The organism is Thermoclostridium caenicola, assembly GCF_900142095.1.
GTDB lineage: Bacteria > Bacillota > Clostridia > DSM-8532 > DSM-8532 > Thermoclostridium_A > Thermoclostridium_A caenicola.
In genome coordinates, this window is sequence record NZ_FQZP01000019.1 from 1 (window position 1) to 40,421 (window position 40,421).

Consider the following 40,421-nt stretch of genomic DNA (forward strand, 5'->3'; position numbering starts at 1 on the left):
GACAAACTAAAAACCGGAATCTATTCGACACAAGGCACAAAGGTGGGTCAATTTTTTTCTGGCTCTGGTGGGTCAAATTAATTCCGGCGTTGACATCTGACATGGTTCGTAACCTCCTTTGGTTGGTTTTTTGTGTAGCAACTTAATTCTACCAAACGGTTACGTCCATGTCATTTTTATTGGACTTCTATGAATTTGCGAAAAATATTATACATTATCTGTCCATATCCAGGAATATGGGGCCGGCACTGGCTTCATCATAGGATAGTGGAGGCGCAATGGCACTTCGGTCGCCATACTTCATGGTGACTTCAGCAGCCACTGGTTTCCAGGATGTACCGTCATGTTTTAGATAAAAGTTTGCCCAGGCCACGTCTATATACAGTTCGCCTATATCCTCCGGCCGGATTTCATATACAGGCGGTCCGTAATAGTATTCGCCAGCTTTCTTTTGGATTGTAGTGGTAAGCCGGATAACCCTTTGCCCTTGCCATTCGGCAGGCCGCCACCCGGTTTACCAGCTTGAATCGGTTGTTCTCGGGATCTTCCGGGGACAATCTGTCCGGCAGGGTACAGGAAGCCCTGATGCTTTCATCAATGGAAACGGTAAGCTCCTTCCCCTCCAACGACCAGGAGATGCGGCCGGTCTGCTCATGGATATGCAGGGGCAAAAACAGCTCAACCAGCTTGCCTTCTTTTACGGTATACAGTTTTTGCTCGTTGGGACAGGAGATATAGATCTCGTCCCGTCCGTCCCCGGAAAGGTCCACGAGTTCCCATTCACCGACATCCCACATTTCCGGCATGGCATTCAGATAAGTGCCTTTTGCCCGGTTTTCGATATAAATGCCGTTCAGGATCCCGTACTTATAGAGGATAGCCGTTTCGGGACCATCTTCCTCCAGGATATCCCCCTGCTTCTTCTCATTTTTGGATGGATAATATTCAAAATCACCAAGACAGATGCTGCTGACCTTCCCTTTTTCTTTCTCGCAGAGGATCAGGCCAAAGTCATAGATATACAAGGTCTTATAGGGGGTTTGCTTTACGGTATACAGATCGCCAAAGCGTGAGAGCAGGGCGCTGGTTGACAGATCCTTCTCTTCAAGCCCGATGATGCTGAAAAAGGCATACCCGTTTTCGGCCGGATTCGGGATGGCGGGAATCCCGTCATCCATGAGGGTATAAAACACCCGGGCATCGTCACTGTAATAAATGCTCCGGCTGCAGGTTGTCACGAGCTTTTCCCCGTCATAGACATCGACTGCAAAAAGACCTTCCCTGCTGCCTAAAAAGAATTGGTCAGGGGATTCAATGATATACAGGTCGCTCAGATCCTCAAGTACACAGGAAGAACCCAGCTCCACGAATTTCTTGTCCTTCCACCGGGCGAACTGTCCGATCTCTGTTTTCAGATGATAGGTGAGCGGCCTTCCTTTCATACTGCCCATGACCACTTCGATCTTTCCTTTGCGGGGACCATGCTCCTGGTACCCCTTCAGCCAGTTGATCCGGACTTCCAGGGATGGCTGATCCGTTGGATCTCCCGTATCATCTGTCCCATTCATTGGGGGTTGTATGGGCCCTTTCCCGTCGCCCGAAGGTGTATCGGCGTCTCCCTGCTCCGGATCCTGTGTTTGTTCAACAGCTGTTATCCCGGTGTCACCCGGATCAGGCATGCTGTTCTGACGTGAACAAGAGACCATGGCCAGGCTCATCGCAAGGGCCATGAATATGCAGAGGATTCTTTTCATTTACTTCACAACCTATATCAGTGGATTTGACGCATCCAGGCAAAATTGCGAGGATAAACAATATGGCGGCGAAATTCGCCGCCTTCAAACAGCTTTATGGGCTATTCCTGCAAAAGCCCATCCCTTTGCAGGCGCTGCTGCCTGGCCTGCTCCAGCATCATGTCCTTCACCTTCATCAGGCGGGTCAGGTTGCCGCGCTCGTTTTCGTCCAGCTTCATGACGATGTACTTGATGGTCTCCTCCAGGTTGGGAATGAGCACGTATTCCAGCGCGTTAACCCGGCGCCTGGTCTTTTCGATTTCATCGGCCAGGAGCTGAGCGGATTTTTCCAGTTCGGCCAGCCTGAGCATATGGGGAAGCGCCTCGGACAGGGCCTGGATGGCGCCGTCCAGCTCACCGGAAGTATTGGCAAAGCCGTAGGGGAAGATATCCTCCTCGCCGGAGCCCTCGGTGGTGAACTCCAGCACTGGGACATCCACGCTCATGATGTTCCGGGTGGATGTTTTCAGGGATACCTTTTGCTTGGGGAACATGAGCGCTTCTTCCAGCATCTCACTGCTCATGAGGGCACGGGCCAGGATGAAGCGGGAATGGACATCCATGAGGAGTTTCTCCACGATCTCCCGCTCCTTGCGGTTCTCCCGGACGATATCCAGGAACTTCTTCATGAGCTCATCCCGCTTGTCCTTCAGAAGCTTGTGCCCGCGCCGGGCTGTCCTGAGCCTTCTTTTCAGGTTGGTCAGCACCATGCGGGTGGGATTGACATTAAGCCTGGCCATGGCTTAACCCTCCAAATCCTGAAGCTCATCCTTCCTGGGATGATACTTCTTGATATATTCTGTCTTGATACGCTTCAGTTCGGATACAGGAAGGATGTCCAGGAGCTCCCAGCCCAGCTCCAGGGTTTCGATGATGGACCGGTCGGTGTTGTAGCCCTGGGATACATAGCGCCTCTCAAACTCATCCGCAAACTTGGCATACAATTTGTCCACATCGGTCAGTGCCGCCTCACCCAGAATGGATGCCAGTTCCTTGGCTTCCTTGCCCCGGGCATAGGCAGCGAACAGCTGGTTCATGGTGTTGGCATGATCCTCGCGCGTCTTTCCGGCGCCGATACCCTTATCCTTCAGTCGGGAAAGGGAAGGCAACACGTCGATGGGCGGGGTCAGGCCCTTCTTGTGTAGCTCGCGGCTCAGGATGATCTGCCCTTCGGTGATGTATCCTGTCAGGTCGGGAATGGGATGGGTCTTGTCATCCTCGGGCATGGTCAGAATCGGTATCAGCGTAATGGAGCCTTCCTTGCCCCGCATCCGGCCGGCTCTTTCATAGAGCGTTGCCAGGTCAGTGTAGAGGTAACCCGGATAGCCGCGGCGTCCGGGCACTTCCTTACGGGCGGCCGACACCTCGCGGAGAGCTTCGGCGTAGTTGGTGATATCGGTGATGATAACCAGTACATGCATGTTCTGTTCAAAGGCCAGGTATTCTGCAGCTGTCAGGGCCATACGGGGCGTTGCAATACGCTCAACGGCCGGGTCGTTGGCCAGGTTCATGAACAGGACCGCGCGGTCGATGGCCCCAGTCTTTCTGAAGTCCGTGATGAAGAAGTCGGCCTCTTCAAAGGTGATACCCACGGCAGCGAAGACAACGGCAAATTTGCCCTCGGATCCCAAAACCTTGGCCTGGCGTGCAATCTGGGCAGCCAGCTGGGCATGGGGCAGACCTGAACCTGAGAAGATGGGAAGCTTCTGTCCCCTAACCAGGGTATTGAGGCCGTCGATGGCCGAGATACCGGTCTGGATGAACTCATTGGGATAGTCACGGGCTGCCGGGTTCATGGGAAGGCCATTGATGTCCAGCCTCTTCTCGGGAATGATCGGCGGACCGCCGTCGATGGGATTGCCCAGTCCGTCAAAAACACGGCCCAGGATATCGGGGGATACGGCAAGCTCCAGGCTTCTTCCCAAAAAACGCACCTTGCTGGTGGCGATGTTGATACCCGCAGCGTTTTCGAAAAGCTGAACCAGCGCGTTGCTGCCGTCCACTTCCAGCACCTTGCAGCGCCGGATCTCGCCGTTGGCCAGTTCTATCTCACCCAGTTCGTTGTAGGTTACACCTTCAACATTTCTCACCAGCATCAGAGGGCCGGCGACTTCCGCAATGGAACGATATTCCTTCAGCATATCAGTTATCCTCCTTCGCCGTCAGCGCGTCCATCTGGGTCTCCAGGTCCTTCTCCATTTCGTCGTAGACCTGGCTGACCTTGTCTTCCGGAACGAATTTGGCTCTGCCAATCCTCTCCCTGACGGGCAGGTTGAAAATCTCGCTGATACCCGCACCGGCCCTGACCGCATCACGGGCTTTGTAGTAGAAGCCCATGATCAGCCTGAGCATGCGGTACTGCTTGTTCAACGTCGCATAGGTATCCACATCGTTGAAGGCATCCTGCTGCAGGTAGTCCTCCCTGATGGACCGGGCAGCCTCCAGGGTTACCCTGTCCATGGGTGAAAGGGCGTCCACGCCTACCAGCTGGACGATTTCCTGGAGCTCCGCTTCTTCCTGCAGGATGCGCATCATGTCACCGGTCAACCTGACCCAGTCCCTGGACACGTTTTCAGTGTACCAGTCACGGAGCCTTTCTTCGTAGAGCGAATAGCTGACCAGCCAGTTGATGGCCGGGAAGTGACGCCTGTAGGACAGGCTGTAGTCGAGTCCCCAGAACACCTTGACGATTCTCAGGGTTGCCTGGGAAACAGGTTCGGAAATATCGCCGCCCGGCGGAGAAACGGCGCCGATGGCACTCAGGGAACCGATGCGCTCTTGGGAGCCAAGGGTCCTGACCTTACCAGCCCGTTCATAGAACTGGGCCAGTCGTGATGAAAGATAAGCCGGATAGCCTTCTTCGCCGGGCATTTCCTCCAGGCGGCCCGACATCTCGCGGAGAGCCTCGGCCCAGCGGGATGTGGAGTCGGCCATCAGGGCCACGTTATAGCCCATATCCCTGAAATATTCGGCTATGGTGATGCCCGTATAGATGGACGCTTCACGGGCGGCAACCGGCATGTCCGACGTATTGGCAATGAGAACGGTCCTCTTCATGAGGGATTTGCCGGTCCGGGGATCCTTCAGTTCCGGGAATTCCATCAGAACGTCGGTCATCTCATTGCCGCGCTCACCGCATCCGATGTATACCACAAGGTCTGCGGCCGCCCATTTTGCCAGCTGATGCTGAACGACGGTTTTTCCGCTTCCGAAGGGACCCGGTATGGCGGCCACGCCGCCCAGCGCTATCGGGAAGAGCGTATCGATGATGCGTTGTCCGGTGATCAGCGGCTCGTCAAGGGGCAGCTTCTCCTTATAAGGGCGTCCCTGGCGAACCGGCCATTTCTGCATCAGGGTGAGGGCATGGACCTTTGTGGCACCGGTAGCATCTTTGGTTTCCACCCGGGCTACGGTCTCCTCAACGGTATAATCGCCTTCGGAGATTTCTATGAGGGTGCCTTCTATGCCATAGGGAACCATGATCCGGTGCTCGAAAACCTCGTTTTCCTGCACAACGCCGATGATGTCGCCGGCCCGCACATAGTCCCCGGTCTTGGCCCGGGGGACAAAATGCCATTTTCTGCTCCGGTCCAATGCCGGTATGGAAACACCCCTGGTGATATTGCCGCCGGTTTGCTGGCGCATGGCTTCCAGAGGTCTTTGGATACCATCAAAAATATTTTCTATCAGGCCGGGCCCCAGTTCCACGCTGAGAGGCGCCATGGTGGATACCACTGGAGCCCCCGGGCCAAGACCCGATGTTTCCTCATAAACCTGTATGGAGGCCCTGTCTTCATGAATTTCCAGGATCTCGCCGATCAGATTCTCTTTTCCGACGCGCACCACGTCAAACATGTTGCTGTTCCGCATGCCTTCCGCGACGACCAGCGGACCTGAAACCTTCACTATTCTGCCCTCGTTCAATACTATCCCTCGCTTTCAATACCTTCGTCCCTTTCCGGATGCCAGGAAACGCCTGGCTGCTCTCCGGTAAAACCTGCATGATTTATTCATTGAAAAGGATATCCGCTCCGACAGCCTTTTCCACACTCTTTTTCACTGAGCTCATCCCTATTCCCAGGGAGCCCTGGCTTCCGGGAATGGGGATGATGGCAGGAAAACGGCTGAAGCGGAAACGCTCGACATCTTCCGGTATCATGGCCGCGAACTGCTCGGTGATATAGATCACGGCATATCCGTTCTCGGCCAGTTCTTTAAGCCTTTCGGAAGCCTCCTCACGGGAGATGACCGGATACACATCAAATCCCACGGCCTTAAACCCCAGAACACTGTCCCTTTCGCCTATCACGCCAACCTTATGCATAAGCTCTCAACCTTTCCCGAATGACTGCATTGGAAATGCCGTTAATCTTGCCGGTGAGTATCAGTCTGACATTCCTGACCTCCGCCTCTTTGTAAAACAGCCAGGCGATAACCGGCTCCACGCCCATGGCGATATACCTGCTCTTCCTGATAAAACGCATCAGGTGCTCATCCAGGACTTTTTCCATGCCGGATATCCCTTCCCCATTTTTGAAGGCCTCTGACAGCCCGTTGGCCAGTTCCGCAAGAGCGGTAAAACGAAGGGCTTCAAAAAGCTGGTCCAACGGTTTATCGGAAAGATCCATGCAGAACTTCCTGCTGATTTTGCTGCCCTCAAGAAGGGCTTTCGCCAGAAAATCCCTGGACCGGCCCAAAAGTTTCGCGCGAATAAAAACTCTGAGGTTTGCCAGGTCATGGATCAAAGCCACCAGTTCGCTGATATAAGGGCTGCCCAACGCCTGGGCATCCTTTTCCATGTTTTCATACATGGCCCGATCCAGGATGAAATCGATCATTTGCGGATCTGATGTGCGGCCATAGGCCTCGATGCATTCCAGGACGGCCTTTCCAAAAATCTCGGGAAGGTCGGCCAGGTCCCTGTCCACAATCATCCTGCGGAGGCGGGACGGCTCGACTGTGCCTGAACCGGCATATACCCCTGGTTCCTCCAGGCCCAGGTACATGCCCTTCAGGATCAGCTTCGCGTTGAGGTAATCGTTGCGGCGCATGAACAGGGTAACAACCAGCGGGTCGGGCAGTATTTCCCTGAGCAGGGCATATGTTTTTTCCAGTTCATCGGAAAGCAGTTTCTCCGATACCTGGACCGCGGGCTGAGCCGTATCGGTGCTGCCCATCCCATAGCCCTGCTCCACCAGCATTTTGACGACGTCTTCCGCAGTTGCCGCATCCAGCATCCGCTCGTATTGCTGGGGTGTGATCAGTTTATTTTCCATAGCACGTATACGCGCCGTGGCATATGCGTAATCCTCGTCCAATATCCGTGCCATACTTACTCCTTATCGTCTTGGCTCATTTATTCCTTGAACAGAATCGAAGCAACTTCAGCTTCCAGCTGGGGTCTTGCCATATTGAAGATCAGCTCAAGGGTGCTGTTAATCTCCATATCCCCGTACTTTAAGACAAACCCGCCCTGGTTGGGAATAGTTTGCCCGGAAAGGGTCAACACCGCGGCTTTTCCTTCCGCCCTGAGCGTTTGATTGATTTCTTCCACAAACCGGGCGCCCAGCCTCGACCGGTCGTTTTCATTGAAAAGGATCTCGCCCTCTCCTTCACGGACCGATTCAAGGATAAATCGCTTCAGAAACCGGCCATATTCCTCCGCCGGCAAATGAAGCGTCTTTTCAAAGGCAGCCCTGAACGCCGCATCCACCATGTCCTGCCGGACCTTGAGCATGCGTTTTCTTTCCTCCAGGCTGGATACAGCGGCCATTCTCTTTTTCAGGTCGGCGGCTTCAGCCTCGGCAGCCTGCCTGACTTTTTCGGTTTCTTCCTTCACCTGCTTTACGGCCTCGGCGATAATCCTTTCCGCTTCCTGCTTCGCCCGGCTTATGTTCTCCTCGGCTGCTTTCCTGGCATCATCAAGGATTTTGGCTTTGATTCTGTCAATTCCAGTCATCTGAATTCCCCTTTGTTACCTGCCTGAGCCACTTAATAAAAGAGCATCAGGCGTCTGCATTCATCCGCCGGATATTCCTCCGGCGCATCCTGTCGGCTGTCCTTATGCCGGTACTTTGCCAAGAATGAAGAAGGAAGCCGCAAAACTGAAAATGGCGAACAACTCAACGTTGATGGCAAAAATCATGGCATGACCGAATGACTCCGGACGCTTGGCAATCAGGTTGATGCCTGCTGCAGCCACCTTGCCCTGGTAAACGCCGGAGAGGAATCCAACGATGCCAACAGGGAGGCCTGCCATCAGCAGCATGGTTGCCTGTTCAAGCGTGATATCCGCCGTCACCCTGCCAAGTATCAGGATGGCAATAACCAGTCCATAAATGGCCTGCGTACTGGGAAGGGCCTGCAGGATCATGGCATAAGCAAATTTCCCCGGATCTTCGGCAACCACACCGGCAGCCGCCTGACCGGCAATACCCACGCCTTTGGAAGAACCGAGCGCAGCCACGAAGAAGGCGATGGCCGCACCCAACAAGGCATACGCAGTCGGTGAAAAGAACAGTGTCATATTTGTGTCCATAGTGTTTCTTCCTCCTGTCTGACCATAATGTATCGCGTTTTTGCTTTCAAAGGATGGAAGGGCTCGCCTCCACCCTCAAGAAACTTGGAGAAGTATTCCAGGTACTGGAGGCGGCAGGAATGGACGAACCCGCCCAAAATGGACATGGCAAAGTTAATTGCGTGGCCAATGCCCAAAAGCAGAAGACCTCCAGTAAGCTTGAACAGGATACTGCCTCCGCCGGCCATACCGTTGATCAGTCCGGCAAGGATGCCGCCGGAAAGGGCAAGCGCCATCAGGCGCATATAGGAAAGAACATCGCCCAAAAACCCTATGATGTCATAGAGTTTTGGCAAACCGCCAAAAAGTTTGCCAAAGATGGTGGGCTTGTTTCTTCCGGCTGTTAAGACCGTCAGGACAATACCTGCCAGCAAAACATAAACCCCGTAGGATGAAACCCTGGCGGCCATACCGGGATCAATGCCGGGCACATTGGGCATAACGGCCATGGCAAACCCGGTATACATGATCACGGGAAACAGAACATCAAAGATCACTTCAAGATATTGCCCATGCCGCATGAGGTTTAATGCCTTCATGGTATGCCCTGCGTAAAGGTGGATGATACCGAAAAGCAGGCTGAACGCCATGAGCTTCTCGGTGCCCCCTTCCGCACTGGGATTGAACCACAGGGCATATTGGCCCAGGGATTCTATGCCGAAATAGCCACCGAACATGACACCCCAGAAGAGGGTGGCAAGGCCTCCGAAGAAGACAAGCTTCATAAACCGCCTTGTGCCTTCTTCCATCCGGAAAAGCCTGAGGGCAAGCCCTCCGGCCAGGGCCAGAATCAGCCCATAACCTGCGTCGGCCACTATCATACCAAAGAAGAAGATGAAAAAGAACATGGTGGTGGGACTGGGATCGATCTCCCGGCTGCTGGGTACGCCGTACATGCCAACAACCGGCGAGATAGCCTCCGTAACAGGCCCATTCTGCAACAATACCGGCGTTTCCTCATCGGGATCCGGCTCGGTAATCTGGACGGAACACAGGAAATCCTGCTCAAGCCGACTTTTCAGTTTTTCGGAAACTTCGGCGGGCAGCCATCCTTTCAGCAGGAAAACCGAGCGCGTGGTAAGCAGCTTTCCGACCGCGTCAACGCGATCCCTTTCCATCAGGATGGCATCATGGAGCGTCTCTATCTTTTCCCTGTCCTTCGCCAGGTCCTTAATCCGGCTGATGGTCACCTCACGCTCTTTGGAGAGATCATCGAGGGTCTTCAGAATCCTTTCCCGGTTCTCCTTCGGGGTGCCCTGCATCCCCTTGAAGCTGATTCGGTTGAAACCCATATCCTTCAAGAGGGAAAAGGCTTCCTGCTCCCTGGCCTTATGAACGAACACCACGACATAATGGTGATCGCTGTCGCTGCCCGAACGCACCAGCGCAACTTCACCAACCTGATCGCCGAGGTTTTTCTCAAGTTCATCCAGGTCAACGCTCTTCGGAAGATTTCCCAGGGCTACTGCTGTGTTTTGGGTGTGCGTGATCTCCAGCGGCAGACCGAGATCCATCCATACTTCCAGGGATGCCAGAAGGGCGCGCTGGCGGTTTTCCTCGCTCTTAATGGCTGCAATACGGCTTTCACAGGCGTTGATGACCTTTGCCTGTTCCATGATCGCATCGGATGATGCCAGCACCGATTGGAATTCATTCTGGCTGATGACCCTTCTTGCGGAGAACAAGGGCTTCCTGACAGGAGCATATCGTCCTGCTATTTCAAGGGATGCGGACAATTCGCCGAGCATATGCTCCAACCGGACAAGTTCTGAACGGTTTTCCGGTATGCCGACCCCCGGGATGTCCTCCAGGTTGCTTTCGCTGATCTGGACCACGCCCATTTTCATCAGCGCGTCCAACAACCGGGCCCGTTCCTTCTCCAGGCCCAGTACGGTGATTTTGTTCATCCTAACGACTGCCACTTGAGCCCACAATCCTTCCCAAAATGAATTGTACCGCTGTGTCCAGTTGCTGTTCAGCACTGCGCGCGAGCTCCAGGGCGGCCTTTTCCACGGCCTCCTCCCTGGCCTTGAGTTCCTGCTCCATTTCCTGGCGGGCACGCCTGAGCGTTTCGGCCCTCAGGGCTTCGCTTTCGGTTCTTCCCTTTTCAAGGATGGCCGCGGCATCCTGCCTGGCCCTGGCAACCAGCTCACGGGCCTCCTTTTTGGAATTTTCCTCGATTCGCGCAGCTTCCTTCTCCGTATCAATAATTTGGTTTAAAAGTGCTTCAGACAAGCCATTCACATCCTTGAATTTTTTGTCTAATATGTTTTTCCCTAATTCGACCAGATTGAAACACGGTTTCTCCCATTGCTTTTTGACCGATAAAGCGCTTCATCGGCTCTCTTGACTACATCCATGGGAGTTTTGAGGTTCTCTGTTTTTTCTGCAACACCTATGCTGACCGTGATATTGAGCTGCCCCCTTCCCGCGCTGCTGCCGGTGATGACCTCCGGCTTCTTCTTCGGTCGGTCCTCCGCCCTGAGGATGAACGGGCGCCGTTCAACGGCTTTTCTGACGCGTTCAAGGACGGGTACAACTTCGTCCAGTTCCTGTCCCGGAAAGATGATGGCGAATTCCTCACCGCCGTAACGGAATGTCCTGGCCCGGTAGGACAGCTTTTTGAGGATGGAAGACACCATTTTCAGCACCTCGTCGCCAACATCATGGCCATAGGTGTCGTTCACCCGCTTGAAATGATCAATGTCCACCATAGCGATGCAGTATTGCCTGCCCAGCTTGGCAAGTTCCTGCTCAAAGGCTCTCCTTGAGAGTACCCCCGTAAGCGTATCATAAAAAGCCAGGGAATACGAGACCTCAAATAATGCCGAAACCACAATAATAAAGACTGAACTGGTAAATATGGCAAGGGTAACAGGTCTGTGGGCAAAATGGAGCGATATGTATGTGGCGAGCAGTATTGAAATGAATACCATATAGACATATTGGATTTTCAGGATGTAATTGAGCATCAGAAACCCGATGGCAAGGACATAGAGCACGATGGCAGGGGCCGGTATGGGCATGGTCTGATCCGGATTCACCAGGCCTACGCTTGTGTCATTGGACTTTCCCAGCACATTGATTAAGACCCAAACGAACTGTATGCCGATAATGATCGCCTTGTTGGCACCGTAACTGGTGATGATGCCCCTTTCATGGATGAAGGCCAGCCAGATCATGTTGATGGGAATCAGGATGCTGATCTCGGTGACGGCTTCAACCAGCATGGCTTCCCGGGCAGCGGCAATATTGAGCATGATGTAGGCGATCAGCATGAAGACCGTCAGGAAGAAAAAGCGGCTGTTTTTATACCAGACGCTCATGAACAGGGCCATGAAGGCAATCATAAAGGGGAGAACAACAATAACCGCATGAACGGCGTCGTTAAAAGACGCAGCCTGTGAGACTGTGATCCATGCCAGCAAAATCACTGCAAAAGGAATCAGCGCCGTCATGAATTTTCTCATAAAACCGTCGTTCCTCTCCCCGGGGATCTTGTTCTTGATGCTTGTCCGCGCTCAGGTTAAAAGACAGGAGCAAATAATTCCATATATCTATATATTATCTATATCGTTCAATTTAGGCAAATAAAAAAGGAGGACATTTCAGTCCCCCTTACCGCTTTTTGTTCTTGTTGTCTTCTTCCAGTTCTTCTTCGGCAGGGAAATCGAACTTCTGCGGCGGGAAGAACTGGTCCAGCGGGAACTCTATGGAGTCAAAGATCTCGCAAGGCTCCTCGTTGGTGGAGGCAACGCATTCCTTGTTCGGATAGCAGAAGTTGAAGGCCGGGATCAGGAGCTGCACCAGGCGGACGAGTTTGATGATGGAGAACAGCCCGAGCGTGACAACCACCCTTCTCTGCGGGATGATGATGCCTTCGGGATTGCAGTTGTCCTCATCGTCGCCGTGACGGTGATGATGGTGCACCCTCTTAATCCTTGTATTCAGCACCAGAGGCTCAGCAACCTCAACCTTGACATTGGGCAGGTTATCCTGCTCGACAAGGGAGCCGCCACAGGCATCCGTGCAGGATTCGCCATAGAGCGGTGCGTTGGACGCTGGATCCTTGCTCTTGAAAATCTTGATCTTACCTTCAGAACCGAAGAGGATAACTGTTTTCTCGAACCCCACAAAGCCAACCTTGGGGCACGAAGAAACCAGGTTCCCGTTCATGTCCTTGTAGCAGAACTCTACCATGACCTTTATCTGGTAGCGTACATTGACTGTGTAATAACCTCTTTTGAACGGTACGGGCTCCAGATCCGCGAATACGGCTACGACCTCGGCATCCTTTGTTTTTACCTTTACCGCATTATTGATGAGGTCCTGGACATTTTCGGTAAAATCTACAACCGCATCTTCAATGCAGTCTTTCTCGCGGCAATTGTCATATACTTTTTCCACGTGGACGCAAACGGCTTCACGGAGTTTGCATATGTCTTCGCCGCAGATAAGTCCGGGAACGATTTGGTCTTTGCAACTCATTGCATCGGTCCTCCATTCAAAATATTAGCCTTCACATTGACATAATATGCCCTTGGGTTGTTTTGGTGACTGCTCGGCATAATCGGCCAGGGACATAAATAAATATTCATATAAGTATATGAGGAAAATTACCCGTTAAATGCTTTAGGGGGTTGTCCAATGTGCCGTATTCCGAAGGCCTGCGCCATGTTGTAAAAAACAGTATGGGCATCACATACTGCATCTGGTATAAAAACGGTCTTTTTATGAGCATGCTGGAAGGCGATAACCACTGGGGACCGCCCTTCCTCCTGTCGGAGAACGCCACCCCCGATTTCTCGGTCTCCATCGATTCGGATGACACCATCAGGGCGTCCTTTGTGGACTATGCGGGAAGGCTGCTGTTCATCCAGGCCTGCGAGGAGCGCAGGGAACCTGTTGTTCTCCTGGAAAGCCGGATTGTGGGCAGTTCCCCCTATCATGTGGTCCTCTCGGAAACCAGGAATGCCACCAATGTTTTTTATGTGGTCAGCCACAACCGCAAGCAGCTCCTGACCTACCAGCGCGTGGAAAGCGGCATGATTTCCATGCCCGAAGTGGAAGGCGTCATCGCAAAGGATTGCAAAAATTACGCTGTCTGCACCGACGGCTCCTCCATCCATCTCTTTTTCCTGACCGAGATACAGGATGTGAACCTCATCGTCCACAGGCGTATCAACGCGGACGGAAAGGCCATGAAGCCCAACAGCGCACCCTATCCTCACAAGATGTCTAAAAGGCTGCAGGCCGTAACCGCCAAAGACAAGCCCATTTACGTCCTGCTGTCCAACGAGGAGGACAACGACAGCACCCTCCTGTACAGGTTCGACCAGGAGACCAGTAAGTTCAGCAAAGGCCTGGAAGTCTTTGGCCCGACTGCGCCCAGGGGATTTGACTGCCTGATCATGGTGGACAACTACCCCTCCGTGGTGCGAACCTGTAAAAACCATATCCTGCTGGCCAGGGTGGATCCGGAAGCCTCATCGGTGCTGGCGGAGACCAGGTTTGACCTTGCCGCGTCCAATCCACCCCTGAGATGTCGGTACCTGTCCAATTACAAGGATGATCTCAATTTCGCCTGCGCCGATCTGCCCATCATTTTCGGCAGCGGCCTTCGTTTTCCTGTCGATTGGAGGACCTATGCAGGCGGCAGATTTGAAAAGCCCGCCGATGAAAAGGACCAGCTCCACAGCCGTATCAGGGAGCTTGAAGGGCGCGTTGCATTCCTGGAAAACACGCTTCGTGAAATGCTTCGGCCATAATTCCGTCGCCTTCCCGCTGCCATTTGCCGACTGTGCGTATTGATGACGTCATGCCGGTATGTTAGCATTATTAAGGAAGACCGTAAACGCATTACTGGCAGAGGAGCAGCTATTATGGGACCGATCTTGTTGATCTGTTTGGGCGGAATCCTGATTGCCCTGGTCGTTTACATAGGCATCAGCCGGGCGATCAACCAAAGGTGGCTGATGTCCCCCCCAAGCGAGGGCAAATTTCTTGACAGCGGCGGGAAAAGGCTTTTCTATCGCTCAAAAGGGAAAGGTGATCCTGCTGTCATCATTCTCCATAACAGCGGAAGAACCTCCATGGAATGGTGGGCAGTCCAGAATGAAATCCAGCATGCCAGGGTCATCACCTTTGAAAGGCCCGGCTACGGCTGGAGTTCAAAATCCCAGGCTACAGGACTGGCTTCCGACATATCCGACATCATCGACAGCATTATCCGGTTTGAACGCATCAAGAAGCCCATTATCCTCGTTGCGGACGGTCTGGCTTCCATTTATGCCCATCATTATGCCTGCACCAGGCCTGACCAGATCGCCGGTGCGGTTTTCGTCAACCCTGTTCCGGTGGATTACAGGCATTGGAATGCCTCTCTCAGCGATCTGGAAGACTATAAAAAGCCGGAGACAGTCGCCAGAAAACGCATGTTCCTTTCCGCATCAGGCCTCTTTCGCACCCTTTCTCCCTACAGACGCCAGTTCACCCGTTTCAGGCACGGAAAGCTGATTGCGGAATTCTACAACTCCCCGACGGCATATGCCGCTTCGATAATCGAACAGCAGATGGTGGAGAAATGCATGGATGAAATCAGACAAGCCGGCAGCTTTCCCAACATTCCCCTTACCATCCTGTTCTCCAGCGAGGAAACCCTCATCCGGGAGTGGGTCAGGAACGGAACTTCCGATTATACGGCACGCAACGCGGGACGCATATACCGGATACTGTCCATGGACAACCTTTACCTGACTCCCAGGTCCAGGATGGTCGAGCTTCAGAGCGGCCTCGACCTGATCCACATGGAAGAGCCCAAGGCCATTGCCGCCCATATCAACGAGATGATCAGGGAACTTCACTGATAAGAACGCAATGGAAGCGTGAGAAGGATATGCGCAACCTCTGAAATAGCAAAAGGCTGTTCCGAAGAACAGCCTTTGCCCCAAGGTGCCGTTTCCTGTACTATTGACACCTGGCACTCAACCAGGTGGGCGCCTGTTAACCATTTCGTACTTCCGCTGCCGTACGGCCAAACCGTGACGGAATTAGCTTGCGGCCCGTACTACGTGATTAAACTTCCAGCTCCCTTGTCAATCGTAGCAGGTTCAATATGACAGGATCTCGCACACCTCAGGATCTCTGTTCACATTATATCATAACCAAAAAAGGCTCTCAACATGTTAATAATGCTAAAAAAACGCTATTTCCGCCAGGAAATGCTCTTATAATGCCATCTTTGCCTACAGCTGCTTTTCTGCCAGGTTCTTCCAGTATCTTGCAGGCATGAACGAGCGCTGCAATTTGGGGTTCCTCCGGCTTTCTATGGCAATTGCTTTGAAGTATTGCTTCCAAAGTGCCTCATATTCCTCATCACAGGCTTCTTCGGCAATGGGCGGAAGCCCGGTGGCAAAGACGACCTCCACACCATTATAGAGGGCCAAGACATCCCGCTTTTTATCATGGATGATCCAGGGCTGGTCCGAGAGGCGTGCGGCAAAATGGCCGGCTATCAGCTGGGTGATATTGCTGTCGGGCTCATAGCAGGCATAAAAAATGCCGTTTTTGAGCCTTCTGAACCGAAGAAGCCCCAGGAACAGGTGGACTTCGCTGGCCACCCTGCGGCTCAGATCATGTATGGCCTGGACATCGGGATGCTGCAGGTATCCTTCCACCTTGCGCCCAAGCTTCAGTCCCAGCCTGACATAGCGGTAGATATACAGGCCAGCCTGGTGATGCTCGCTCAGATAGGCTCGGTACAGATCCTCCAGGCACTTTTCCGAGATCCTGCTCTGTATGCCGCGCCAGACCCTGTCCGACTTCTCCGCATCGGTGGCAATCTCCCGGATCTCCGTCCCAAGGGAAAGCTGATAATCGCTGCCCAGGGTAATGGTATCCGGTTCCTCCTTATTGCTGTAGGCCTCAAATACAGCTGTCAAAATCCCTTCAAAGCTTCCATCCGTTACATATATCATCCTGATCATCCCTTTCAGTCGTCCGTCACCCAAACAGGGAGATTTGGCCTGCCATCACCTTCTTATCCGCCTTGTCGGCAAGCAGGGGATAGAGCAGCCCGGCGTCCAGATCCACACCGCCGTAGTACCGGCCGTTGCAGGTGATGAAATAACGGGCCCGCTTCAGCACAACCCGCATGCGTTTGAGGTCCTCAAAGGTCAGGGGCCCGACCCTTCTGGCCCGGACAATTCTGGAAGCCATCCTGTGGCCGATCCCCGGGACCCTCATCAGCATCTCCAGCGGAGCCTTGTTGATTTCAACAGGGAACTGGTCCAGGTGCCTCAAAGCCCAGTCGCATTTCGGATCCAGATGGGCATCAAAGTTGGGATGCCCTTCGTCCAGCAGTTCATGGGCTTTGAAGCCATAGAAGCGTAAAAGCCAGTCCGCCTGGTAAATGCGGTGTTCCCGCAGAAGCGGCGGGCCGGTATGAACCGACGGGAGGTTCTCATCCTCATTGACCGGAACATAGGCCGAGTAATAGACCCTTTTGAGCTGGTACCTGCTGTACAGATGCTCGGAGAGATGCAGGATTTTCAGATCGCTGTCCCGGGTGGCCCCTACGATCAGCTGGGTCGTCTGTCCGGCGGGAACGAAGGACTGGGAGCCTTTGTACAGCACCAGCTCCCTCGACTCCTCGATCCGCTCCCTGATGAAATCCATGGGCTTCAATATGGCAACCGGCTCCTTTTGGGGAGCCAGGAGCTTCAGGCCGGCTGCCGACGGCAGTTCAATATTGATGCTCATCCTGTCCGCAAGGAGCCCAGCCTCGTAAACAAGCCGCATATCGGCGCCGGGGATGGACTTGATATGGATATATCCGTTGAAACGGTATTCATGGCGCAGCTTCTTCAATGTTCGGATCATCAGCTCCATGGTATAATCCGGACTCTTGACGACGGCTGAACTCAGGAAAAGCCCTTCGATATAATTGCGCCTGTAGAACTGGATGGTCAGTTCGCAGAGCTCGTCAGGCGTAAAGCTTGCCCGCCTGATATCATTGGAACTGCGGTTGACACAATACTTGCAGTCATAAATACACACGTTGGTAAAAAGGAGCTTCAGCAGGGAAATGCACCGGCCGTCGTCAGACCAGCTGTGGCAGATTCCGGGAAGGGACGCGTTGCCGATGCCCCCCGGGCGGTTGCTTCGGTTGCTGCCGCTGGAGGAACACGAAACATCATATTTTGCGGAGTCGGCCAGTATCTGCAGCTTGTCCAGCAGGTTCATAACATCCTCCAATTAACCAAACGTATGTTCTTTTTTTATTATACCACAGCCAGGCATCATGAAATAGCCAATTTTCAGAAAACCGTCACCGGTTTTCGTCATGGCGCCTGCCGCAAAAAGGCAAAAACAAAGCGGCAAGGAATCCTTGCCGCAACACTCTGTCATTTTCATTGTTCCAACGCGTTTCGGAACACATCCGCCACCTTTTTGACCATGTCCGAATCAATGTAATAATGGGTCACCAGGCGCATGACCCCGTCCTCGGGCGGATTGGCCAGGATGCCGTTGGATTTGAGCCTTTGCATCAGCGCATCAGTATCCACCGGGCACCGGAAGCGAATGAAAACCATATTGATGTGAACATCCTCCAGGGCCGTTTCCACGCCGGGAATCCGGCTGAGCAGGGATGCCAGCTGGACTGCCCGCTCATGATCTTCATGCAGCCTCAGGGTCATTTTCTCCAGTGCGATGATGCCGGCAGCGGCCAGGACGCCGGCCTGCCGCATGCTCCCGCCCATGATCTTCCTCTTGGGCCTTGCCCTTCTGATGAAATCGGCGGTACCGGCAAGGATCGACCCCACAGGCGCGCAAAGGCCTTTGGACAGGCAGAACATGACCGAATCGGCATATGCGGCGATTTCTGCCGCGTCCACACGCAAACAGGCGGCCGCGTTGAATATCCGCGCACCGTCCAGGTGTATGGGTACCTGATGCCTGTCGGCAATCTCCTTTACCCGGCGCATATAGTCAAGATCGTGCACGACACCTGAAGAATGAGCGTTTTCCAGGCATATCAGCCCGGTTTTGGGGACTTCATGGGTTTTGCGAATGGTCCTTTCCAGTTCGCACAGATCCACCCGGCCCTTATCCGCCTTCAGACAGCGGAGCTGGGCACCGGCTATAACGGCGGCTGCTCCGGCTTCATGCATGACAATATGGTTATCTTCGGCCGTTATGACCTCCTCACCCCTCTGGATATGGGTGAAGATGGCCAGCTGGTTCCCCATGGTCCCGCTGGGAACAAACAAGGCCGCCTCCTTTCCGAGCTTTTCGGCGGCCATCTTTTCCAGTCGGTTGACGGTTGGATCATCGCCATAGCCGTCGTCGCCCACCTCAGCCCGGGCCATGGCCTGGCGCATCTCCAGGGTGGGCCATGTCACCGTGTCGCTTCGCAAATCGATGTATTTCATGGGATCATGCCTCCTGTTCAAGGGCCTGCCGTATCGCGTCCAGGCTGGGGAACACCGGCGCGCCGGTGGCAAGCAGTCTTGCCTCGCTGCAATGCCCGTTGGTGACGAGGAAACAATGGGCACCAATATGGTTTGCCACCTCAAAGTCATGGATGGTATCGCCGATAACCAGTACCTTGTCCGGATCTGCGCAGAGGGATGCCATCAGCTCCCTGGCCAGATGTTCCTTGCTGTCGCCACGGTTGTTCTTCTGACCTGAAATGGTGTCAAAATAATCCCTGATCCCGTAATGGGCAATCTGGGCCACAAGAATGCCATACTCCGACGCCGAGACAATATGCTGGCGGACACCCCTGTCCCTGAGCCAGGAAAGCAGGCCGACCGCATCTTCATGCAAGGCTACCGTGGCTGCGTTTTCCTTGTAATACCTGATATACTCTTCGCACATATCCTCATAGCTTTCGTTGACAAAATCAAAGCCAGCCTCATAATAGAGCTGGATAACCGGATAGGTAATGCGGTTCCGGTATTCTTCCAACGTTACGGAACCCAGATTGCGGTTCCGCATCATACGATCCAACGCCTGCGCGCTGGCAAGGCTGTCGTCAAGAAGCGTCCCGTTCCAGTCCCAGATAACATGCTGGTATTTCATGGCTGTCTCCATTTCTTTCATCATCATACGCAACCCCTCAAACGAGCTCCCAAAACAGGCGAAGGAGCATTCCCCAACGATTGCCCGGCAGCTTTTGGTACGTCCGGCCGCCGCTCCATGTTTCCATGATGGATATTATACCCGTCCCCCTTTCCGGATGTCAAAGGAAATAAAGGCTCACAGACCCGCTCTGTAACCTTGCCGCACGGCTTGGCCAACGCCGGGGAAGCGGAGAATGGTAAATGAATATTAAAGACTTTTGGCTGGCATTTTGGTATAATTTAAGGCAGGGGAAAGTATTCAGAATGAATTTGGGGTTGATTCGCTTGAATAGATATAACAATGTATTGGCCTGCGTCACACAGCAAAAATCCTGTGAGAGGCTTATACATAAGGCAGCTACGCTTAAGGCAGAAAACGGAACGCTCTATGTGATTCATGTCTCAAAACAGAAATGGAATTTTCTTGACAATACCAGGGACGGGGAAGCCATGGAATACCTTTTTTCGGTGTGCAAGTCCTACGGCGCCGATCTCACCGTCCTCAACTCCGATCGGGTTGCGGAGACCATCGCCCAGTTTGCACAGCATTATCAGGTGGAACTGATTGTCATTGGGGAAACGCCCGAAGGCCAGTCCAACGAATTTGCCCGCAAGCTCCAGAACTTGCTGGAGGGCAGCAGGATCGAGATCCAGGTTGTTGCCGCCGAACAGGTTAAATCCTGCTGAAACGCCTGGAACCACCGGAAAGCCCTTACGGCATATCGCCTGCCATACCGGCGCTCAGCGGTTCAGCGACTGGTAGACATCCCTTTTGGACACGCCAAGATCCTTAGCCGCCTGTTTCATGGCATCCATGCGGCTGAGGCCCTGCTCCTGATAATAACGGACAAGCTCCTCCACGCCCATGCCGGGCAGCGCGGAGGATGTTTTTTTGTCTTCCGGTTCAGCCCCGGAAACGATGACCACGTACTCGCCCCTGGGCGGGTTGGTTTCCAGCTTCTCAAGCAGCTCCGACAAATTCCCGCGCTGGACTTCCTCATGGAGCTTGGTCAGCTCCCTGGCCAGGGCGCACCGCCGTTCGCCAAAAACCTCCAGCACATCGGCCAGCATTGCCTTGAGGCGATGGGGCCCTTCATAAAAGATCAGGGTTCTTTCCTCCCCCGCCAGTTCCTTCAGGCGCTTAATCCGTTCGCTGCGCTTCTGCGGCAGGAACCCCTCGAATGCAAACCGCCTCGTGGGAAGCCCGGACACGATAAGGCCAGACAAGGCTGCCGTGCAGCCCGGAACAACCGTCACCCGGATGCCTTCCTCAGCGCATTTTTTCACAAGCTCTTCGCCGGGATCGGAAATGGCCGGCATGCCCGCATCGCTGACCAGGGCAATGTTCTCCCCGTTCTTCAGCCGTTCCGCCAGTTCATCCGCCCGGGTCAGCCTGTTGTTGTCATGGTAACTTATCAGCGGTTTTTTGATTTGCAGATGATTCAGAAGCTTTAAGGTATGCCGGGTATCCTCGGCTGCGATCAGATCCACCTCCGACAGTATCCTGACTGCCCGGTAGGTGATATCCTCCAGGTTCCCTATGGGTGTTGCCACAAGATATAGCGTTCCATAACCCTTATCCATGGTTCATCCAATCCTCGTCCAACTTTACCGAAAGCCGTCCCGCTTCTTCCTGCACATGGGAGAATCCCGCAGAACGGCGGGCTCCGCTAAAACCCCAATACCCGGATTTTTGGGTGAGCAGCCTACAGAACGGCCGAGCGGTGCCTTGTGACATGACAGCTGATGTTGACGGCTACCGGAAGCCCGGCAATATGGGTGGGATAGGCCTCCACCATAACCCCCAGGGCCGTCACTCTTCCGCCCAGCCCGGCCGGGCCGATACCCAGCTGGTTGATCTCGTCAAGCAGTTGTTTTTCCAGTTCCGCCAGGTGCTTCCGGGGGTTTTCCGAACCCACCGGCCGCAGCAACGCTTTTTTTGCCAGAAGCGCACATTTTTCCATACTTCCGCCTATTCCGACGCCAACCACAATGGGAGGGCACGGATTGGGTCCGGCATTGCTCACGGTTTCCACTACAAAGCGCCTGACGCCTTCAATGCCATCGGAAGGCTTCAGCATCTTCAGGGCGCCCATGTTCTCGCTTCCGAAGCCCTTTGGTGCCACCTCGATCTTCAGCTGATCCCCTTCCACCATATCATAATGGATTACGGCCGGCGTATTGTCGCCCGTGTTCTTCCTGATAAGGGGATCACCCACGATGGAACTGCGCAGATACCCCTTCTTATAGCCGCGCCTTACGCCTTCCTGAATAGCTTCTGTGAGACTTCCGCCGATTATGCTCACGTCCTGTCCGATGGTGACAAAAACGATGGCCATGCCTGTGTCCTGGCATATGGCCATGCCTTCCCTGGCTGCAATCTCAGCGTTTTCCACGAGGCTTTGCAGAATGGATTTTGCGCCTTCCGACTCTTCAAGGCTCTGCGCCTTTATCAGGGCATCCCTGATATCATGGTTCAGGTATACGTTGGCATCGATGCACAGCTTCTCAACCGTATCAATAATCTGGCTGGTATGGATCGTTTTCATGAACCATCTCTCCCGTCAAGAGCGAATACCAGGAGTTTACCGGGCGGCAGTTCCCGTTCTTCCACCCTGATCTCCCTGTATCCGTATTTGTCCTTCAGTGATTGGATATTGGCTTTTTTATGGCCCCGCGTTTTTGACAGGGCCCCCTTCCATGTATGAATTTCTATTCCTTCGCAGCCTGCAAGGCCGTTTCTCTCGATGATATCCGCCAGTTGGTTCAGGATGATCCGCGCTTCCACCATTTCACCGAAAGCCGGATGGAAGGGCCCCGCCACCACCGCATCCTCCAAAAGTTCCGAATAATGAAGTCCCAGCCTGAGAATACGGATGCCGGCCTCTCTGAACATGGGTACCATCTGGGCGCACCATGCCACCGCCTCCTCCAGGGTAAGAGGCGTATAGAAACCCTTCCAGTACATTTCCTCCATCTCGGTGCCCTTAAGAACAATGGCCGGGTAGATCCGGACCTGGCCGGGCGCCAGTTCTATCACTTTCCTCGCCGTTTCCAGGGATTTCTCCAGGGTATCCCCCGGAAGACCCGGCATGATTTGAATGCCGTATGCAAAGCCATAATCCCTGATCATCCCAACGGCCTTTTCAACATCTTCCGCGGTATGACCGCGTCTGCTCCTTTCAAGCACTTCATCATCCATGCTCTGGACTCCCAGTTCGATAACACCAACACCGTAGGCTTTCAGGATATCCAGAACGTCCCGGTCGATATAGTCAGGCCTTGTGGAAAGCCTGATGCTGTCCACGTCCCCCCTGTCCAGGTATGCCTTCGCCACGCTCAGGTAGGCGATCATCCGGCTGCGGGGTATGCCTGTGAAGCTTCCCCCAAAGAAGGCAATCTCCCGGCAGGCCGCATCCGAGGACGTGGCCAGGAAACGTTCAATGATTTCCCTGACGTTCTCCGCCTCGGCAGGACCTGCGGCGCCGCTGATCCTTCGCTGATCGCAGAAGACGCATGTATTGGGGCAACCCATATGGGGAACAAAGATGGGAATATTGACATGCCGGCCTGCAGTATGATGCTGCCGCCTGTTTTCTCCGTTCTCCATGGCTATAACAGATTCATGCTCTCAAGAGCCTGTTTGGCGGCCTCCTGCTCGGCTTCCTTCTTGGATTTGCCGTAGCCGGTTCCCAGCAGGCGATTCTCCGCATAAACCGCCATCTTGAACAATTTGTCATGATCCGGACCGGTGGCCTCAAGCAGTTTGTACTGGATCTTCGTGTCGCCGGACTTCTGAAGCTCTTCCTGGAGCCGGGTCTTATAGTCCATGAACAGCTCCCCGTTCACAGCCTTCTGGTAAGTCTCCCCCAACAGGGACATGATGAATCCTTCGGCTTCATCCATGCCGCCATCCAGGTAAATGCTGCCGATCAGGGCCTCAAGGCAGTCGGAGAGGATTGAGGATCGGTTCCTTCCGCCGTTGGCATCCTCGCCCTTTCCGAGGAACATAAGCTCCCCGAGTCCCAGAGAGCGCGCGCACTCCGCCAGCGATGCCTCGCATACGATCAGCGCCCTGGTCTTGCTCATTTCACCCTCGGACATTTCCGGGTGATTGTTGTACAGCATCAGCCCCATGACAAAGTCCAGGATGGCATCGCCCAAAAACTCAAGACGCTCGTTGTTTTTCAGCTCGGCGTCCAGATGGTTCTCATTGACATAGGAGCTGTGGATCAGTGCGTTCAGTGCGTATTCCTTGTTCCTGAAGCAATAGCCTATTTTCTCTTCCAGTTTTTGCACTTGTTTATACAGATGTTCCTGTCCTGACAATTTGACCTCCCGATCAACCCGGTTGCTGCGGATACATTTCATCAAGCCCATATAACGGCCTGGTAAAAATAAAAATGGATACAATACGTTCACTGGTATTGTATCCATTATTTTAGCACATTTATTGCGGCAATTCCAATCCCGGCCATTGCCCGGCAGGACCGGAGCGTATCCGGTCATTCGTCATACCGCTTGAAGACCAGCACGCCATTGTGCCCGCCAAAGCCAAGGGCATTGGAAAGGGCATATTCAACCTGCTGTTTGCGGCCCACATTGGGGATGTAATCGAGGTCGCATTCCGGATCCTGGTTCTTCAGGTTGATGGTCGGTGGCAGGAAACCGTCCTGAAGGGCCATAACCGTAATGACAGCCTCAATGCCGCCTGCGGCGCCCAAAAGGTGACCCGTCATGGATTTAGTGGAGCTGACAGGCACTTTTTCGGCATGCTTACCAAGCACCCGCTTGATGACGCTCGTTTCCATGGGATCATTGAGAGGCGTGCTGGTGCCATGGGCATTGATGTAGCCAAGCTGTTCCGGCGCTATGCCGGCATCCTCCAGGGCCAGCTGCATGCAGCGTATTCCTGCTTCGCCGTCAGGGGACGGAGCCGTGATATGGTAGGCATCGCAGGTACAGCCATAACCCACCAGCTCAGCCAGGATCTTTGCCCCGCGCCTTTTGGCATGCTCATATTCCTCGAGCACCAGGATGCCCGCACCCTCGCCCATGACAAAGCCGTCACGATCCTTGTCGAAGGGTCTGCAGGCCGTGTTCGGATCCTCATTCTCCGACATGGCTTTGGCTGCACAGAAGCCCACAAATCCCAGGGGTGTGATGGAAGCCTCGGAACCGCCCGTTATCATCACATCCGCATAACCGTTCTGAATGACGCGCATGGCGTCACCGATGGAATGGTTGGCCGTTGCGCAGGCCGTTACCACACAGGCATTGTATCCCTTGAATCCGAAGCGGATGGCCACCTGTCCGGAAGCCATATTGGCGATCATCATGGGCACAAAGAAGGGACTTACCCGCCTGGGCCCTTTTTCAAACATGGTCCGGCAGTTATCCTCCAGCGTCTCAATGCCGCCGATACCGGAACCGATCAGGACACCTGCCCGGAACGGATCCAGTTTTGACGCATCAAGACCGGCCATGTCAATAGCCTGCTGCGCAGCGACGATGGCATACTGGCAGAACAGATCCATCCTCTTGGCTTCTTTTTTGTCAATATAGGCGCTGGGGTCAAAATCAACGATTTGGGCGGCAACCTTGGTGCTGAAATCGGTGGTATCAAACTTGGTTACGGTAGTTATGCCATTCTTGCCTTCCTTAATCGCATCCCAGAAAGTATTGATATCCTTGCCGAGCGCATGGACCACACCCAATCCTGTAATCACAACGCGTCTTTTCATCATGTTTGACCTCCTGAAAACCATGCGATGGCGCAAGATGCCGTACCGGCCAGCCTTGGTTCACCACCGCATCAGATAAGAATGAAATGATTCCGGTCATTATCCAATATGGTACAGGTTCTTTGGGACGAAACCAGCTCAGGGTTTGCTTAACTCCGCTCATGACCGGCTTTTGATTTCCTGAGCATGTCATGGCGGGAAGCAAACTGCCGCCGGACCTTGAACAAGGACTCTCTCAGCAGGCCGTTATAAAAAGAGTCCCAACCATGCGTGGTGGGACTCTTTTTATTCAATTGAATCATTGATGAGCCTTAATGTATTCAACCGCATCACCGACGGTTACGATCTTTTCTGCATCCTTGTCTGGTATTTCCAAATCAAACTCTTCTTCAAGAGCCATAATCAGCTCAACGATATCGAGTGAATCAGCACCGAGATCATCGATAAAAGAAGCTTCCATGGTTACTTCGCTTTCATCAACACCCAACTGCTCCACAATGATATCTTTAACCTTGTTAAATACCACACTGTTCACCCCCTTCCAGACGGGAAATTGGTCTGCAACTAAATATTATCGTTATCTTATGAAATAATATTACATATAGAGTCCACCGTCAATATTAATTACCTGACCGGTAATATATTGAGCCCTGTCAGAGGCAAGGAACACTGCCAGATCAGCCACCTCGGAAGTCGTCCCAGGCCTTCCGAGCGGGATGTTCTTAAGGTAATATTCCTTAACCTCCTCAGGAAGTGAACCCGTCATTTCTGTTTCAATGAATCCAGGCGCAATGGCATTGCAGGTAATGCCCCTGCGTGCATATTCCTTGGCCACCGATTTGGTGAACCCGATCAGACCGGCTTTTGAAGCCGCATAGTTCGCCTGGCTGGAATTTCCCATGAGGCCTACCACCGATGACAGGTTGATGATGGTACCCTTTTTCTTCTTCATCATGATCTTCACGGCTGCCTTCGTCAGGAGAAAGACGCTTTTCAGGTTAATGTCCATCACGGTGTCCCAATCCTCTTCCTCCATTTTGATCAGCAGCTTGTCGCGGGTGATACCGGCATTGTTGACCAGGATATCCAGTCCGCCGAAGGTCTCAACGGTCTGATCGACGATGGCCTGGGCGTTTTCAGGGACCGCCAGATCCCCTGCAAAGCCGGCAACGCTGAAGCCCCGGCCTTTCAGTTCATTCACCACATCATACACCTTGTCGGTCGTACCGCTGAGCATGACATTGGCACCCAGCTCGGCGAATTTCTCGGCGATCGCCTTCCCAATCCCTCGCGTGGATCCTGTGACAATAACCGTCTTTCCTGAAAATTCCATAAACCACTATCCTTTCAGGGCTTCCAGGGTCTTATCCAGGGAAGCCTTGTCTTCAACATTCAAGGCCTTGAGATTCTTGTCTATCTTTTTGATAAACCCGCTCAAAACCTTGCCCGGTCCTACCTCAACAAAGGTGTCCACCCCGGCCTCCACCATGGTGCGGACGCAATCCTCCCAGAGTACCGATTTGCTGACCTGCTGGATCAAAAGTTCCTTCACCTGGTCCTCAGAGGGAATGACCTTACCGGTTACGTTGGCCACAACGGGAATGTTCATGGGATGGACCTCAACCTCATCGAGAACGGCCTTCAGCTTCTCGCCGGCCGGTTCCAGCATGACACAATGGAACGGAGCGCTCACATTCAGCAGCACGGCGCGTTTTGCTCCTTTTTCGGTAGCCAGCCGGATAGCTTCATTGACGGCCGCAGTCTCGCCGGCCACAACAATCTGCCCCGGGCAGTTGAAGTTGGCAGGCCCGATGACGCCGGCGCTCTGGGCTGCTTCGCAGATATCGATAACCACATCGCGATCGAGACCCAATATGGCCGCCATGGCGCCCAACCCGATGGGGACCGCATCCTGCATGAATTTGCCGCGCTTCCTGACGATTTTTACCGCGTCCTCGAAGGTAAAGGTTCCGGACAGCACATGAGCTCCATACTCGCCAAGGCTTAATCCGGCTGTATAATCCGGCCTGATGCCTGCTTCCAGTAGCGGCATGAGACAAGCGATGCTGGCAGTCAGTATGGCCGGCTGGGTGTTTTCGGTGATGGCCAGCGTCTCCTCGTCTCCGTTGAAGATCATGTCCCTGATATCAAATCCCAGGGCCTGGTTGGCCTTTTCAAAGACTTCGGCCGCAGACGGGTACAGTTCGGAGATTTCCCTGCCCATCCCTATGTACTGGGCACCCTGTCCGGGAAAAATGAAAGCTATCTTACCCAAAACGCATCCTCCCTTCCGTTTTTTGGCAGCTACTTGGACCAATGGAGAAGCAGAGCGCCATAGGTCAGGCCGCCGCCGAATGCGACCAGCACGATCCTGTCGCCTTTTTTCAGCAGACCTGCCCGCGATGCTTCATCCAGGCACACCGGAATGCTGGCTGCAGAGATATTGCCCGTACGCTCCAGGTTGGAATAGACCTTTTCGATGGGGAACTGCAGCCGCTTGACAGCATTCTGGAGTATCCTGGCATTGGCCTGGTGGGGGAAGATGTAGTCAATATCCCCCATGGACAGCTGCGCATCGGAGACCACTTTGAGGGTTGCATCGGCCATGATACGGGCAGCAAAGGCAAACACCTCGCTGCCATCCATCCAGATGACCTGCTTCTTGCCCTCATTACGCTTCTGCAAATCTTCTTCGGTCGCATACAGGCACGGTATGGTCAGGTTATGACCCAGCTCGCCGTATGCGCCGGTGGTAAAGCACATAATTCCCGTAGCGTCCTCAACCCTTCCCACAACTGCGGCACCGGCACCGTCCCCGAACAGGACACAGGTCTTCCTGTCCTGGTAGTCGGTCACCCGGCTCAGGGATTCAGCCGCCACGACAAGAATATATTTGTATGTGCCGTTTTCAATGAACTGTTGGGCCACATTCAGCGCATAGACAAAGCCTGTGCATGCAGCATTCAGATCAAATGCAGGAACTCCGCTGAGATTGAGCTCCTTTTGTACGAGGCAGGCCAGAGTGGGGGACAGATAATCGGGCGTAAGGGTAGCCCCGATGATCAACCCAATCTCTTCTCTGGGGATACCTGCGTCTTGTATGGCTTTTTCTGCGGCGCTGGCTGCAAGCTTAAAAAGCGGTGTATCATTGTCGATAATTCTGCGTTCACGTATGCCGGTTCTTTTGATGATCCATTCGTCGGATGTTTCAACAATATTTTCCAGTTCTGCGTTTGTGAGCCGTCTCTCCGGAAGGCAGCTTCCTGTCCCCAGGATACCCGCTCTATAAAGCTTCGTCATATGCACCTCCGAGATCCATTTTTGCGAATATATTGCGAATCTGTTCAAGAACCGTAACGCATGCCGAACTGCAAGCCTTCAGGATGGTGTTCTTGAAAGCCTTGGCCTTGGAATTGCCATGACATTTATAGATAATACCGTTGACACCCAGGATGGGGGTTCCCCCCACTTCCTCGGGGTCGATCTGCTTTTTGAGCTTCTTCAGTTCATGCCTGACCATCAGGAAGCTGATCTTGGAGGCAAGGCTCATGGAATAAATGCGCTTGAGATAATCCATGAAAAACCTTCCGGTTCCTTCCATCACCTTGAGCATGGCATTGCCCGTCAAACCGTCGCATACCGCAACATCAACCTTGCCATCGGTGATGTCCCTGCCTTCCACATTGCCAATGAAGTTGAGATTGGAATTCTTGAGCAGTTGATAAGCCTGATGGAGCTGGTGATTGCCCTTCTTTTCTTCGGTACCTACGTTCACCAGGCCGACTCTCGGGCTTTCCAGGCCGAACATATGCTTCATATACTCGGCGCCCATGATCCCGAACTGCATGTAGTTGATGGGCTTTACCTGGGTATTCATGCCCGCATCGATGATCATGGTGTTCCTGCCGCCTTCCGAAGGCACGACGGGCGCCAGGGCAGGCCTGTGAACACCTTTCATGCGGCCTGTGATGAGAAGCGATCCTGCAAGAAGCGCGCCTGTGCTTCCGGCGGAAATAAAGGCATCGCCTTCCTTGTTCTTCATTTTCTTAAGTCCGATGACAATGGAAGAGTTCTGCTTCTTTTTGATGGCTTCGGTGGGTACGTCGTTGTTGGTTATCTCTTCCCTGGCATCGGTGATAAACAGCCTTGATGCATCATATGAACAATTCTTCAGGCATTTCTCAATCTTCTTCCTGTCACCAACGAGTTCAATTTCAACTTGTTTATTAACACTCAATGCTTCCAGACAACCCTTAACCACTTCATCCGGCGCATTGTCCCCGCCCATGGCATCCACTATGATTCTCAAGATGGTCAACTCCTTACCTCGGTTATGCTGTATATCTATGAATCCATTGTTTCCATATTACCTGTTTTTATCAATAGCAACCAGTATAAATTTCCCGCGGAAGACCTCCACCTGCTTGTTGTAGATCATCACCCAGACGATATATCTTCCCTTGTCCCTTTTTTCCTTAACCGTTACCTTGGCTACAAGCTTGCTCCCCGAGTAGACGGGCTGCTTGTACTTGATATTGGCAACTCCCACGAGGGCCACATCCGCATCGATGACCGCAATGGCGATGGATTCGGCCATGGAATAGATGTAATGCCCACGTACAATCTTGGAGTGGTTAAAGACCATCTGATCGGTGGTATCCAGAACCGATATGGCGCTTTCACCGAGGTTCAGCTCGACAATTTCTCCAATGATCTCATCAGCGTGGAGGGAACGCACCTTATTGTGGTTTCTGGCCGCCATTTCCTTGATGCGTTGCCTGAGCTCAGGAACACCCAGTTCCAGGCGATCCAGCCTGACGGTGGGAACGCTGACCTTCAGGATCTCAGCGATTTCCTCGTCAGTCAGGAATGGATCCTCCTTTAGGGTTGCTGCCAAACGTTCATGTCGTTCCTGTTTCGCTCTAGAATCCCTGCTCAAATTGCTCACCTGTCAACTCTTTATGACCTGATTATTATTACCAGCTAATAATTTCTGTTGTTAGTATATATGATTTTCAACTGGGTTGCAATACCATGTTTATATCCGTTGGGGGAGCTTTTCCTCCGAAGGCGCTTTACAGGGACTTTTCCGCCATATTGGGTTTTGATTTGGCACTGCTTGAGCCGATTCTTTTTCCATAAAGAAACATGGAATACCAAACCTTCCGGTTCCGGTATCCCATGCCTTACTCCATGCCATCCGGAGGCGAATGCGAAACCTTAATCTCCTGTGGGTGTGGGCGATATTGTCGTTTTTGTGGGGTCCAGATCATTGACGATGTCGGGCTTGAATATGGTGGCAATCAGATCGTTGACAAAACTGGTGATCTCTTTTCTGAACAGCAGCGCTATACCGAGAATGACGGCCAGAATGATAACCACTTCCACCGTATTGAGCCCTTTTCTTCCCCGAAGAAAATCCATAAACCGCACCATTCCGCCACCCCTTCTTATTATGGAATCTATTCCTTAAAATTCCATGTTATTTTTATGCAATTATTATATAAATTAAATCTAATTGTGTCAACTGGAAAGCGAGTGGGTCGGAATGTGCGGTTTTACAGGGATAAACGTTGTGCAGGGAATAATTCCGGAGCATTTCCCGGACTATCTTCCCTGCAGACGCCTGAGTACATTGCAGGCAGTTTCATATGAAAACCCCCTGTGTATCAGGAACTTCAGGGCTTTCATTTCAACTGCTCTATCAGACAGATCATATTTGCCGAATTTCTTTTTGGCTACCCTCAGGGCAACCTCTTCCTCTTCCGGCTCAAACTCCTTCAGGACCTCATCGATCAAATCCCTGCCGATGCCCTTCTGCTCCAGTTCATAGCGCAGCGCTTTTTTTGACAGGGCTTTGGACTTTATCCTGTCCGAAGCATATTTCAGGACAAACCGGCTGTCGTCGATATACCCGATGGCTTCCAGATCCGATACAACCCTTTCGGCAATATCCTCATCAAAGCCCAGCTTCACAAGCCTGGTCCGGACCTCGAACCGGCTCCTGTCCCTGGCCATCAGGAGGTTGACTGCACGCTCCCTGGCCTTTTGGACCAGAATGTCCTGTTTGATATGATCCACCTGTTCCTCCGTCAGTTCATCCTTTTCATAGAGATGGCTCGTTGTATAGACATCGGCAGGAATGCTGAATCCATACCGGCCATCCAGGTAGATCCTTACCATCCGGCCATCTTTCGATTTTTCCCGCGCCGTGATTCTCATAGGGCCACCTGCCTCATTATAATTTCTGAATACTTCCAGATAATCATAGCACAATCCATGGTTTCGGAGTATGGCGCTATATCAGCAAAAAAGGACGCCCAATCCGGCTTATTTTTATCAGCGCCGGACAAAGCGCCCTCTTTTAAAAGCATACAAAACTTCAGACTTCATCATCCGCGGAAGGTACCGCTATGCTGTTCAGGAAAGCCTTATCGTACTCAGATTTGATTTTTTCCTCTATCTCCTTCGTGATCTCCGGATTATCGCGCAGGAATTTCTTCACGTTCTCCCTGCCCTGACCAATCCGCTGATCCCCATAGGAGAACCAGGCGCCGCTCTTCTTGATGATGTCAAGCGATGTTCCCACGTCAAGGATGCAGCCTTCCCTGGAGATACCCTGGCCATAGATGATGTCAAATTCCGCTTCCTTGAAGGGAGGCGCGACCTTGTTCTTGACCACCTTGACCTTGGTCCTGCTGCCGACGGGTTCGCCGTTCTCCTTCAATGTTTCAACCCTTCTGACATCCAGGCGTACCGATGCATAGAACTTCAGGGCGCGACCGCCGGGCGTTGTTTCCGGGTTGCCGAACATGACACCCACCTTTTCGCGGAGCTGGTTAATAAATATGGCAACGGTCTTGGATTTGCTGACCACGCCCGACAGCTTTCTCATGGCCTGGGACATCAGGCGTGCCTGCAGTCCGACGAACTGTTCTCCCATCTCACCGTCAATTTCAGCTTTGGGAACCAGCGCGGCCACTGAGTCGATGACGATGATGTCAATGGCACCGCTTCTGACCAATGCCTCGGTGATCTCCAGGGCCTGCTCGCCGGTATCGGGCTGGGAAACAATCAGATTATCAATATCCACGCCCAGGTTCTTGGCATAAACAGGATCCAATGCATGCTCGGCATCAATGAAGGCGGCCTCTCCGCCCGCTTTCTGTGCCTCTGCGATGGCATGGAGCGCCACAGTGGTTTTACCTGACGATTCAGGTCCGAAAATCTCGATGATTCTGCCTCTGGGCAGCCCGCCCACCCCAAGGGCTATGTCAAGAGACAGCGCCCCGGTGGGTATGGCATCGGCGCTGACATGGGATACCTCGCCCAGCTTCATGATGGCACCCTTGCCAAACTGCCTCTCTATCTGACTCATCACAAGTTCCAATGCCTTTTTCTTTTCGTCCATGGATCCTGTCCTCCTTTATCCGAACACTTGTTCTCATTATATGCCAACAAGGCCTGTCTGTCAATACCCGTATGTCACTTTTTTACATTATTTTATTTTTCAGCTAACCGTTCACCTGGAAAACCGTCTGCCAAACATGGAACCGACCTTTCTGAAGCCCGATAAAACCATGTTGTTGACAATCCCGATCTCCGGAATCCGGATCTTCATGCAAAGATACCAGAACAGGAGGAGTCCGGCGGTCATGGGCACCGCAAGACAAACGATCTGGCTCAGCTTGGACGTGACATCGGGCCTTATGAGCGCGCCGGTCACCACAGCGGCAAGGCCGGACGGGATTGCGGCGAACAGGGCACGCAGGGCATAACGGCCATTGTCATAAACAGCATGGATGCCCGTCTTTCTGTAGAATGCAAAGACCAACAGGCCCATGTTCACAAATGTCGACATGGAATAGGCCAGGGCTGTTCCGGCTATCCCCAGTGGCGTGTAGCTTCTGAAGAACCAGTTGAACACATAATTTGCCACGATTCCCGCAACGCCGCAGAGAAGCGGTGTTTTGCTGTCATGTATGGAATAAAACGCCCGGTTGAGCAGCGCAATCATGGAAGCAAAGATCAGGGCAGATGCATAGGCAAAAAGGCATGCACCCCCATAAAGGACATCGCTTTCCGAAAGTTCTCCCCACTTGAAGAGAACCCGCATGATGTCCTGGCTGAGGATCATCATAAGGAGCGAGGTGGGCAGGGAAAGCAGAAATACGACGCGTATCCCCTTGTTCAGGACTTTGGCAAACTCCTTCCCGTTATCGGCAGCATAATGCTCCGACAGGGTGGGCAGCATGGCAATGCCGATGCTTTGGGCGAATATGCCCAGTGGCAGCTGCCAGGTCCGGTTGGCATTGTTGAGAAGGGTCAGCATGCCTTCATCAAAGAAAGTGGCATAACCCCTTGATATCATCAGGTTCATTTCCAGGATGAAGGATGACAGAAGCGACGGAATGGCCAGGCTGAACAGTTCCCGGAAGGCCGCACTTTTCAGATAGAGGCGGGGCTTATAGTGCCTGAAGTGCCTGAAGGTCGCCGACATTTGGATCAGGAAGAAAATGGCCGCACTGGCCACCACGCCCCAGGCCGTGAGTTTCGCGCTAACCGATCCGAATGCGGCGATGCTGATGATGGTGCATAGATTGTAGATAACAGGGCCAAAGGCGGCAACAGCAAATCTTTTATAGGAATTGAGGATGCCGTTGCACTGCCCTGCCAGCATCATGAAAGGGGCAGACAACAGGAGGATCCGCGTAAGCTCCACAAGCAGCGCCTTGTCCCCGCCGCTGCCTTCCTGATACCCTGCCGCCAGGATACCCAGAAGCTCGTCGGTCCACACAAAAAAAATAACCTCAAGCAGCACCATGCATGCCAGGGTAAGGTTTATGAAGGTTCCAACGGCTCTCCAGCCGATCTGTTCCTTCCCTTTGGTGATATAGGAAGAAAGGACAGGTATCAGGGCCGCCGCAATGGCTCCCCCTGCCAGCAAGTCATAGACAATATCCGGGAGGGTAAAGGCCATGAGAAATTCGTCGGAATAGCCGCCGGGATACATCCTGGTGTATATGAGCGTTGTCCGCAAGAACCCGGTTATGCGACTCATGAAGGTGGCAACCATCACGATGGCTGCGGCTCCCGTCAGCTTCCTGTTTGTCTCCAGTTGCTCCATAAGCGTCTCCCGTATCGCAACGAAATCCGATCTGCCTATTGGCAGATCTGTATCCACTATATCACTTTTATTGGATGCCGAGAAGCATCCTTCGCAACAGATCAAGGGCGTGCAGGCAGGATACGGTGCGTATCCTTTCCCGATCGCCCCGCAGGTTCAGTTTGAGGGACTCGGTTCTCCCGTTGAGGCAGGCGGCCACATACACAAGCCCGACAGGCTTTTCGGGCGTTCCCCCGTCCGGTCCCGCAATCCCGGTTACGGCAAGACCGGCGTTTGTTTTCGTCCTTTCCACAAGCCGCGTTGCCATTTCCTCGGCTGTCTCCCGGCTGACAGCGCCAAAGGCTTCCAGGGTCTTCTGGCTGACCCCCAGTTCCTGAACCTTGGCGGCGTTGGAATAGGTGACAAAGCCTCGATCGAAGACACGGGAAGCCCCGGGGATGTTAATAAGCCTTGAGGCCAGCATACCGCCGGTGCAGGACTCGGCCGTTGACAGGGTCCATCCCTTTTCGGAAAGGAGCTTCAGGACAACCTCCTCCATGCTTTCACCCGAGTCGGAATACACACAGGCTCCCAGCCGCTCCCGGATTTTTTCGACCACGGGGGCAATCAGCGCCTCCGCCTCATCCCGGTTCCGGCACTTGGCCGTGACCCGAAGGCTGATATCCCCATATCCCACATAGGGAGCAATGGTGGGATTGCTCTGCTGCTCGACGAGATCCATGAGCCTTGTTTCCACCTCGGATTCGCCCATCCCAAAGACCTTGACCAGCCTTGAACCGATGATGTGGCCGGTTTTTCCTTCAAAATAGGGGAAAACCGTTTCGTCAAACATGGGGATCATCTCTTTGGGAGGACCGGGCAGCATGATCACAACCTTTCCTCCCTGCTCAACAATGCAGCCGGGAGCCGTGCCGTTCCGGTTGGGGACAACCTTGCTGCCGGCCGGCAGATAGGCCTGCTTCACATTGTTTTCGCACATGGGACGGTTCAGCTTGCTGAAAAACGCCTTGATATAATCCAGGGATTCCTGGTGGACAACCAGGGGAAGTCCCAACGCTTCGGCAATGGTTTCCTTGGTCAGATCATCCTTCGTGGGGCCAAGGCCGCCGGTAGTGATCACAATGTCCGAACGTTCCAGCGCCCGAATCAGCGCATCTTTCAGGCGGCGGGGATTGTCTCCCACCACGCTGTGGTAATAGACATCAATGCCCAGTTCCGCAAATCGTCGGGACAGATACTGGGCATTTGTATTGGCGATCTGCCCCATGAGCAGTTCTGTTCCTACTGCAAGAATTTCCGCGTTCATATGGATAGTCCCTGCCTTCCGGTTAAGTGTCAAAAAAACCAGCCATGTTCCGTCGATTCCGGCAGGGATTCCTCTATTCTCTGCCAGAGCGCTTCAACACCTGTCTTTTTAACGGCTGAGAACGGAATGATTTCGATGCTTTCATCCAGGCCCAGCGTGGTCCGAATCAAATCCAGCTGCTTTTTCAGCTGCGATCGTCCAATCTTGTCCATCTTGTTGGCAACCACGATGGGTATATAGCCCGATTCACGGATAAACCGGATCATGGTCTGATCATCGGCGGTGGGCTGATGCCTGATATCCACCAGCAGGACAATGGCTTTCAGCTGTTTCCGGCCCGTCAGATAGGTTTCAACAAGCTCCGACCAGGACTGCCTTTCCTTCGCTGAAACCTTGGCATAGCCATAGCCCGGAAGATCCACGAGCATCAGGACATCGTTGATATTATAGAAATTGATGACACGGGTCTTTCCGGGGGTGCTGCCCACCCTGGCAAGCCCGTTCCGGTTAACCAGGGCATTGATGAGGGATGATTTCCCCACATTGGACCGGCCGGCCAGCGCTATCTCCGGCAGCCCCGTGTCGGGGTACTGGGCCGGCCCGACTGCACTGATGATATGTTCCGCTTTTTTTATTACCATCTGACAAACACCGTTTTCCTCTATTCTTTGTCGCCCTTGCTTTTGCCCAGCAATTCCCTGGCAAGGCTTTTTGCCGCTTCGGTGGCATGCTCACCGGACAGGAGTCGGGTAATCTCGGCCTCCCTGTCCTGCCCTTCAAGCCGGCGGACCATCGTAACTGTCCTGTCGCCCTGGATGCTCTTGGTAATCAGGAAATGATGGTGGGCAAGGCTTGCGATCTGGGCATGATGCGTCACGCAAAGCACCTGATGTTTTCCCGACAGGGCCCTGAGCTTTTCTCCCACACTGGCGGCGGCCTTGCCGCTGACACCTGTATCGATCTCGTCAAAGATCAGGGTCGGTATGCTGTCCAAATCCGCCAGCATGGCTTTCACAGCGAGCATAACCCTTGACATCTCGCCGCCGGAAGCAATCTTTGACAGGGACTTCGGCGGTTCCCCGGGGTTGGGGGAAAACAGGAATTCCACCTGATCGGTTCCGTCGGCGGTAAAGCCCATTTCCGGAACGCTGTTCACGGCAACCTGGAAGATGGTCTTTGGCATTTCCAGGTCCGCCAGCTCTTTCATGATACCCTCGGCAAGCCTTTTTCCCGCCTGAAGCCTCAGGCTGTTCATCTCCCGGCATTTTTCGGTCAGGGAAGCTTCAAGGGCTTTTATTCTTGCCTTGATGGATGCAATCAGTTCTTCGTTATGTTCCAGCTCATCCAGCCTTTTTGCGGCATTCTCGGCATAGGCCAGGATATCGGGTATGGTTTCCCCATATTTCCTCTTGAGTCCCTGGATCAGGCTGATCCGCTCTTCGACAGCCCGATGCAGGTTGGGGTCATATTCGGTGCTGTCCCTGGTATGACGGATATCGCGGGACAGATCGCTCAGCCTCTCGCTGATATCTTCAAGGGTGGCACAGACAGAAGCGTAGGATGCATCTATCTCCTCAACCCTTCTCAAGGCATCCAGGGCCCATTGCACCCTGTCCAGGGCCCCTGCATCATCGTCATCCTGGCCCCTTATGGCCTGGTATGCCGTATTAAAGGCGCTGACAATGTCCTCTGCATGGGCAAGGATCCTGCTCTGCTTTTCCAGTTCTTCATCCTCGCCCGCATACAGGGCGGCCTGACGGATCTCTTCAATCTGGTAGCGCAGGGTATCCATAAGCCTTTCCCGCTCCTTGCCCTCGCCTGCCAGCTCCCTGAGCCTCGCCTGGCAGGCTTTCAAATCCTCCAGTTCCTTCCGGTATGCGGATTTAACGGCGGACAGGCTTTCCCCCGCGAAGAGATCCAGAAGCTGTATATGGGTTTCGACCCTCAGGAGGGACTGGTTGTCGTGCTGCCCATGAACATCGATGAGACGCTGTCCGATTTCCCGGAGCATGGCCACGGTCACTAGCGTGCCGTTGATCCGGCATATGTTCTTGCCCGATTCGGTAATGGTGCGGGAGATGAGCAGGGTATCATCATCGCCGGTCTCGATGCCGAATTCCTCCAGGATGGGATCCAGGGCGGGCGGCTTTGAAAAAAGCCCCTGTACGGTGGCTTTTTCAGCGCCCGAACGGATGAGTTCCCTGGATACCCGGGACCCGAGGAGCGCATTGATGGAATCGATCAGGATGGATTTGCCCGCGCCGGTTTCCCCGGTCAGCGCGTTGAAACCCGGCTCCAGGGCAATGTTCAGGCGATCGATGATGGCGATGTTCTCAATCTCCAGCTGGAGCAGCACGGATTATGACACTCCCTTCACCATGCGCGTAAATTTCTCCATGAGCTCCTCGGCTATTTTTTCGGCGCGGCAGACGATCATCAGCGTATTGTCGCCGGCTATGGTGCCCACCACTTCATTCCATCCCAGGGAATCGACAATCTCGCCCACGGCCTGGGCCATTCCGGGGAGCGTCTTGACCACCAGGATGTTGTTGGCATAATCGCATGATACAAAGGCTTCCTTCAGAATCACCATCAGCCTTTCGCCGGTATTGGCCGATTCATGGTTCATGGCTGAATACTTGTACTTGCCGCTCGGAGAAAGGACTTTGACCAGGCGGAGCTCCTTGATATCCCGTGATATGGTGGCCTGAGTCACATCCATTCCCAGTTCCCTGAGCTTTTCAGCGAGTTCGTCCTGCGTTTCAATCTCATGCTTTTCTATGATATCCAGAATCTTGGCATGCCTGTTATACTTCACCTGCAATGTCCTCCCAGATTTTGATTTATGGATTAATACCCATGTATTTTTGCCCGAAGCACATCATAAAAGTTAACCTGGCTGACTGATGCAAAGAGGGCATCCTGGGCAGCAGCCCGGATTTCCACAAGGTCTCCGGGTTTGAGTTCCAGGCCCTTCCGCCCGTCCAGGGTCAGCATGGCCTGATTCTCTCCGGCGTCATCCATGGTAATGTGGATCACCTTATCCTCTGCCGCAATCAGGGACCTGGAATACAGGGTATGCGGGCAGATGGGCGTAAGAACCATGAGACGCATCTCCGGCTGGACGATGGGGCCGCCCGCCGAAAGGGAATACGCGGTGGAGCCTGTAGGGGTGGACACAATGATCCCGTCGCCGGGAAAGGAGTCCACATATCTTCCGTCCATGTTTACCCGAAGCCTCAAAATGCGTGAAAAAGCCACCCGGGAAACAACCGCGTCATTGATGGCAATATCCCGGAAAACCGTTTTGCCCTCCCGGAGCACGCTGGCATCCAGCACCATCCGTGATTGAACCGTGATTTCCCCGCGGGCCATCTTATCAACAGCCATCCGGATATCGCCGGTTTCAACCTCGGCCAGAAATCCAACTGCTCCCCTGTTGATCCCCAGGACAGGAAGCCGGTATTCATAGGCTGCCCGTGCTGCGCTTAAAAATGTGCCGTCTCCGCCGACACAGATGATAAAGTCAGCTTCTTCATAGATATTCTCGGAGGCAACTGCATGGGGCCCGGTATAAGGCCTGATCTCCGGCGATACCAAGGGGGTAAACCCTTTATCATATAAGGCATCAACAAGGTTCCTGGTATGAGCGTAACCTTCATCCCTGTCCTTGTTAACCACAACTCCCACATTTTTCAACATCAATCACATCCAAGGTTTATTATACAGTCCACAACCCTGTTGATACAACATAAAAACAGGAAGCTTCCCGGCATTTTATAATTCCTGCGGAAGCACGTCATCCAGGAGGGGAGACTTGAAATCCTGGGCCAGGGCTTCCATCATGATGTGGTCGTAATACTTTCCATTCAGGTAGAATGCCTGTGATCGGCGGCCAAAGATCCTGAATCCCACTTTCTCATAGGACCTGATGGCCCGCTGGTTGAAGGACAGCACTTTCAGCATGATATTGTTGAGGTTCAGGATCTTGAACCCATAAGCCAGCAAAAGCTCCAGGGCCTCTGCGCCATAGCCCTGCCCCCGGTGTTTTTCATCCCCGATAAATATGCCCACCTCAGCTGTACGGTGGACAGGATTGATGTTGAAAAGCGAACAATTTCCGATCAGCATCTCGCTGCTTTTCAGGATAATCGCGTAGTTGTGCCCTTCCCTGATGAGTTTCTCCAGATATTCCTTTTCACTGGCCAGGCTGACGTGCGTCGACGCATTCCCCAACTGGACGGTTGTGGAAAGATCGTTCATCCAGGCCGTGTACTGTTCCAGATCATCCATGCTGATGGGCGAAAGGAACAAACGCTCGCCCTCCAGTTTTCTGAAATATTTCATACAAAACCTCCGCCACTTGTCATCATTTCACGGACTTGCCAACTTCTATTCTAGCAATATACTGGCAATTCTGCAATTTAGATGCGGGCATGCGGGATATAGCCCGCAGGTCTCCCCCGAGGTGTCATTGCGAGTATTCCTGTAATAAAACGAAATGGACTTTGAACAAAGAAAAGGCCTCCCTGTAAAATAGAAACGTGCCAAAGCTCGTAAGCGCGGACGGCATCAAAATCTAAATTACAAAGGAGACCGTTAATATGAGAGTAACACAGAATGATAAGATCATGCAAATGAAAATTGACACAAGGTCGTGTCAACTTGTTTTAGGTTTTATGTCACTGTCTGCCCCTCTTTTTGGGCAAGGATCATATGGCAAATCCATTATCCCGTATGGATCTAAG

The 40,421-nt window shown here is 53.2% G+C and carries 40 protein-coding genes and 1 other RNA gene; 3 read left to right on the forward strand and 38 right to left on the reverse strand.

Annotated features, from left to right (window positions below; all coding sequences use genetic code 11):
* Positions 1-410: 410 nt before the first annotated feature.
* The 12 genes from F3H12_RS06635 to F3H12_RS06690 all read right to left on the reverse strand — a co-directional run bounded on the left by F3H12_RS06635 (position 411) and on the right by F3H12_RS06690 (position 12,858).
* Positions 411-1,754: a hypothetical protein gene (locus F3H12_RS06635; RefSeq protein WP_149678558.1), complete on the reverse strand. Its 1,344-nt coding sequence runs from the start codon at positions 1,752-1,754 to the stop codon at positions 411-413.
* A 101-nt stretch (positions 1,755-1,855) separates the two neighbouring features.
* On the reverse strand, positions 1,856-2,533 hold the full coding sequence (locus tag F3H12_RS06640) for a V-type ATP synthase subunit D (RefSeq protein ID WP_149678559.1): 678 nt from the start codon (positions 2,531-2,533) through the stop codon (positions 1,856-1,858).
* A gap of 3 nt (positions 2,534-2,536) precedes the next feature.
* Positions 2,537-3,934, reverse strand: coding sequence for a V-type ATP synthase subunit B (locus F3H12_RS06645; RefSeq protein ID WP_149678560.1), 1,398 nt, complete (start codon positions 3,932-3,934; stop codon positions 2,537-2,539).
* Position 3,935: 1 nt separating this feature from the next.
* A complete protein-coding gene (locus tag F3H12_RS06650; protein ID WP_479694070.1) occupies positions 3,936-5,723 on the reverse strand; it encodes a V-type ATP synthase subunit A in 1,788 nt (595 codons plus the stop codon).
* A 76-nt stretch (positions 5,724-5,799) separates the two neighbouring features.
* Positions 5,800-6,117 (reverse strand): V-type ATP synthase subunit F, encoded by a 318-nt coding sequence (locus tag F3H12_RS06655; RefSeq protein WP_149678562.1) that lies wholly within the window; start codon positions 6,115-6,117, stop codon positions 5,800-5,802.
* A complete protein-coding gene (locus F3H12_RS06660; protein WP_149678563.1) occupies positions 6,110-7,123 on the reverse strand; it encodes a V-type ATPase subunit in 1,014 nt (337 codons plus the stop codon). The genes F3H12_RS06655 and F3H12_RS06660 overlap by 8 nt, the downstream gene beginning before the upstream one ends.
* Before the next feature lie 26 nt (positions 7,124-7,149).
* Positions 7,150-7,752: a V-type ATP synthase subunit E gene (locus tag F3H12_RS06665; protein ID WP_149678564.1), complete on the reverse strand. Its 603-nt coding sequence runs from the start codon at positions 7,750-7,752 to the stop codon at positions 7,150-7,152.
* Positions 7,753-7,854: 102 nt separating this feature from the next.
* Entirely contained in the window at positions 7,855-8,331 is a 477-nt protein-coding gene (locus F3H12_RS06670) for a V-type ATP synthase subunit K (RefSeq protein WP_243133219.1), read from the reverse strand.
* Entirely contained in the window at positions 8,316-10,277 is a 1,962-nt protein-coding gene (locus F3H12_RS06675) for a V-type ATP synthase subunit I (protein ID WP_149678565.1), read from the reverse strand. Before F3H12_RS06675 ends, F3H12_RS06670 begins: the two co-directional genes overlap by 16 nt.
* Position 10,278: 1 nt before the next feature.
* Positions 10,279-10,605, reverse strand: a complete 327-nt coding sequence (locus F3H12_RS06680) for a hypothetical protein (RefSeq protein WP_149678566.1) — start codon at positions 10,603-10,605, stop codon at positions 10,279-10,281.
* A 41-nt stretch (positions 10,606-10,646) separates the two neighbouring features.
* Positions 10,647-11,840: a GGDEF domain-containing protein gene (locus tag F3H12_RS06685; protein WP_149678567.1), complete on the reverse strand. Its 1,194-nt coding sequence runs from the start codon at positions 11,838-11,840 to the stop codon at positions 10,647-10,649.
* A 148-nt stretch (positions 11,841-11,988) separates the two neighbouring features.
* Positions 11,989-12,858, reverse strand: a complete 870-nt coding sequence (locus F3H12_RS06690; RefSeq protein ID WP_149678568.1) for a hypothetical protein — start codon at positions 12,856-12,858, stop codon at positions 11,989-11,991.
* A 161-nt stretch (positions 12,859-13,019) separates the two neighbouring features.
* Here F3H12_RS06690 and F3H12_RS06695 point away from each other — a divergent pair, with 161 nt between their 5' ends.
* Positions 13,020-14,138, forward strand: coding sequence for a hypothetical protein (locus tag F3H12_RS06695; RefSeq protein WP_149678569.1), 1,119 nt, complete (start codon positions 13,020-13,022; stop codon positions 14,136-14,138).
* A 114-nt stretch (positions 14,139-14,252) separates the two neighbouring features.
* Positions 14,253-15,236 (forward strand): alpha/beta fold hydrolase, encoded by a 984-nt coding sequence (locus tag F3H12_RS06700; protein ID WP_188118417.1) that lies wholly within the window; start codon positions 14,253-14,255, stop codon positions 15,234-15,236.
* 73 nt (positions 15,237-15,309) lie between these two features.
* Here F3H12_RS06700 and ssrS read toward each other — a convergent pair.
* The 5 genes from ssrS to F3H12_RS06725 form a co-directional block, all read right to left on the reverse strand.
* A non-coding RNA gene (gene ssrS, locus F3H12_RS06705) (6S RNA) lies at positions 15,310-15,514 on the reverse strand.
* 100 nt (positions 15,515-15,614) lie between these two features.
* Positions 15,615-16,346 carry a TIGR03915 family putative DNA repair protein gene (locus tag F3H12_RS06710; RefSeq protein WP_149678571.1) on the reverse strand — a complete coding sequence of 244 codons (732 nt, stop codon included), beginning with the start codon at positions 16,344-16,346 and terminating at the stop codon, positions 15,615-15,617.
* Positions 16,347-16,371: 25 nt separating this feature from the next.
* Positions 16,372-17,613: a putative DNA modification/repair radical SAM protein gene (locus tag F3H12_RS06715; protein ID WP_149678572.1), complete on the reverse strand. Its 1,242-nt coding sequence runs from the start codon at positions 17,611-17,613 to the stop codon at positions 16,372-16,374.
* Between the two features lie 167 nt (positions 17,614-17,780).
* Entirely contained in the window at positions 17,781-18,803 is a 1,023-nt protein-coding gene (locus tag F3H12_RS06720; protein WP_149678573.1) for a threonine aldolase family protein, read from the reverse strand.
* Between the two features lie 4 nt (positions 18,804-18,807).
* Complete coding sequence (locus F3H12_RS06725; RefSeq protein WP_149678574.1) at positions 18,808-19,482, reverse strand: HAD family hydrolase; 675 nt, start codon at positions 19,480-19,482, stop codon at positions 18,808-18,810.
* 299 nt (positions 19,483-19,781) lie between these two features.
* Between F3H12_RS06725 and F3H12_RS06730 the strand changes: the two genes are divergently transcribed.
* Positions 19,782-20,183, forward strand: coding sequence for a universal stress protein (locus F3H12_RS06730; protein WP_149678575.1), 402 nt, complete (start codon positions 19,782-19,784; stop codon positions 20,181-20,183).
* A 54-nt stretch (positions 20,184-20,237) separates the two neighbouring features.
* On the opposite strand, the gene rsmI is transcribed toward F3H12_RS06730, so the two are convergent.
* The 21 genes from rsmI to F3H12_RS06835 all read right to left on the reverse strand — a co-directional run bounded on the left by rsmI (position 20,238) and on the right by F3H12_RS06835 (position 40,020).
* Positions 20,238-21,080: a 16S rRNA (cytidine(1402)-2'-O)-methyltransferase gene (gene rsmI, locus F3H12_RS06735; RefSeq protein ID WP_149678576.1), complete on the reverse strand. Its 843-nt coding sequence runs from the start codon at positions 21,078-21,080 to the stop codon at positions 20,238-20,240.
* Positions 21,081-21,202: 122 nt separating this feature from the next.
* Complete coding sequence (locus F3H12_RS06740; RefSeq protein WP_149678577.1) at positions 21,203-22,045, reverse strand: fumarate hydratase; 843 nt, start codon at positions 22,043-22,045, stop codon at positions 21,203-21,205.
* Positions 22,042-23,106, reverse strand: coding sequence for an elongator complex protein 3 (locus F3H12_RS06745; protein ID WP_149678578.1), 1,065 nt, complete (start codon positions 23,104-23,106; stop codon positions 22,042-22,044). Before F3H12_RS06745 ends, F3H12_RS06740 begins: the two co-directional genes overlap by 4 nt.
* Before the next feature lie 2 nt (positions 23,107-23,108).
* Positions 23,109-23,825, reverse strand: coding sequence for a ribonuclease III (rnc, locus tag F3H12_RS06750; RefSeq protein WP_243133220.1), 717 nt, complete (start codon positions 23,823-23,825; stop codon positions 23,109-23,111).
* 176 nt (positions 23,826-24,001) lie between these two features.
* Positions 24,002-25,240 (reverse strand): beta-ketoacyl-ACP synthase II, encoded by a 1,239-nt coding sequence (fabF, locus tag F3H12_RS06755; RefSeq protein ID WP_149678597.1) that lies wholly within the window; start codon positions 25,238-25,240, stop codon positions 24,002-24,004.
* Between the two features lie 298 nt (positions 25,241-25,538).
* Complete coding sequence (acpP, locus tag F3H12_RS06760; protein ID WP_149678579.1) at positions 25,539-25,766, reverse strand: acyl carrier protein; 228 nt, start codon at positions 25,764-25,766, stop codon at positions 25,539-25,541.
* Between the two features lie 69 nt (positions 25,767-25,835).
* Complete coding sequence (gene fabG / locus F3H12_RS06765) at positions 25,836-26,573, reverse strand: 3-oxoacyl-[acyl-carrier-protein] reductase (protein WP_149678580.1); 738 nt, start codon at positions 26,571-26,573, stop codon at positions 25,836-25,838.
* 6 nt (positions 26,574-26,579) lie between these two features.
* The gene (fabD, locus tag F3H12_RS06770) at positions 26,580-27,515 is read right to left on the reverse strand and encodes an ACP S-malonyltransferase (protein WP_149678581.1); all 936 of its coding nucleotides are present in this window, start codon (positions 27,513-27,515) and stop codon (positions 26,580-26,582) included.
* 29 nt (positions 27,516-27,544) lie between these two features.
* Positions 27,545-28,540: a beta-ketoacyl-ACP synthase III gene (locus F3H12_RS06775; protein ID WP_149678582.1), complete on the reverse strand. Its 996-nt coding sequence runs from the start codon at positions 28,538-28,540 to the stop codon at positions 27,545-27,547.
* Complete coding sequence (gene plsX / locus F3H12_RS06780) at positions 28,524-29,549, reverse strand: phosphate acyltransferase PlsX (protein ID WP_149678583.1); 1,026 nt, start codon at positions 29,547-29,549, stop codon at positions 28,524-28,526. Before plsX ends, F3H12_RS06775 begins: the two co-directional genes overlap by 17 nt.
* Positions 29,550-29,606: 57 nt before the next feature.
* Positions 29,607-30,188, reverse strand: coding sequence for a transcription factor FapR (gene fapR, locus F3H12_RS06785; RefSeq protein ID WP_479694069.1), 582 nt, complete (start codon positions 30,186-30,188; stop codon positions 29,607-29,609).
* A gap of 272 nt (positions 30,189-30,460) precedes the next feature.
* Positions 30,461-30,676, reverse strand: coding sequence for a Flp1 family type IVb pilin (locus tag F3H12_RS06790; protein ID WP_149678585.1), 216 nt, complete (start codon positions 30,674-30,676; stop codon positions 30,461-30,463).
* A 171-nt stretch (positions 30,677-30,847) separates the two neighbouring features.
* Positions 30,848-31,462, reverse strand: a complete 615-nt coding sequence (locus tag F3H12_RS06795) for a regulatory protein RecX (protein WP_149678586.1) — start codon at positions 31,460-31,462, stop codon at positions 30,848-30,850.
* Between the two features lie 160 nt (positions 31,463-31,622).
* Positions 31,623-32,651, reverse strand: a complete 1,029-nt coding sequence (recA, locus tag F3H12_RS06800; protein ID WP_149678587.1) for a recombinase RecA — start codon at positions 32,649-32,651, stop codon at positions 31,623-31,625.
* A 111-nt stretch (positions 32,652-32,762) separates the two neighbouring features.
* The gene (murJ, locus tag F3H12_RS06805) at positions 32,763-34,367 is read right to left on the reverse strand and encodes a murein biosynthesis integral membrane protein MurJ (RefSeq protein ID WP_149678588.1); all 1,605 of its coding nucleotides are present in this window, start codon (positions 34,365-34,367) and stop codon (positions 32,763-32,765) included.
* 67 nt (positions 34,368-34,434) lie between these two features.
* Positions 34,435-35,673 carry a competence/damage-inducible protein A gene (locus F3H12_RS06810; RefSeq protein ID WP_149678589.1) on the reverse strand — a complete coding sequence of 413 codons (1,239 nt, stop codon included), beginning with the start codon at positions 35,671-35,673 and terminating at the stop codon, positions 34,435-34,437.
* 29 nt (positions 35,674-35,702) lie between these two features.
* On the reverse strand, positions 35,703-36,314 hold the full coding sequence (gene yihA, locus F3H12_RS06815; protein ID WP_149678590.1) for a ribosome biogenesis GTP-binding protein YihA/YsxC: 612 nt from the start codon (positions 36,312-36,314) through the stop codon (positions 35,703-35,705).
* A 20-nt stretch (positions 36,315-36,334) separates the two neighbouring features.
* Positions 36,335-38,029, reverse strand: a complete 1,695-nt coding sequence (recN, locus tag F3H12_RS06820; RefSeq protein WP_149678591.1) for a DNA repair protein RecN — start codon at positions 38,027-38,029, stop codon at positions 36,335-36,337.
* A 3-nt stretch (positions 38,030-38,032) separates the two neighbouring features.
* On the reverse strand, positions 38,033-38,491 hold the full coding sequence (locus F3H12_RS06825) for an arginine repressor (protein WP_149678592.1): 459 nt from the start codon (positions 38,489-38,491) through the stop codon (positions 38,033-38,035).
* A 32-nt stretch (positions 38,492-38,523) separates the two neighbouring features.
* Positions 38,524-39,375: an NAD(+)/NADH kinase gene (locus tag F3H12_RS06830; RefSeq protein WP_149678593.1), complete on the reverse strand. Its 852-nt coding sequence runs from the start codon at positions 39,373-39,375 to the stop codon at positions 38,524-38,526.
* A 75-nt stretch (positions 39,376-39,450) separates the two neighbouring features.
* Positions 39,451-40,020: a GNAT family N-acetyltransferase gene (locus tag F3H12_RS06835; protein WP_149678594.1), complete on the reverse strand. Its 570-nt coding sequence runs from the start codon at positions 40,018-40,020 to the stop codon at positions 39,451-39,453.
* Positions 40,021-40,421 lie beyond the last annotated feature (401 nt).

Bases quoted from the DNA above. Each gene is read 5' to 3' on its own strand.
- F3H12_RS06635 (WP_149678558.1), bottom strand. From the start codon at position 1,754: ATGAAAAGAATCCTCTGCATATTCATGGCCCTTGCGATGAGCCTGGCC.
- F3H12_RS06640 (WP_149678559.1), bottom strand. From the start codon at position 2,533: ATGGCCAGGCTTAATGTCAATCCCACCCGCATGGTGCTGACCAACCTG.
- F3H12_RS06645 (WP_149678560.1), bottom strand. From the start codon at position 3,934: ATGCTGAAGGAATATCGTTCCATTGCGGAAGTCGCCGGCCCTCTGATG.
- F3H12_RS06655 (WP_149678562.1), bottom strand. From the start codon at position 6,117: ATGCATAAGGTTGGCGTGATAGGCGAAAGGGACAGTGTTCTGGGGTTT.
- F3H12_RS06660 (WP_149678563.1), bottom strand. From the start codon at position 7,123: ATGGCACGGATATTGGACGAGGATTACGCATATGCCACGGCGCGTATA.
- F3H12_RS06665 (WP_149678564.1), bottom strand. From the start codon at position 7,752: ATGACTGGAATTGACAGAATCAAAGCCAAAATCCTTGATGATGCCAGG.
- F3H12_RS06670 (WP_243133219.1), bottom strand. From the start codon at position 8,331: ATGGACACAAATATGACACTGTTCTTTTCACCGACTGCGTATGCCTTG.
- F3H12_RS06675 (WP_149678565.1), bottom strand. From the start codon at position 10,277: ATGAACAAAATCACCGTACTGGGCCTGGAGAAGGAACGGGCCCGGTTG.
- F3H12_RS06685 (WP_149678567.1), bottom strand. From the start codon at position 11,840: ATGAGAAAATTCATGACGGCGCTGATTCCTTTTGCAGTGATTTTGCTG.
- F3H12_RS06690 (WP_149678568.1), bottom strand. From the start codon at position 12,858: ATGAGTTGCAAAGACCAAATCGTTCCCGGACTTATCTGCGGCGAAGAC.
- F3H12_RS06700 (WP_188118417.1), top strand. From the start codon at position 14,253: ATGGGACCGATCTTGTTGATCTGTTTGGGCGGAATCCTGATTGCCCTG.
- F3H12_RS06710 (WP_149678571.1), bottom strand. From the start codon at position 16,346: ATGATATATGTAACGGATGGAAGCTTTGAAGGGATTTTGACAGCTGTA.
- F3H12_RS06715 (WP_149678572.1), bottom strand. From the start codon at position 17,613: ATGAACCTGCTGGACAAGCTGCAGATACTGGCCGACTCCGCAAAATAT.
- F3H12_RS06720 (WP_149678573.1), bottom strand. From the start codon at position 18,803: ATGAAATACATCGATTTGCGAAGCGACACGGTGACATGGCCCACCCTG.
- F3H12_RS06725 (WP_149678574.1), bottom strand. From the start codon at position 19,482: ATGATGATGAAAGAAATGGAGACAGCCATGAAATACCAGCATGTTATC.
- rsmI (WP_149678576.1), bottom strand. From the start codon at position 21,080: ATGGATAAGGGTTATGGAACGCTATATCTTGTGGCAACACCCATAGGG.
- F3H12_RS06740 (WP_149678577.1), bottom strand. From the start codon at position 22,045: ATGAAAACGATCCATACCAGCCAGATTATTGATACGGTTGAGAAGCTG.
- F3H12_RS06745 (WP_149678578.1), bottom strand. From the start codon at position 23,106: ATGGAGAACGGAGAAAACAGGCGGCAGCATCATACTGCAGGCCGGCAT.
- fabF (WP_149678597.1), bottom strand. From the start codon at position 25,240: ATGAAAAGACGCGTTGTGATTACAGGATTGGGTGTGGTCCATGCGCTC.
- fabG (WP_149678580.1), bottom strand. From the start codon at position 26,573: ATGGAATTTTCAGGAAAGACGGTTATTGTCACAGGATCCACGCGAGGG.
- F3H12_RS06775 (WP_149678582.1), bottom strand. From the start codon at position 28,540: ATGACGAAGCTTTATAGAGCGGGTATCCTGGGGACAGGAAGCTGCCTT.
- F3H12_RS06790 (WP_149678585.1), bottom strand. From the start codon at position 30,676: ATGGTGCGGTTTATGGATTTTCTTCGGGGAAGAAAAGGGCTCAATACG.
- F3H12_RS06795 (WP_149678586.1), bottom strand. From the start codon at position 31,462: ATGAGAATCACGGCGCGGGAAAAATCGAAAGATGGCCGGATGGTAAGG.
- recA (WP_149678587.1), bottom strand. From the start codon at position 32,651: ATGGACGAAAAGAAAAAGGCATTGGAACTTGTGATGAGTCAGATAGAG.
- murJ (WP_149678588.1), bottom strand. From the start codon at position 34,367: ATGGAGCAACTGGAGACAAACAGGAAGCTGACGGGAGCCGCAGCCATC.
- F3H12_RS06810 (WP_149678589.1), bottom strand. From the start codon at position 35,673: ATGAACGCGGAAATTCTTGCAGTAGGAACAGAACTGCTCATGGGGCAG.
- yihA (WP_149678590.1), bottom strand. From the start codon at position 36,314: ATGGTAATAAAAAAAGCGGAACATATCATCAGTGCAGTCGGGCCGGCC.
- F3H12_RS06830 (WP_149678593.1), bottom strand. From the start codon at position 39,375: ATGTTGAAAAATGTGGGAGTTGTGGTTAACAAGGACAGGGATGAAGGT.
- F3H12_RS06835 (WP_149678594.1), bottom strand. From the start codon at position 40,020: ATGAAATATTTCAGAAAACTGGAGGGCGAGCGTTTGTTCCTTTCGCCC.